This window comes from Gordonia sp. CPCC 205515 (assembly GCF_048537925.1).
Taxonomy (GTDB): Bacteria; Actinomycetota; Actinomycetes; order Mycobacteriales; family Mycobacteriaceae; genus Gordonia.
Window position 1 is genome coordinate 1 of record NZ_JBCLVJ010000008.1, and the last position, 57,671, is coordinate 57,671.

A 57,671-nucleotide genomic window follows, 5' to 3' on the forward strand; every position below is an offset into this window, starting at 1 on the left:
CAGTGTATCGCGGGCCTCCGACAAGTTCGGATGGCTCCGATCGGGCACCTGTGGGCGATCGGAATTGTCGGTGGCGAGCGTTATGGTTTGTATCGGGTCAAGGAGGAAGGCCTGACGGAGAGGCAGTTCAGCGCAGCACATTTGACGCGTACCCGATGAAAGTCGGGACTGCGCATGCTCTTTGAGAACTGAATAGTGTGACAGAAAGGTGTCGGGGTTGCCGGCCCGACCAGTGGCGGTCGGGTCGGCAGCCGGGTCCCGGAAGCAGCGCGCCGGGCGATGCGCCCAGACGGCGAGGCGGGCCGGCGGGGGCCGATAGCAACGTAACGCTGCAAGGTCGATCCAGGGTTGGAACAGGCGGAACTCAGACAGGCTGCGTGAGTTGCTGTCGCAGGTCCTTTTTCAGGATCTTACCGGTGACGTTCTTGGGTAGGGCGTCGACGAACTCCACTCGCCGGGGCACCTGGTATCCGCCGAGATGCGCGCGGCAGGTCGCGATGATGCCTGCGGCCACCGCGTCGAGGTCGCCAGTGATCTCGGGACGGAGGACGACCACGGCGCAGACGACCTCGCCCCACGTCTCGTCGGGGATGCCGACGGCTGCGGCCTCGGCGACCGACGGGTCCCGGTAGAGCGCCTGTTCGACGGCCAGGGACGCGACGTTCTCACCGCCGCTGATGATCATGTCTTTCTTGCGGTCGACGATGTAGACGAAGCCCTCCTCATCCTGTCGGGCGAGGTCGCCGGTGCGCAGCCAGCCGTCGGTGAATGTGGCGGCGGTTGCCTCCCGATTGCGCCAGTAGCCGGACATGATCTGATCGCCGCGCAGGATCATCTCGCCTATCTCACCGCGGGCCACATCGCGCAGCTCGTCGTCGACGATGCGAACATCGGCGAGCCGCATGGGTTTTCCGGCCGCGGCAAGCAGGTGTGTTTCGCCGGCAGCGGCGCGGCGATGCGTCTCCTCGTCGAAGTGCAGGACGTTGCCTCCGGTTTCGGTCATGCCCATGCCCTGATAGAAGTCGACGCCGAGGCGCTCGAGTCCCTCGCGGAGCACTGCCGCCGGAATGGCCGACGACCCGTAGCCGATTGCCTGAAGCGTGCTCAGGTCGTGGTCGTCGAGGGTGGGATCCTTGAGCAGGAAATTGATCATCGTCGGCGCGAGGCCGGTTTGGGTGACTTGCCATTCGCCGACGAGTCGGAAGAAGGTGGCGTTGTCGTAGGCCCGCAGAATGCCGACCGTGGTACCCAGCAGATGATTGATGAGGTTCACGTAGCCACCCACGTGGCACAGCGGGAAACAGAAGAGGAAGACCGTGTCCTCGGGGATGTTCCACTGCATCGCCGACGACGTCACACCTGCAACGAGATTGCGGTGAGACAGCATGACACCCTTGGGTTTTCCGGTGGTTCCGCTCGTGTAGACCAGCCACGCCAGATCGTCGGGATCGGGGCGGATGGCCGGTTCGTCCGCGGCGGCGCCGCCGACGAACGACGACCACGCGGTCGCCGGGTCGTCGCCGTCGATCACGACGATCTCGTGGACGGTGGTCAGGCGGTCGCGGATGTCGTCGAGAACAGTCGACAGCTCCTTCGACACGATGAGCACCGATGCGCCGGAATCCTCCACGAGCTCGGCGATCTGGTCGGGATGCAGCCGAAAGTTGAGGATCGTCAATGCCATTCCGGCCATCGGGATGCCGTAGTAGCAGTCGAAGTACTCGGTGCAATTGGTCGAGAGCACGGCCACCCGATCGCCTGGTGCGGCGACACCGAGCAGCGCGTTGGCCAGGCGCCGGCTGCGGTCGCGCAATTGGCCGTAGGTGACGGTCTCGTCCTCGAACCGCACCGCGATTCGGTCAGGATGTTTCCGTGCGCCGTAGTCGACGATGTCGCTGACCAACATTCAGACCACCGCCGCCCGGGTCTGGTTGTTGAGGACCAGTCCCGGTCGCGGCCACTCGAACCGCAGAAGCTTGCCGGTGCTCGACGCCGTCACGTAGGCGGTACGCATGTCCTCGCCGCCCCAGCAGATGTTGGTGATGCCGGGGTCGCCGTCGGTGTCGATCTCGACGAACTCCACCAACTCGCCCTCGGGGCTGATGACACAGATGCCCGGTGTGGCCAGCGAAGCGACGCAGACGTTGCCGTTCGCCTCCACGCCGAGGGAGTCGAAGTAGCGGAAATCGCCGGAGCCCCACAGGAAGTTGGCGTCGCCGGAACCGGCGAGGGTGCGACCGCCGACGATCTCGCCCGGCGCGACGACCTCCCACCACCACACCCGCGCGGTGTAGGTTTCGCTGACGTAGAGCCGGGTGCCATCAGGGGAGAGGCCGATGCCGTTGGGGGCGTTCATGTCTCCGGCCACCTGAGTGATCGAGGAGCCGTCGGCGGCGCAGTGGAAGATCCGGCCGCGATCGGCGACGTCGGCGTTGGACTTGCCGTGATCGGTGATGTAGCAACCCCCGTGGGCGTCGAACACGATGTCGTTGGGTCCCCGCAGCGAGCTGCCATCGCAATGGGTGTAGACCGTCTCGACCGCGCCGGTCTCGAGGTCGACGGCCTGCAGGCTGCCCGTCGTGTAGTCCTCCGGGGTGCCACCGGCGAAGGCATACGGGCCGACCTCGAAGCGGTTGAGGCCGCCGCTGTTCGCGATGTACACGCGTCCGTCCGGCCCGATGGCCGCACCGTTCGGGCCGCCGCCGAGATCGGCGACCACCGATCGGGTGCCGTCCGCGGTGACACGGGTCAAGGTCTTGCGGTGGATCTCCACCACCAGTGCGTCGCCGTTGGGCAGGGCGACCGGTCCTTCGGGGAACAGGAGGCCGGTGGTGACAACATCAAAATCAAGGGTGCTCACGCGGGTCGCTTTCTGTGACGTGACAGTCATGTCATGTTTGCGGAATGATTGTGACCTGGGGCACTGGATGATGTCAACAGGGACAATGGCAAGACGGCAGACCGCGACCCCCACGCCGGAGAAGGGATGGACCGACGATGACCGCAGAGCGGACACCCCGGGTCGCGTTCGTCGGAGGTCAGGTGTGGACCGACGGATTCAGCAGTTCACGCGCCCTCGATGTCCTCATCGGCGGAGGGCAGATCCTCGACGTGGCGCGTCGCGGCGAACTGGACACGGGTGGCGCGGAAGTTCATGACATCTCCGGCAAGCTCCTCACGCCGGGCTTCCAGGACGCGCACATCCACCCGGCGACCGGTGGCCTTGACCTGTTGTCGTGCGATCTGTCCGGACTCCAGACACCCGACGAGGTGTACGCGGCGATCCGCGACTACGCCGCCAGTCACCCGGATCAGCCGGCGATCACCGGGGGTGGGTGGAACCGAGACGTCTTCGGTGTGGCCGGACCTTCGCGATTCACGCTCGACACCCTCGTCGGCGACCGGCCTGCGTTTCTGAGTCCGGCCGATCGACACGGTGCTTGGGTCAACTCGGCGGCGATGGCGGCCGCTGGAGTCTCCGACTCCACACCGGACCCGGATGCCGGGTCCTTCACTCGTGACGGGCGGGGCGTCCTGACGGGGATGATCGAGGAGGGTGCGCTGTCGGTCGTCAAGGCGGCCATACCGAGACGTTCCGACGCGGAGCTCGTGGCCGCCGCGCTCGCTGCCCAGGACCACCTCCTCGGGTTCGGGGTGACCTCGGTGCAGGATGCGATCGTCGGCACCGGGCTGGGCATGGACGATATGCTCCCTGCCTATCGGAAGCTGTTGGTGGACGATGACTTTCGACTTCGACTCACTGCGGCGCTCTGGTGGGATCCCGGCCGGGGCGTGGAACAGATCGCTGACCTGGTCGAGCGTCGCCGGGTGCTCGAGTCGGTGGCCGGCCCCGAGCGGGTCATCGCAGACATGGTCAAGATCATGGTGGACGCGACCGGTGTCGTCTTCCTGGGCGAGGACGAACTCCGCGACGCCACGGTGGCGCTCGACGCGGCTGGGTTCAACGTGCATTACCACTCCTACGGTGACGCCACCACGCACCGGGTGCTCAATGCCGTCGAGACCGCGATCGCGGGGAACCCACCGCGCAAACGCCGCCATCAGATCGCCCATCTGATGGTCATTGCCGAAGACGACTTCGCGCGGTTCGCCCGCCTGGGTGTCACGGCGAATGTGCAGGTGTTCTGGGGTGACATCCCGGTTCATCCCGTGATGATCGCTCACGCGACCATGACGGAGGACCCGCATCGGCGGGAGTACGCCTTCGCCCGCCTGCAAGCAGCCGGGGCCCGCTTGGCCGCAGGCAGTGATTGGCCGGTGACGACGGCAGACCCCCTGGCGGCGGCTCGATCCTCGGTCCGTCGACCCAGCCGCGGAGAATCCAAGAGCGTCGACGAACTCGATCGGCTGGATCTGCAAGCCGTATTCGGTGCTTACACAGTAGGTTCTGCCTTCGTCAACGGGCGGGCCGATACGACGGGCCGGATCGCCCGGGGGTTCGTGGCGGACGTGGCAGTTTTCGACCGGGACGTGTTCCAGGGCGATGAAGCGTTGAACAACGCGGTGGTCGACGAGGTGTGGATCGGTGGTCTACGGGTTACGCACCCACCGACCGCTGGCGCAGAGCAGGGCCTTGCCGGTGGGTGAGCTGGCGACCGAGTAGGCGCCCGAGCATCCGGCGCCGGCGCGGCGGGTGACCGGATCGACACGCCCGGTGCGCACCCAACTGAGGGCGCGGCCGGTGTTGGCGCAGACGGTGGGCTGCTTGGCCGTGGTGTAGCGCAGGTTGCCGATCTCGTTGCCGCTGCAACTGCGGCCGATGGCGGGTGTGGAGGCGTGAGCGGTGGCCGGGGCCAGCGCGACGAGGGTGCCGGCGGCCGCGAGAGCGGACAGTCCGGCAGCGATTCTGGTCTTCATCCGCCGAAGTATATCGGCCATGCGGCGCAGGTCATTTCATGTAGTCCAGATGACCGACAGCCGGTGTCGCGCACGAGTAGCGTCGTGGCTGTGCCACGTCCCGAGACATCGCCCGGTGCGGTCTGGCGGCGGATCGGGGCGTTGGCCGCGATCGCCGCTGTCGTCGGCGGCTCGTTCTGGCTCAAGACCCGCGACGATGGCAACCACTGGGACGACGTCGACGTCGGCCAATGCGTCAGCGGATTCGAGAGCCCCGTCGTGCGGCAGATGATGGGCGGTGGCTATTCGTCGAACACCGCCCTGGACTGTTCGTCACCCAAGGCCAATTACGTGGTGATCTCGCAAAACTTCGACACGCACATCACCTGCCCCGACGGCGACAAGGACAAGACCGCCAACGGCCGATATGTCATGAAGCACTTCGACGGTCGGCGATCCACGTCGTCCACCTTCCACGGTGCGATGTGTCTGGCGCCGAACCTGCATGTGGGTCGCTGCTATTCGCCGGGCGAGGATCGTGGAGGCCTGGTGTCGTCGGTCGACGAGTGCCACCTGTTGACCTGGCAGGTGACCCGCCGGATCGACGGCGTCTCCGACATCAATCGGTGTGCGCCGGCCACCGGACTCGTTCTGTCACAACCGCCGGTGACCTACTGTGAGGTCGTCTATGACGATCAGGCGGTGCCGGAATCGATGCGGAAGTTTTCGAAGGCGAAGCCGCCGCCTGCGGGATGACTGCCGCCGACGGTGCTGCGGTCACATCGAGCGGGCAGACACCCAGCGACCACGATCGCACATGAGGCCCTTGCCCTGGGGACTGCGGGCGAGCCGGAAGGTCTTCCCCGAACAGGGGGTTCCGGCGTGGCGCACCTTCGGGTCGACCTTGACGGTGCGCACCCACTTGTAGCCGCCGCTGTGTCCGACATAGACGCAGAGCGTCGATTGGTGACCCGAGGTGTAGCGGAGATTCCCGGATTCGGCGGGGCTGCAATGCTTGCCGATGACCGGGGTGCTGGCGTGGGCGGCGGCGGGCGCGATGGTGAGGAATGCGCCGGCCGCGGCAACGGCGGCGATGGCAGTACCGAAGCGGGTCTTCATGATCGAGAAGTGTACGGAGACGTCATCGGAGCTCACGACGCCTGTCGGCCGCGTGAACGACGGACGGTTATTCTCAGGCGAGGACGAGACGACGCGACTCGACGCGTGAGACCGCGGCGAGCAGTTGAGCTTCGCGGTCGGCGACATCGTCGACGTGCCGGGTGATCGGCAGCAGTTCGGTGACGACGTCGGTGCCACTGACCGAGAAGCCGTGGGCCTTGACCCATTCGAGGGTGAACTGGAGGGCAGCGCGATCAGCAGTCATGACAGAGTCCTGGGGTACCGGGGGGTTGGGCTGGACAGCATTTCAGACCCGACTGCGAGCAGCGGGCCTGAAATCGGTGCGCGATACAGGGATTGAACCTGTGACCTCTTCCGTGTCAGGGAAGCGCTCTCCCGCTGAGCTAATCGCGCGGGCTTATTAAGTTGGTGCTTATGGAGGCGGCGACGGGAATCGAACCCGTGTGCACGGCTTTGCAGGCCGTTGCCTCACCACTCGGCCACACCGCCACTTGCGAGAGGACTCGCACCGAGCGGATGACGGGATTCGAACCCGCGACCCTCACCTTGGCAAGGTGATGCGCTACCAGCTGCGCTACATCCGCGTGGTCGGGAGCTGATCTTGTGGATCTTTTGTTGCTCTCGACGCGATGAGGAACATTATCCGACTCAACACCGGATGCCAAATCGCCTGGTCAGCGACCTGAGTGGGCTGAGAGCGAGCTGTCGGGGACGTGCATAGGAGGCGATTTGGGGAACCGGCTACCCAGTGTGTAATCTTCTACCTCGTGCACAGGCGCTCGGCGCCTCGCGCGGTCCCGTGGCTCAGTGGAAGAGCGTCCCGTTCACACCGGGAAGGTCGCTGGTTCGATCCCAGCCGGGACCACAGTATCGCGCACTACCTCCCGAAATCAGGACCTGGCGTTCGCCGGTCCTGATTTTGCATTCAAGCGTGCTCGGCATGTCGACGACCGATTGGTGCCATGCTTTTCGTGACGGAGGTCACGAGATGCGCGGACAATGGACCCATACTCGGCATGGTGCGTGGCTGTTCGTCGCGCTGGCGATTCTGTGCGGATGCTCGTCGACGCCCTCATCCGGCCCCTCGTCGGCCAACTCGTCCGCCGTGGCCACTCCCGTGCAGTTCACGCCGATCGTGATGAAAGTGCTGTCGAGCCCGCGGTGGTTCACCGGAACCGACGGTCGCATCCACGTCGTCTACGAGTTGCAGCTCTCCAACGGCTTCCCGGTACCTGCCACCGTGAAGAAGGTTGCCGTGCGGAACGCAGCAACGGGAACGGAGGTGACAACTCTTTCGGGCGAACGGCTTCGGGCCGCGATGTCGCTGCAGTCCACGCCGACGACCCCCACCGTTGAGCTACCCCCGTCGACCGTCGGAATGCTGTGGCTCGACGTCGAATTCGACAGCTCGGCAAAGATCCCCCGGCGACTCGATCACTCACTCACCGTCGCGGTGCCGCCGGGGCTACCGGTGTCCGAGACCACCACGTACACCGGGGCGCCGGGTGACGTTGTGAGTACGCCGCCAACCGTTATCGGACCGCCACTGGGCGGCACCGGCTGGATGGCTGTCGGCAGCTGCTGCGACGGACCGCACCGCCGGGCAGCCCAGCCCATCAACAACGCGCTGTGGCTCGCCCAGCGATTTGCCATCGACTTCAACAAGATCAACCCGACCGGACTGCTGGCCTCCGGCGATCCCGGCCGCAACGAGAATTGGTACACCTACGACCAGCCCGTGCTGGCCGTCACCGACTCGGAGGTGGTGGCGGTCGAGAACACACTCCCCGATCAGATCCCCGACAAACCTGCCCCGGTCACCATCGACGACGCCGATGGCAACTACGTCATTCTGAAACTCGGCGACGGTAGGTACGCGTTCTATGCCCACCTGAAGCCGGGGTCGGTCACCGTCAAGGCCGGTGAACAGGTCAGTACGGGCCAGGTCATCGCGCACACCGGAAATTCCGGTAGCTCGCGGGAACCCATCTGCACTTTCAGCTCATGGACCAACCGTCGGCACTCGTCGCAGACGGTCTACCCTTCGAGTTCCACTCCTTCACCCTCGCCGGTCGCGGTCCGGCGCTCGAGGAGTTGATCGCGCTCAACCCGGCGACCCAGTCCGTGCCGCTCGATACTGCCGTCACCGGTCCGCGGACCGACCAACTGCCGCTCGGCCGCGACGTCGTCGACTTCTGTTGCGGGTGATTCAACAAATAGCGTGCAGATTCCGCGCCGGAGTCGCACTCTCACATGGTGAGTATTGCGCCGAATCTCATCCCGATCGCCCCTCTCATCGGTAGCTGGACCGGCCCCGGTCGGGGGGAGTACCCGACGATCGATTCATTTGACTACACCGAGACGATCGTCATCGAGGACATCGGTAAACCCTTCCTTTTCTACCGTCAGCGCACCCGATCGCCGGACGGCCGCGCGCTCCACACCGAATCGGGATTCCTCCGGGTGCCGGCGCAGGGGATCATCGAGTTCACCCTCGCGCAGCCGACCGGGCACACCGAACTGTGCGCGGGCGTCCTGGAAGTCGTCGACGGGGTCCTCGAACTCACCATGACGGGAGCCGTCTTGGGATCAGCGTCGGCCAAAGCGGTGGAGGCCACCGAACGTCGATACCGTCTGGATGGCGACACCCTGCGCACCGACTTCGCGATGGCAGCGGTCGGCGTGCCGCTGACCCATCACCTCACCTCGGATCTGCGCCGCGATTGATCCCGATTTCCGCGCACGTGTGGCCACCGCCATCGCGTACCGTCGGTCGGTATGACTCGTGCTGATGTGGAAGCGCCCGCGGTACTCACCTCCAGTGGCCAGGTCTCCGGACGGATCACCGACGGGATTTCTTCCTACCTCGGAATCCCTTATGCGGCACCGCCAGTAGGTGAGTCGGCCTTTGCCGCGCCGGCGCCTCCCGCCGGATGGGACGGCGTTCGGCCGGCCACCGAGTACGGGCCGACGGCGCCCCAGGTCGACTATCCGGCCCCGATCGCGGCGCTGCTCGACAATGTGATCGTCCTCGGCGAGGACTACCTCAATCTCAACGTGTGGACCCCGGACCCGAGCGCCGGCGGGCGATTGCCGGTGATGGTGTGGATTCACGGCGGCGCGTTCACCCGGGGCTCCAATCGCCTCGAGATGTACGCCGGGGACACGTTCGCGCGCGACGGCGTCGTCTGCGTCGGGATCAACTATCGGCTCGGCACCGCGGGATTCGCATCGATCGAGGGCGCGCCGGACAACCGTGGGCTGCTCGATCAGATCGCCGCGCTGGGGTGGGTACGCGACAACATCGCGGCGTTCGGCGGCGACCCCGACAATGTGACCGTCTTCGGCGAGTCCGCGGGGGCGATGAGCGTCGCATCGTTGCTGGCGTCACCACTCGCCACCGGTCTGTTTCAACGCGCGATCATGCAGAGCGGCAACGGTTCCGCCGCCGCAGATCCCGCCGACGCACGCAAGGTCACCGCGCGGATGGCGCAGATTCTCGAGGTCGATCCGACCGTTGACGCGTTCGGCCGCCTCAGCGTCGACCAGGTGCTGCGCGCGCAATCGACGGTGGCGCTGGAGTTGATGCTCGATCCGGACCCCGAGGTGTGGGGGCCGACGGTGGTCGACGTCGGTATGGGCATCATGTCGCAGTTCCCGGTCGTGGACCGCGAGGTCCTCACCGCGAGCCCGCACGAAGCCATAGCCGCCGGTGCCGGTGCCGGCATCCCGCTGCTGGCCGGTTGGAATGCCGACGAGTTCCGGTTCTTCATGGCCGGGACCGGCGGGGCGCAGGCCGTCACCGAGGAGGCCGCGGCGGCCATTCTCGGGCGCGGACCCGGTGGCCTCGACTATCTCCGCAGTCGCCTCGACGCCGGGGCGAGTCCAGGGGACGCGGTCAGCGAAGCGCTCACCGCACGGGCGTTCTCGTCGCCGACGACGGCGATCGCCGAATCTCGGCCCGCCGGCTCGACGCACCTGTACGAGTTCGGCTACCGCAGCCCGCAGGCCGACATCCAGGCCGGCCATGCGGTGGAGATCCCGTTCGTCTTCGACCGCCTCGCCACCGCCCATGCGTTGATCGGGCCCGAGCCCGACCAACGCATCGCCGACGAGATGCACCGCGCGTGGGTGAGTTTCGCGACCACCGGAGATCCGGGGTGGTCGGCTCATCAGGCAACCAGTGATGTGCGGCGGTTCGTGTGAGCGCGTTCAGCTGAACGTCCACTACGGGAGGTGCGCTCCAACCGCAAGGGCGCGGACCTCAATCGCAATTACGGCCGAAAGCACTCATCGAAGTCGCTCCACCGCCTGAAACGTTCAGCGGAACGCGGTGCGCCGGCATCGACGCGCGGGCACCTCCGCGCGCCGCCCGGCCAGACGCGGTCTCGACGGGTAAGTTCGCATCGTGCTGGCCGACGCCACCATTCACGAGGGGAGTCGATCGGTCACGCCCCGAATCTCCGGGTGGGTCGTCGGGGTTGCCGCGATTGCCGCAATCGGGGTGATCGTCTGGCACATAACCGCTTTCCCGATCAGCAATCCGCTCTACGGGCTGTTCCAGAACAACACCGACCTCCGGGTGTATCGCGCCGGCGCGCAGACCGTCCTCGACGCGGACCCGCTGTACGCCAAGCCGGTGTTGTGGGATCTGGACTGGACCTACCCGCCGTTCTCGGCGATCGTGCTCGTCCCCTTTGCGCTGGTGAGCCAAGCGGTGGCAAACGTGATCTGGTGGAGCGCGACGTTTCTCGCGCTCATCGCCACTATTGTGCTCAGCTTTCGCAGCCTCGGGTATCGGCTCGACGGTCGCCTCGCCGTCTTCTCGGTGCTGCTCGCGATCTGCTCGACGGCCCTTGAACCGGTCCGGACCACGATCTGGCTGGGTCAGATCAACATCTTCCTGATGTTGCTGATCCTCGCGGATCTGGTGCTGCTGGACATGATTCGCCCGAACTCCCGACTCCGCGGCATCGGCGTGGGCCTCGCTGCGGGTATCAAACTCACGCCCGGATTCTTCGTGGTCTACCTGCTCGCGACCCGACGATGGCGAGCAGCGGCGACCGCGGTCGTGGCCTTTGCCGCCACGGTGGTCGTCGGCTTCGCGATCGTGCCGCGCGACTCGTGGCAGTACTGGACCCACGACATCGTCCGCGCTGCCCGGATCGGCCGCGTCGATTCACCCGCCAATCAGTCGGTGCACGGCTTCATCTGCCAGATGCTGGCGTACTTCGACGTCCGCCGGTTCGCGCACCCGGCGCCCGGTGGTCCGGTCTTCGCGGCGCCGGCATGGATGTGGGTGCCGGTGGCACTGATCGCCGCGGCGCTCGGCATCTGGGCTGCGGTGGTCGCGCATCGTCGCGGTCAGGAATTGCTGGCGGTGACCATCGTCGGCATGACCGCGTCGACGGTCTCGCCGTTCTCGTGGGGCCACCACTGGGTGTGGTTCGTGCCGCTGTTCGTGGTCGCCTTCGACTTCGCCTACCGCGGTCTGGCACTCGGCCGAGGGGAGTGGTGGCGGTGGCTGGCGCCGGCGACGATAGTGACCCTGTCCTTCACCTGGTGGCATCACTGGTGGGACAGTGGGCCGCGCCTCACCTCCGATCACGCCATCGCGCTCGGCCTGTTCATGCAGCCGCGCTGGCCGGATCCGCAGTGGTACGACCGGCTCGTCGTGATGGTCTCCGCCGGGTGTTATCCGCTGATCCTGCTGCTGACCATCATCGTGACGCTCGTCGCCGCGCGCCGCAGCGATGTCCGATCTGGGTAACCTCGAAGGTATGTGGAAGAAGCTGCGGCTCTGGGCCCGTCAGCGGCGCTACCTCATCCGCCGCGACCCGAAACTGCATCTCATCTATCGCATCGCCGTCGGGGTCGTCGGCACCCTCGTGCTCGCCGCCGGCATCGTCGCGATCCCGTACCCGGGTCCCGGTTGGCTCATCGTCTTTCTCGGCCTGGGCATTCTCGCCTCGGAGTTCGAGTGGGCGCACCGACTGCTGAAGTTCGCGCGCAGCAAGTACGACGCCTGGATGGACTGGATCAAGCGGCAGAACAAGGGCGTGCAGGGTGCGGTGTGGATGGGCACCGCGGCCATCGTCCTCGTCACGCTGTGGCTGATCGGCGCGCTGAACTTGGTTGCCGGATGGTTCAACATCGACGCGCAGTGGCTGGCCAGCCCCATTCTCGGCTGAGCACCCGTGCGCGGATACCATCTAGGACGACCCATACCTACACCCTGAGGAGCAACCCGTGCCCGACGACGTCTCGGTGACCAGACCCGCCACGATCCGTGTGCCGGCCGGGACCACCGCGGGCACCGCGCTGCGTGAGCACGACCTGCCGAACAAGGGACCCGAAGCCGTCGTCGTGGTTCGTGACGCGGGCGGGCAGTTGCGTGACCTGTCCTGGGCGCCCGACCTCGAGACCGAGGTCGAGGTGGTCGCCGCCAACACCGAGGCCGGCCGCAGCGTCATCCGTCACTCGTGCGCACACGTGCTGGCGCAGGCGGTGCAGGACCTGTTCCCGGACGCCAAGCTCGGCATCGGCCCGCCCATCAAGGACGGCTTCTACTACGACTTCGACGTCACCGAACCCTTCACCCCCGAGGATCTCAAGAACCTCGAGAAGAAGATGAAGCAGATCATCAAGTCGGGGCAGCGGTTCTCCCGTCGGGTCTACGCGTCCAAAGACGAGGCGAAGGTGGAACTCAGCTCGGAGCCGTTCAAGCTCGAGCTGATCGACGACAAGGGTGCCATCGACGACAAAGAGGTCATGGAGGTCGGCGGCACCGAACTGACCGTCTACGACAACCTCAATCCGCGCACCGGCGAAATGATCTGGTGCGACCTGTGCCGTGGCCCGCATGTCCCGACGACGAAGTACATCGCCGCGTTCAAGCTCACCCGCAGTTCGGCCGCCTACTGGCGCGGCGACCAGGACAATGCCGACCTGCAGCGCATCTATGGCACCGCATGGGAATCGGCCGAGGCCCAGGACGAGTACCTCGAACTGCTCGCCGAGGCCGAACGGCGCGACCATCGCAAGCTCGGCGTCGAACTCGACCTGTTCAGCTTCCCGGACGAACTCGGTTCCGGTCTGCCGGTGTTCCACCCCAAGGGCGGGATCATCCGCAAGGAACTCGAGGACTATTCGCGCAAGCGGCACAGCGAGTCGGGCTACGAGTTCGTCAACACCCCGCACATCACCAAGAGTCATCTGTACGAGGTGTCCGGGCATCTGGAGTGGTACGCCGACGGGATGTTCCCGCCGATGCAACTCGACGCCGAATACAACGAGGACGGCTCGGTGCGGAAGCCGGCACAGGACTACTACCTGAAGCCGATGAACTGCCCGATGCACAACCTGATCTTCGCGTCACGCGGACGCTCGTACCGAGAACTGCCGTTGCGGCTCTTCGAGTTCGGATCGGTCTATCGCTACGAAAAGTCCGGCGTCATCCACGGGTTGACTCGTGTCCGCGGCATGACCCAGGACGACGCGCACATCTACTGCACGCGCGAGCAGATGCGCGACGAACTGCGCTCGCTGCTGAACTTCGTGCTGGATCTGCTCAAGGACTACGGACTCGACGACTACTACCTCGAGCTGTCCACCAAGGACCCGAAGAAGTACGTCGGCGACGACGAGTCGTGGGAGATCGCCACCAACACCCTCGCCGAGGTCGCTCGCGAATCCGGCCTCGACCTGGTGCCCGATCCGGGTGGCGCAGCCTTCTACGGACCCAAGATCTCGGTCCAGGTCAAGGATGCGCTCGGGCGCAACTGGCAGATGTCGACCATCCAGCTCGACTTCAACCAGCCGGCTCGCTTCGATCTCGAATACACCGGGAATGACGGCGCCAAGCATCAGCCGGTGATGATTCACCGCGCGCTGTTCGGCTCCATCGAACGGTTCTTCGGCGTCCTCACCGAGCACTACGCGGGCGCCTTCCCGGCGTGGCTCTCGCCGGTGCAGGTGGTGGGTATTCCGGTCGCCGAGGCGTTCGCGGACCATCTGCAGGGTGTCGTCGACAAGCTCAAGAGTGCGGGCATCCGTGCCGAGGTCGACTACTCCGACGACCGGATGCAGAAGAAGATCCGCAACCACACCACCGGCAAGGTGCCGTTCATGCTCCTCGCCGGTGAACGCGACGTCGAGGCAGGCGCGGTGAGCTTCCGGTTCCGCGACGGCACGCAGGTCAACGGCGTGGCGGTCGATCGGGCCGTCGAGCTGATCGCCGATTGGGTTGCCCAGCGCCGCAACGATTCTCCGACCGCAGAGGCCATCAGCGCGGATGTGACCGGTGGCTGAGGACGACAATCGGGTGATCCGCGACTGCGGCACCGGCGACGCCGATCGGCTGCAACGGCTGTGGAGTCCGCACCGGATGACCTACATCACCGCCGACCCGCCTCCGTCGTCGAAGGCGACCGGGCATCCGTTCCTGGACATCCCGCTGATGTCGGACGAGGACGGGCTGATCGTGGCGCGCGGCGAGACTGTGTACGCGGTGCTCAACCTGTACCCGTACAACCCGGGGCACACCATGATCGTGCCGTATCGGCAGGTCGCCGATCTCGAGGCGCTCACGCCTGCCGAATCGGCCGAATTGATGTCGTTCACGCAGCGGATGATCCGCACCATCAAGTCGGTGTCGAACCCGAACGCGTTCAACGTCGGCCTCAACCTCGGCTACGCCGCGGGCGGCTCGCTGGCCGAGCACCTGCACCAGCACATCGTGCCCCGGTGGATCGGGGACGCGAACTTCATCACCGTCGTCGGCGAGACCAAGGTGATGCCGCAGCTGCTGCGGGACACCCGTGCGTTGCTGTCGCAGGCCTGGACCGAGCAGGCGTGACATGCTGAGCATCCTCGGCCGCGCATCGGTCTCGAAGGTGACGCTGCCGATCGGCCGAGCGCTGCTGAAGACCGGACTCACCCCCGACATCATGACGTTGCTCGGTACCGCGGTCACCATCGCCGCCGCGGTCACCCTGTTCCCGATGGGGCACCTGTTCATCGGCACGCTGGTGATCTGGGCATTCGTCATGTTCGACATGCTCGACGGTGCGATGGCCCGCGCCCGCGGCGGCGGCACCCGCTTCGGCGCCGTGCTCGACGCGACCTGCGACCGTGTCGCCGACGGCGCGATCTTCGCCGGCCTCGCGTGGTGGTGCGCGATCACCGAACCGCATCACCTGCTGCTGGTTGCCACCCTGATCTGCCTGGTTACCTCGCAGGTGATCTCGTATGCCAAGGCGCGCGCGGAGGCGAGCGGGCTCTACGGCGACGGCGGCTGGATCGAACGGCCCGACCGGCTGATCATCGTGCTCGTCGGTTCCGGTCTCACCGGCCTCGGGCTGTCCTGGGCGATCCACATCGCGATGTGGGCGCTGGCGATCCTGTCCGTCATCACCGTCGGACAGCGCATGTGGTCGATCTACACCTCACCCGGCGCCCGCGAGCTGATTCCATTGACGCCTGCCGCTGATACCTCCACCGACACCCCGGGAGCCACCGCTGACGATGAGTGACCTGACCGGAAAACTCACCGAGATGGGCTACGCGGCCGGCTGGGCTGCCGTGCGCCACGCGCCGGACTCGCTGGCGCGCAAGCTGTTCGACGAGGCCGGCGGCTTCTTCGGGAAACGCAACGGGGGACCGGCCCAGCTGCGTCGTAACCTCGCCCGGGTCGTCGGCACCACCCCGGAAGAGGTCCCCGACGACCTGATGGTGGCCTCGATCCAGTCCTACTCGCGCTACTGGTACGAAGCGTTCCGGCTGCCGGCGATGGACCCGATCGAGGCGGCGGCGAGTGTTGTCGTGCCCGCGGAGGATCAGGCCCGCCTCGATGCCGCGATGGCCCGGGGCAAGGGGGTCATCCTGGCGTTACCGCACAGCGGGAACTGGGACATGTGTGCGGTGTGGCTGGTGCAGAACCGTGCGTCGGCGACGGTGGTCGCCGAGCGTGTCGAACCGGAATCACTGTTCCAGCGCTTCGTCGCCTTCCGCGAGGCCATCGGCATCGAGGTGCTGCCGTTGACCGGTGGCGAGCAACCGCCGTTCGAGGTACTCAAACAGCGACTGCGCGACAACAAGATCATCGGGCTGCTCGGCGAACGAGACCTCGCACATCACGGGGTGCCGGTCACCTTCTTCGGTGAACCGACCCGGATGCCCGCCGGTCCGGCGCTGCTCGCCATGGAGACCGGCGCCGCCCTGTTGCCGATCCATCACTGGTTCCTCGATGCCCCCCGATCACAGATCTCCTGCGGCGAACCCATCGACCCGTCCGGCGGCCTCGAGGCCACCACTCAGGCGCTGGCCGACGCGTTCGCTGCGAAGATCGCCGAACACCCTCAGGATTGGCATATGTTGCAGCCACTCTGGGAGGCCGACTGGTCGGCAGAACGCCGTGCCCGGATCGAGAACGGACCGGAGCCGACGCGGTGAAGATCGGCATGGTGTGCCCGTACTCGTTCGACGTGCCGGGCGGAGTACAGGCGCACGTGGTGGAGCTCGCACGGGTGTTCATCGAGCGGGGCCACGAGGTCAGCGTGCTCGCCCCCGCCGGCCCGGACACCGAGCTGCCGGATTTCGTCGTCTCCGCGGGGCCGGCGCTGGCGATCCCGTACAACGGCAGCGTGTCGCGGTTGAACTTCAGCCCGAAAGGCTATCTTCGACTCCGGAATTGGGTCGACACGGAGAAGTTCGACGTGCTCCACGTGCACGAGCCCAACGCCCCGAGTATCTCCATGTTGTCTCTGATGGTCGCGTCCGGACCGATAGTCACCACCTTCCACACCTCGACGACGAAGTCGTTGTGGCTCACCGTCTTCCAGGGCATCCTGCGTCCGTACCACGAACGGATCGCGGGGAAGATCGCGGTCTCCGAACTGGCCCGGCGCTGGCAGATGGAGTCCCTCGGTTCCGACGCGGTGGAGATCCCCAACGGCATCGACGTCGCCGGATTTGCCGACGCGCCACCGTTGGAAGGCTTTCCGCGGGAAGGGCATTCGATCCTGTTCCTGGGGCGCTACGACGAACCGCGCAAAGGCATCGACATCCTCATGCGGGCGCTGCCGGAGATCGTCGAACAGTTCCCGGACCTGACCGTGCTCGTCGTCGGCGGCGGCAACGAGCGGGCGCTGCGTCGTCGGGCCGGTGACCTCGCCGACCATTTGGTGTTTCTCGGGCAGGTCGACGACCAGACCAAGGCGCGGGCCCTGGCGTCGGCCGACCTCTACTGCGCACCCAACCTCGGCGGGGAGAGCTTCGGCATCGTCCTCGTCGAGGCCATGGCCGCCGGAGCCGCCGTGATCGCCAGTGACCTCAACGCCTTTCGCCGCGTCCTCGACGACGGACGGGCCGGCCGGCTGGTGCCAACCGGCTCGGGCGACGACCTCGCGCAGGCGGTCATCGAACTGCTCTCCGACGACGCAACACGCGCCGAGCTGGTCGCGGCCGGTCGTCGTCGCGCGGCCCGCTACGACTGGTCGCGGGTGGCCGAGGAGATCATGCGGGTCTACGAGACGGTGACGGTGGGGACCGGCCCCGTCGTCGTCGCCGATTGACGGGGGAACGCCGATGACCTTGTCCGACACCACCATTGCGGTGCTCGCCCTCATCGTCGCGGTCGTGGTGATCGCCGCGGCCTGGGCCTTCCAGACGGCGAACCGCCTCGACCGACTCAACGTGCGCGTCGACCTCGCGCGCGGCTCCCTCGACGCCGCCCTGGAACGGCGCGCAGTGGTCACCCGGTCGATCGCAGCCGGCATGATCGCCGGCTACGACGACGAGGTGCGGGCGGCGGGACACCAGCTCGCCGCAGCCGCCGATCAGGCCGAACACGCACCGCCGGAGGCACGCGAGCAGGCCGAGAACCGGGTGTCGGCGTTGCTGGCACTCACCGATCCGGCCGGCCGGCCGCAGGGCCTGGTGGTCGAACTGGCCGACGCCGAGACCAGGGTGATGATGGCGCGCCGCTTCTACAACGACGCGGTGCGCGACACCCGCAACCTCGCCGAGCGCCGTCTGGTTCGCTGGCTGCGACTGGGTGGCACCGCCACGCTGCCGAACTACTTCGAGATCACCGAGCGGGGGGCTCCGACCGGGGACGTTGCGGACGCCTAGAATGGTCGGGACATTCCGCGAATCCGCGGGATCAGCACAACCTCAGGAGTACATCAAGTGAGTCAGATCCAGGATCCCACTGTCGGGCAGGGAACGGCCCGGGTGAAGCGCGGCATGGCCGAGATGCTCAAGGGTGGCGTGATCATGGACGTGGTCACCCCGGAGCAGGCGAAGATCGCCGAGGATGCCGGTGCGGTGGCCGTGATGGCGCTCGAGCGGGTGCCCGCCGACATCCGTGCGCAGGGCGGCGTGTCGCGGATGAGCGATCCGGACATGATCGACGGCATCATCGCCGCGGTCTCGATTCCGGTGATGGCCAAGGCGCGGATCGGGCATTTCGTGGAGGCGCAGGTCCTGCAGAGCCTCGGTGTGGACTACGTCGACGAGTCCGAGGTGCTGACCCCGGCGGATTACGCCAACCACATCGACAAGTGGGCGTTCACCGTGCCGTTCGTGTGCGGTGCGACCAATCTCGGTGAGGCGCTGCGTCGGATCACCGAGGGTGCGGCGATGATCCGCTCCAAGGGTGAGGCCGGCACCGGTGACGTGTCCAACGCCACCACCCACATGCGCAAGATCCGCGATGAGCTGCGTCGTCTGTCGTCGCTGCCGAAGGACGAGCTCTATGTGGCGGCCAAGGAACTGCAGGCGCCGTATGAGCTGGTGGCCGAGGTCGCCGAGGCCGGCAAGCTGCCGGTGACGCTGTTCACCGCGGGTGGCATCGCCACCCCGGCGGATGCGGCGATGATGATGCAGCTCGGCGCCGAGGGCGTGTTCGTCGGTTCGGGCATCTTCAAGTCCGGCAACCCGGCGCAGCGCGCGGCGGCCATCGTGCAGGCCACCACCTTCCACGACGACCCCGACGTGCTGGCCAAGGTGTCCCGCGGCCTGGGGGAGGCGATGGTCGGCATCAACGTCGACGAGATCCCGCAGCCACACCGGCTCGCCGAGCGGGGTTGGTAACTCTTTGCCGTAGGATCTGCTGACCATGGACGCGGCGACCATTGTGCGGGACGAGTCCCGAACCGGCACCGACACCGTTGCGGGTCTCACGCTCGACTGGGCGGCGATCTGCAACGTCGGCCGGGTCCGTGAGACCAACGAGGACGCGGCGCTGGTCCAGCCGGGCAAGTATCTGCTCGCCGACGGCATGGGCGGGCACGAGAGCGGTGAGGTCGCCAGCGAGGCGGCGTTGCTGACGTTGGCCGCGGTGCCTGCCGAGGGCGACCGCACCGAAACCCAGCTCGCACTGATCAACCTGCTCATCGAGGCCCAGGACAAGATCGGGTCCATCGACGCGTCGACGGAGCGTCGTGCCGGTACCACCGCCACCGGCGCGGTCCTCGTCACCCACGACGACGCCCCGCACTGGCTGATCGTCAACATCGGCGACTCGCGCACCTACCGCCTGCAGGGCGGAGTGCTCGAACAACTCACCGTCGACCACTCGCAGGTGCAGGAGTTCGTCGACGCCGGGTTCCTCACCCCCGAGCAGGCGCGGGTCGATCCGCGGCGCAACGTCATCACCCGCGCGCTCGGTGCAGGCATGGCCGAGCCGGAAGCCGATTTCTTCTCCATCCCCGCGCTCTCCGGCGACGTCCTGCTCGTCTGCTCCGACGGTCTGACCGGGGAACTGCCCGACGACGAGATCGCCGAGATCCTGCTGCGCGAGGAGACCGCCGAGTCCGCGGCCGACGCCTTGGTCGAGGGGGCGATCGCGCTCGGTGCGCACGACAACGTGACCGTTGTGGTCGTCCGCGTCCGGTGACCCCGCACCCGGTCAGTTACGTCGACTACTGCGGGGAACGGTTCGACCTCGATCCGGGACAGCGTTTCTCCATCGGCCGGGAAGCGGACCTGTCGGTGGACGACAACCCGTACCTGCATCGTCGATTCCTGGTGCTGCACAACGAGAATGGGCTGTGGTGGCTGACCAACCTGGGCACCCACCTGTCGGCGAGTGTGTCCGCGGGCGACGTCGGATTCTCGGCCACCCTCGGTCCGGGGGCACGGATGCCGCTGGTGTTCGGGGAGACCACCATCGTGTTCAGCGCGGGCCCCACCACCTATGAGGTCAGCGTGTACGCCGACGCACCCGCGGTGGCCTCGATCACCGAGCCGCACACGATCGGCGGCGACACCACGCGCGGTGTCCCCACCCTGACCGAGAGTCAGAAGGTGCTGATCGTCGTGCTCGCCGAGGAGATCCTGCGCCGCGACGGCACCGGTGCCAGTGCGATCCCGTCGTCGGCACAGGCTGCCGCCCGCCTGGGCTGGTCGATCACCAAGTTCAATCGCAAGCTCGACAACGTCTGCGACAAACTCGACCAACTCGGGGTCAGCGGCATGCGCGCCGGTGGTGGCAAGCTCGCCTCCAACCGCCGCACCAAACTCGTCGAGTTCGCCATCTCCTCACGCATCGTCACCCGCGACGACCTCGGCCTGATCGACGCAGAGGCGGCCCGAAACCGCGGCTGAGCTGTGTCCGAGTGGGTACTTCTACCCATCTGTGGGGTAGTTCTCCCCATCGACGGAACCAGATGCTCGGTCATAGCGTCTAACTCAATGACAGGCGGGGTAGCGGCACACCGACACCCCCGAGACGAGTGAGGACAATATGACGGTCATCGCCCACCACATTCCGGCACATCACACTGCGCATCGGCGTCAGGCCGAGGCCACCCGGCGGCGGCAAGAGGCCCTCGCTCGGCTCGCGCAGCGACGGATGCCGCTGCCCGGGCAACAGACGCCCGGCCGGCCTGCCGCCCATATGACGGTGGTCACCTCGTCGGCCACGCGCACCGCGGTCGAGGGTCCGCGCTGCACCTGCCACACCGCCTCCGGCAGCCTGCCGCGGCCGGCGCTGACCGAACGCGAGATCGAGGTGCTGCGCAGCTGGCTCAAGCTCGACTCGAAGCCGGAAGTGGCTGCCGAACTGTACATTTCGCTCGGCACCGTCAACACCCACCTCACCCGTATCCGGGCCAAGTACTCCGACGTGGGCCGCGCGGCTCCGACGAAGGCCGCGCTGGTGGCCCGCGCCGTGCAGGATGGCCTCATCTCGCTCGACGAACTCTGAGGTAGCGAGGGCATGTCTCTCAATTCCCTTTGCGGGTCTTGGCGGCTCGTTGCTCCTCTGGCGGCGTTGTCGTCGATCACGATAGCTGCCGCTATCGCTCACTCCTCCGCCTTGCCAGAGAAGCAACGATTCCGCCAATCCCTCGCAGTGGAATTGAGAGACATGCCCTAGAGTCTCCTCGTGGCAACCATCGAGGAGATCCTCCAGGTCGAGGCGATCGAGAAGGACATCTATCGGGGACACGCGTTTCCGACGCTGCTGCAGCGCACCTTCGGAGGGCAGGTTGCGGCGCAGGCCTTGGTGGCGGCGACCCGCACCGTCGACGAACAGTTCGGTGTCCACTCGCTGCACGGCTACTTCCTGCGGCCCGGCAACACCGAGAAGCCCGCGGTGTTCCTCGTCGACCGCATCCGCGACGGGCGGTCGTTTGTCACCCGGCGGGTGACCGGCATCCAGGACGGCGTGGCGATCTTCACCATGTCGGCGTCGTTCCACGTGCGCACCGACGAGGGACTCGAGCATCAGGACACGATGCCACCGGTGCCGAGCCCGGAGGAGATCGATCACGACCGGGAGACCCAGGAACGCACCAACCGGTTCCTCAAGGAGTGGCGCAACTTCGACTTCCGGATCGTGCCCCGCGATCAGATGGTGACCTCGGATCGGTACGCCGCCCAACAGCGCGTCTGGTTCCGTCACCATGACCGGTTGCCCGACGATCAGGTGTTCCACGTCTGCACACTGGCCTACATGAGTGACATGACCCTGCTCGGGTCGTCGCATGTGCCGCACCCCGATGTCGAGACCCAGGGCGCCTCCCTCGACCACGCCATGTGGTTCCTGCGGGACTTCCGGGCCGACGAATGGCTGCTCTACGACCAGACCTCGCCGTCGGCGTTCGGCGGCCGGGCGTTGACCCAGGGGCGCATCTTCGACCAGCGCGGTGCCATGGTGGCGGCGGTGACGCAGGAGGGGCTGACCCGGATCCGGCGGGATCCGTCGTGACCGCACGTCCCCGGATCGGTGTGCTCGCGCTGCAGGGCGATGTCCGCGAACATCTCGCTGCCCTGACTGCTGCCGGCGCCGACGCGACCAGCGTGCGGCGGCCGTCGGAACTCGACGAGATCGACGGCATCGTCCTCCCCGGCGGCGAATCGACGACGATGAGCAAGCTGCTCGAGACCTTCGAGTTGTTCGACCCGCTGCAGCAACGGCTGGCCGCGGGGCTGCCCGCCTACGGCTCGTGCGCCGGGATGATCCTCCTCGCCTCGACCATCCTGGACACCCGACCCGACGCCCGGCACCTCGATGCCCTCGATATCACGGTGCGCCGCAACGCTTTCGGTCGTCAGGTGGAATCCTTCGAGACCGACCTCGACGTCGTCGGCATCACCGACGAGCCGGGTGCGCAGCGGATGCGGGCGGTGTTCATCCGGGCGCCGTGGGTGGAATCGGTGACACCCGACGTCGAGGTACTCGCGCAGGTCCCCGACGGTCCGGCGGCCGGCCGGATCGTCGCGGTGCGGCAGGGGCGGGTGCTCGCGACCTCGTTCCATCCGGAGGTGACCGGCGACCGACGGGTGCATGAATACTTCGTCACCATGGTGCGCGGGTAGGATCGACGGGGTTTCACGGCGCGTACGCGCGGCACTGCTTCGGAGAGGAACATCATGAGCGGCCATTCCAAATGGGCCACCACCAAGCACAAGAAGGCCGTCATCGACGCCAAGCGCGGCAAGATGTTCGCCAAGCTGATCAAGAACATCGAGGTCGCGGCGCGTACCGGTGGCGGTGACCCGTCCGGCAACCCGACGCTTTACGACGCGATCCAGAAGGCCAAGAAGAGCTCGGTCCCCAACGACAACATCGAGCGGGCCCGCAAGCGCGGCGGCGGCGAAGAGGCCGGCGGCGCCGACTGGCAGACCATCACCTACGAGGGCTACGGCCCCAACGGTGTCGCGATCCTCATCGAATGCCTCACCGACAACCGCAACCGCGCGGCCGGCGAGGTGCGCACCGCGATGACCCGCAACGGCGGCAACATGGCCGACCCGGGTTCGGTCGCCTACCTGTTCACCCGCAAGGGCGTGGTGACGCTGGAGAAGAACGGGCAGTCCGAGGACGACGTCCTGATGGCCGTGCTCGACGCCGGCGCCGAAGAGGTCAACGACCTCGGCGAGAGCTTCGAGGTGGTCAGCGAACCGACCGACCTGGTCGCCGTGCGCACCGCACTGCAGGAGGCGGGCATCGACTACGACTCCGCCGAAGCCGACTTCCGTGCCTCGGTCGAGGTGCCGGTCGACGCCGACGGTGCCCGCAAGGTGTTCAAACTGATCGACGCGCTCGAGGACTCCGACGACGTGCAGAACGTCTACAGCAACGTCGACGTCAGCGACGAGGTACTCGCCGAGCTCGACGCCTGAGCATCACCGTCGAAATGAGGTCGCATGCGACGTCGTCTCCGTTGCGCGACCTCAGCTGAGTACGCGATACCGGGCTGAAGTCGCATGCGACTTCATCTCGAGTTCATCCACCGCAGGTGTCCGCGCGGCAACGGCAGATGTCATCGTGGTGCGATGCCGCAGTTCACCCCGATCGGTCCCGACGCGCTTGTCGAACTGTGTGCGCGCCGGATCGACGGCATCGCCGGTGTTGTGGTGGTGGCCATCGACGCTGCTTACGCCGCCCATCCCGCTGCGCTGGCCCGCCAGATCACCGACCGACTGCAGGCCCTCGGCCGTGCAGCGGCCACCGTCGAGATGACACATTTCGTCCGGCCGGCGTCGTTGCGCTTCGAGTACGGACACACCGACGAGCAGAGCTACCGCGACTCGTGGTTCGATCACGCTGCGCTGGACCGCGAGGTCATCGCGCCGGTCCGCGCTGGCTCGCCGTGGCTACCGCGTCTGTGGAATCCGGTGACGGACAGGTCTTTCCGTGACGACCGGCAGCCGAGCGCGCACGATCAGGTGATCGTCGTGGCGGGTCCGATGCTGCTCGGACGGCACACGTTTGACCTGACGGCGCGGTTGTCCCAGAACGAGGCGACGCTACGACGACACACCCCCGCCGCCGACCACTGGACGATCCCAGTGCTGCTCTCCGACGCGCACGAGACGCGCGCCGACATCGAGGTTCGCTACGACCACCCGGACCGCCCCGCCATCCGGGTCAGCAGCCCTGACGCCTAGCAAGTTGAGGTCGCATGCAACCTCAGCTCGGTGTTGCGACCTCAGCTGACGTCGCGCAACCGAAATGAGTCCGCATGCGACGTCATCTCGGCCGGGCCGCCGGGGTCGTCGTCGAGCTGGTGCGCTCCCCGCGCGTGTTGATCGCCGCCGCTGTCGGGGTGTGCCGATACAATCTCGAACAGTTGTTCGGAACTCGGGAGGTGTGGGCGTGCGCGTGATGGGAGTCGATCCCGGTTTGACCCGGTGCGGTATCGCGCTGGTCGAATCCGGCCGGGGGCGGGCGGTCACCGCACTCGACGTCGATGTGGTCCGGACCCCGACCGACATGGACCTCGCCGAGCGACTGCTCGCGGTCTACACCGCCGCCTGCCACTGGCTCGACGTGCACCAACCCGACGTGGTGGCCATCGAACGCGTCTTCGCGCAGAACCAGGTGTCCACCGCGATGGGCACCGCACAGGCGGGTGGAGTGATCGCGCTGGCCGCGGGCCAGCGCGACGTGCCGGTGCGGTTCCACACACCGTCGGAGGTGAAAGCGGCGGTGACCGGCAGTGGACGCGCCGACAAGGCGCAGGTCACCGCGATGGTGACGCGCATCCTCGGCATGCAGACCAAACCGCGGCCCGCCGACGCCGCCGACGCGCTCGCGCTGGCGATCTGTCATTGCTGGCGCGGACCGATGATCGAGAAGATGGCCGAGGCGCAACGCAAGGCGCAAGCCCAGGTGGCCCGCGCGCAGGCGGCGCGGGCCCAGACCGGAGTGGGAGGACGTTCATGATCGCGTCGGTTCGGGGTCCGGTGGTCGACATCGCGCTCGACCATGTGGTGATCGACTGCGCGGGCGTCGGCTACCGCGTGCTGGTCACGCCGGCGACGGTGGCGTCCGTCCGACGCGGCGAGGAGGCGACGCTGTTGACATCGATGATCGTCCGCGAGGACTCGATGACCCTCTACGGCTTCACCGAGGCCGACGCCCGGGCGTTGTTCACGCTGCTGCAGACCGTCACCGGCGTCGGACCGCGGCTGGCGATGGCCACCCTCGCGGTCCTCGAACCCGACGCGCTGCGCCGCGCGCTGGCCGGCTCCGACGTCAAGGCGCTCACCGCGGTGCCCGGCATCGGCAAACGGGTCGCCGAACGACTCGTCGTCGAACTGCGCGACAAGGTGGAGATGCCGGGCACCGCGGCGGGGGCCGGGGGACCGGTCGCTGTCGCCGGCTCGGTGGCCGATCAGGTGTCCGAAGCGCTTGTCGGCCTCGGTTTCACCGCCGCGCCCGCCGACAAGGCGGTCACCGCGATCCTCGCCGAGACACCCGACGCCGATGCGTCGACCGTGCTACGAAAGTCGTTGGCACTCTTGGGGAAGACCGCATGACCGACGAACTGCCGGACGGACCGGACGCCGACGAACGCGACGTCAGCGCCACCGAACTGCACACCGACGGCGACTTCGACGCCGGCCTGCGGCCCCGGTCGCTGGCCGACTTCATCGGCCAGCCCCGCGTCCGCGAGCAGCTCGAGCTGGTGCTGCGCGGCGCCAAGGGTCGCGGCGGCACCCCCGACCACATCCTGCTGTCCGGGCCGCCCGGCCTGGGCAAGACGTCGCTGGCGATGATCATCGCCGCCGAGATGGGCGCCGCGATCCGCGTCACCTCCGGGCCGGCGCTGGAACGCGCGGGCGACCTCGCGGCGATGCTGTCCAACCTCGTCGAGGGTGACGTGTTGTTCATCGACGAGATCCACCGCATCGCCCGTCCTGCCGAGGAGATGCTCTACCTGGCGATGGAGGACTTCCGCGTCGACGTCGTCGTCGGCAAGGGGCCCGGGGCCACCTCCATCCCGCTCGACGTCGCGCCCTTCACCCTGGTCGGCGCCACCACCCGGTCGGGCTCCCTGACCGGTCCGCTGCGCGACCGCTTCGGCTTCACCGCGCACATGGAGTTCTACGAGACCGACGAACTCGTGCGCGTGCTGCGGCGCTCGGCGGGCATCCTCGGCATCACGCTGCAGGCCGACGCGGCCCGTGAGGTCGCAGGCCGGTCGCGCGGCACCCCGCGCATCGCCAATCGGCTGCTGCGGCGGGTCCGCGACTACGCCGAGGTCCGCGCCGACGGCACCATCACCGTCGACATCGCCAGAGCCGCGCTCGCGGTCTACGACGTCGACGAACTCGGCTTCGACCGACTCGACCGCGCGGTGCTCGGCGCGCTGGTCAAGGGCTTCGGCGGGGGACCGGTCGGTGTCTCGACGCTGGCCGTCGCGGTCGGTGAGGAACCGGCCACCGTCGAGGAGGTGTGCGAGCCGTTCCTGGTCCGGGCGGGGATGGTGGCCCGGACCCCTCGCGGCCGCGTCGCCACGGCCGCGGCGTGGCATCACCTCGGCCTCACGCCGCCGGTCGGGGCGCTCAACGCGAGTTTCGGCGTGCGATCGCGCGAGGACCTGACCGACAGCTTGTTCGACGACCTGTGAGCCAGGAGAATCGGACATTCGTGCCCGACATGGCACACTGGTTGCTGCACACACGCGACTCGACACCGATTCGACTCGACCCCCACGACAAAGGATTGACGTAGTAACCATGGAGTCTTTGCTTTTCCCACTCCTGCTGGCGATGCTGGCGCTGTTCATGTACTTCAACATCCGCAAGCAGAAGAAGCGCATGGCCGACATGCAGGAGATGCAGAACTCCGTGGCCACCGGCGCCCGTGTGCAGCTGACCTCCGGCATGTACGCGACCGTGGTCGATTCCTCCGGTGACTTCGTCGACCTGGAGATCGCGCAGGGCGTCATCACCCGCTTCAACCGACTGGCCGTCACCCGCGTCGTGCCGACCGAAGAGGCTGCCGGCACCTATCCTGGCGCTCTCGGCGTCGCCGAGGAGTTCGAGCAGATCGACGACAAGCCGGCCGACGATCACATCAATCCGGCGAATCCGACCGACGACAAGTGATCTCCGCACCGGGAAACCGGTGCCTACCGAGCAGTCAGTAGAGTGGGCGTCTGCTGCCCAGATGACCGCCATCCTCAGGAGATCAAACCGTAGTGACCACACCTCGCCGGCCGTCGGCGACACGGTCGGGACCTCAGCGTGAGATCCCACCGTGGCGACCGCTGACCGCCTTCTTTGTTCTGCTTGCCGTTGTCTACGGACTGGTCTTCTTCACGGGCGGCGGGTCAGCGACGCCGAAGCTCGGCATCGACCTACAGGGCGGTACCCGCGTCACACTGACCGCCCGGACGCCGGACGGCAAGGATCCGTCGCGGGATCAGCTCAACCAGGCCAAACAAATCATCGAGCAACGCGTCAACGGACTCGGTGTCTCGGGGTCCGAGGTGGTCATCAACGGCAACACCCTGGTGATCACGGTGCCCGGCGACGATTCCTCGCAGGCCCGGGCGCTGGGTCAGACTGCGCGTCTGTTCGTGCGGCCGGTGGAGAACGTGCAGCCGGCCACTCCGCAGAACAAGACCGAAGAGCAGAAGGCCGAGGAGAAGAAGGCCGCCGAGGACAAGGATCAGTCCTCGTCGGCGGCGGCCATCGAAGAGCAGCGCAAGCTACGGCAGGCGCCAGCCGGGGCCAACCTCGACGCGTTGACCGCGCAGATGGCCAAGATGGACTGCTCGGAGAACTCCTACGACCCGCTCGTCGGAAACGACCTGCCCGACCAGTACCTCGTCGCCTGCTCGCAGGACGGTACCCAGGTCTATCTGCTCGGCCCGGAGATCATCGACGGCCGCGACATCAAGAACGCGACCGCGACCACCACCCAGCAGGCCGGCTCGTGGGTCGTCTCGCTGGAGTTCAAGGGTGACGCCCAGAAACTGTGGCCCACCTACACCGCGCAGAACGTCGGCAAGGCGACGGCGTTCACCCTCGACACCAAGGTGGTGTCCGCACCGCAGATCCAGGGTGCGATCACCACCCCGTCGACCGAGGTCAGCGGCAACTTCACCCAGCAGGAGGCCAAGGACCTCGCGAACGTACTCAAGTACGGTTCGCTGCCCCTGTCCTTCGAGGCGTCGAACGCCGAAACCGTCTCCGCCACACTGGGATTCGCGTCACTGAAGGCCGGCCTGATCGCGGGTGCGGTCGGCCTGCTGGCGGTCCTCATCTACGCGCTGCTCTACTACCGGATGCTCGGCATCCTGACGATCCTGTCGCTGGCCCTGTCGGGCCTGATGGTCTACGGCATCATCGTGCTGCTGGGCCGCTGGATCGGTTTCACCCTCGATCTTGCCGGAATCGCCGGTCTGATCATCGGTATCGGCATGACCGCCGACTCGTTCGTCGTCTACTTCGAACGAATAAAGGACGAGATGCGCGACGGCCGAACATTCCGGTCCGCCGTGCCACGCGGTTGGGCGAGTGCCCGCCGCACCATCTGGACCGGCAACGCGGTCAGCTTCATCGCCGCGGTCATCATCTACGTGCTGGCTGTCGGCGAGGTCCGTGGCTTCGCGTTCACCTTGGGTCTGACCACCATCCTCGACATCGTCGTGGTGTTCCTGGTGACCCATCCGCTGGTGGTGCTGGCGAGCAGGTCGTCGTTCCTGTCGCGGCCGTCGGTCAACGGTCTCGGCGCGGTCAGCGAGGTGGCGCGGCAGCGTCGTGAGGCCCGCGCCGCGAAGTTCGCGACGACCGGGTCCAGCACGGGTTCGAGCACGGAAGGATCGGCCGAATGAGCATGCAGACACCGCAACCGCCGCGGCCCAACTCCGGACGTGAGGGCGGTGGACGCAGCGAGGTACCCACGCCGGTGACTCTCGACGACGACCCGGACTACGCCCCGGTCGCCGATGCGGACTTCGTGCCGGAAACCAACCGGTCGTTCCTCTCCAAGCTCTACACCGGCACCGGTGCCTTCGACATCGTCGGCAAGCGCCGGATGTGGTACATCATCACCGCCGTCATCCTGCTGGTGGCGGTCCTGTCGATGGTGTTCCGCGGGTTCTCCCTCGGCATCGAGTTCGAGGGCGGCACCCAGGTGTCGATCCCGGTCTCGTCGGGCATCACGACCGATTCCGTGGAAACCGTCTTCTCCTCGACGCTCGGAGCCGAACCGGAGTCGGTCCAGACCGCCGGTTCGGGTGCCAGTGAGACGGTGCAGGTCCGCACCGAGTCGCTGACCCTGGCGCAGACCGAGCAGGTCACGCGGGCGCTCGCCGACGAGTTCGGTCCGGAACTGACCGCCGCCGAGGTGAGCGTCTCCGACGTCAGCTCGAGCTGGGGCAACGAGATCACCAAGAAGATGCTCATCGCGCTGGCGGTGTTCCTGGTGATCGTGTTCGTCTACATCGCGGTCCGCTTCGACCGGGAGATGTCGATCGCGGCGCTCGCCTCACTGTTCTTCGACATCGTGGTCACCGCCGGGATCTACTCGCTGGTCGGGTGGGAGGTCACGCCGGCCACCGTGATCGGCCTGCTGACCATCCTCGGCTTCTCGATCTACGACACCGTCGTGGTGTTCGACAAGGTCTCGGAGAACACCCGCTCGGTGTTGCAGACCACCCGTCGTACCTACGGTGAACAGGCCAACCTGGCGATCAACCAGACCCTGATGCGCTCGATCAACACCACCGTCATCTCGGTGTTGCCGATCCTCGCGTTGATGATCATCGCGGTGTGGATGCTGGGCGTCGGCACCCTCAAGGACCTCGCGCTGATCCAGCTCGTCGGCGTCATCGTGGGTGCCTACTCGTCGATCTTCCTGGCCGCACCGCTGTTGGTCACCCTCAAGGAACGCCGCCCGGACATCGCGCGGCACACCAAGCGGGTGCTCGATCGTCGGGCCCGCATCGACGCCGGTGAGACCCCGTTGCCCGAGGGCCGGGCGGGGGCGCGCCCAGTCGGTCGGTCCACCGGAAAACGCCGGCGCGCGCGATAGCCTACGAAACCGTGACACTGCGGACGCTGCTCACTCTGGTGACGTCGTTGGCCGTGGTCGGGGCGCTGGTGAGCGGCTGCGGGGACGACGGTCCGCCCAGCATCACCTACGTCGTCGACGCGCGCATCGACACCTACAACGCCAACACCGTCGACGGCAACGCCGGGGGTGCGCTGATGGCCACCACCCGGCTCCTGCCCGGCTTCAGCTATCTCGGTGCGCAGGGGCAGGTGACCCCGGATCGCGACATCGGCACGGTGACGCCGGTTGCCGGTCCCGCACTCACTCTGCGCTACGACTTCGCACCCGAGGCCACGTTCTCCGACGGACACGCGATGGCCTGCGACGACCTGCTGCTGGCGTGGGCAGCGATGAGCGGCCGGATGCCGGGCGGATTCGCGCCGGCCACCACCGCCGGCTACCGCGACATCGAGCGCGTCGACTGCACACCGGGCACCAGGACCGCCACGGTGACCTTCGCCCGAGGTCGCGCCTACAGCGACTGGCTCGCCCTCTTCCGCGCCGGGACGATGCTGCCCGCGCACATCGTCGCCCAGCAGGCCGGGGTGCCGAACGTCGTCGACCCGATCCGCACCGGTGATCGTGCCGCGCTGACGAAGATCGCACGGGCCTGGAATGCAGGATTCGCGCTGGCTCCCGGATCGATCGACACGGCCAGGTTCCCGTCGTCGGGTCCGTACCGCATCGACAGCTACTCGGCGACGGACGGACTGGTGCTGGTCGCCAACGACAAGTGGTGGGGCGACGCACCGCCCGTCGGCCGGATCGTGATCCGGCCGACCAGCGCCCAGCAGCGCGTGCCGGACGGCGCCTACGACATCGCCGACGTGACCGCCGGCATCTCCACCACCGAGATCGCCCCGGCGGAGGGTCCGAAACAACCCTTCCCGCAACCGAATCGGGCGCTGGCTGTGGAGTCGATCGTACTTTCGCAGCGGGGTGCGCTCGGTGATGTCCGGGCGCGGCAGGCGCTCGCCTCGTGCGTGCCCCGCGACCAACTCGCACGGCAGTTCGGGCGCGGCGCGCAGACCTGGAACCTGCGGGTACTGGCCCCGGCGGACAATCTGGCCGGTCAGCTCAACGCGTCTTTCGGCCGCGAGTACCTACGTGCCGACGTCCCCCGCGCCAAGGCGCAGGTCGCCGAACTGCGGGCCGGGGGCGCCGGGCCGCTGCGGGTCCGTATCGGTTATCTGGCACCGACGCCGCGGTGGCAGCAGATGGTCGGGGCGATCACCGAGTCGTGCCGCGCGGCCGGTATCGAGGTCGTCGACGCCGGGTCGTCGGACATCACGCCCGGCGCGCTGGGGCGCGACGTCGACGCGCTGATCGTCGCCGACGGTGCGTCGTTCGCGGCGGCCGGTGCGGCGAATCCGTCGCGCGACGCCTACCAGCTCTACGGCGGTGATCCGCTCAACCTCGGTGGCTACCGCAATCCCGAGGTGAGTGCGGCGATCGACGAACTCGTCGTCTCCGACCTGGCCTCGGACCGCCTGCGGCTGGTGCGCACGATCGAGAACGCGGCCTGGGCGGGTCTGCCGTCGATCCCACTGTTCGCCGCGCCGCGCGACCGACAGTGGGGGAGCAGGGTCGCTAATGTGATGCCCGGGCTGGGCCGCAACGGTACCGGCTGGAATATGGATCGGTGGGTGGCCCATGAGCAATGAGTCCGAGGTGATCACCGAGCGTGCGGTGGCACAGGCGCGGCAGGCGATCAATGAGCACGCGCGCACCGTGCCCGACTTCCCGGCACCCGGCATCACCTTCAAGGACCTGACCCCGGTGCTGGCCGACCCGGCCGGCCTGTCCGCGGTGGTCACCGCGATGACCCACGGTTGCCGCGACATCGACCTGGTGGCCGGCATCGACGCCCGCGGCTTCCTCGTCGGTGGGGCGGTGGCGCGGGAACTCGGCGTCGGGGTGCTCGCGGTCCGCAAAGGCGGCAAGCTGCCGCCGCCGGTGCTCAGCGTCGAATACGCGCTGGAATACGGGGCGGCCACGCTGGAGCTCCCGGCCAACGGCATCGACCTCTCCGGGCGACGGGTGCTGCTCGTCGACGACGTGCTCGCCACCGGCGGCACCATCGTCGCCGCCGCGGACCTGATCGCGCGGGCCGGTGCCGACGTGGTGTCGGTCGCGGTCATCATGGAGCTCGACGGTCTCGGGGGCCGCGCGACGATCGCCGAGGGGCTCGGTGCAGGCCTGCCGGTGCATGTCGTGACCACCGCCTAGACTGGACAAGTTCCGCAGGCCAGTCTGGCGCAGAGGAGGTCGCGATGCCCGACGAGATCGATGTCGAGACAACCGAGGCCACGGTGGGTGCGCCGTCCTCGTCCGCGTCGCGACGCGTGCGTGCACGGCTCGCCCGTCGGATGACCGCCACCCGTAGTCCCGTCCGCCCGGTGCTCGAACCGCTGGTCACCCTGCATCGCGAGATCTACCCGAAGGCCGATGTTGCGTTGCTGCAGCACGCCTACGACGTCGCCGACGAGCGGCATCAAGGGCAGATGCGCAAGTCCGGCGACCCCTACATCACTCATCCGCTCGCGGTCGCGACCATCCTTGCCGACCTCGGGATGGACACCACCACGCTGGTCGCCGCCCTGCTGCACGACACCGTCGAGGACACCGGCTACACCCTCGAGCAACTCGAGTCCGACTTCGGGGCCGAGGTCGCGCACCTCGTCGACGGTGTCACCAAGCTGGACAAGGTGGCGCTGGGCAGCGCCGCCGAGGCCGAGACCATCCGCAAGATGATCATCGCGATGGCCCGCGATCCGCGGGTGTTGGTGATCAAGGTCGCCGACCGGCTGCACAATATGCGCACGATGCGCTTCCTGCCGCCGGAAAAGCAGGCGCGCAAGGCGCGCGAAACGCTGGAAGTCATTGCGCCACTGGCACACCGGCTCGGTATGGCGACAGTGAAATGGGAACTCGAGGATCTCTCGTTCGCCATCCTGCACCCCAAGCGCTACGAGGAGATCGTGCGGCTCGTCGCCGATCGCGCCCCGTCGCGCGACACCTATCTGGCGCGGGTGCGCGCTGACATCAACAACGCGCTCGGTGCCGCGCGCATCACCGCCACCGTCGAGGGCCGGCCCAAACACTATTGGTCGATCTACCAGAAGATGATCGTCAAGGGCCGCGACTTCGACGACATCCACGACCTGGTCGGCATCCGCATCCTGTGCGACGAGGTACGCGACTGTTATGCCGCGGTGGGCGTGGTGCATTCGCTGTGGCAGCCGATGGCAGGCCGGTTCAAGGACTACATCGCCCAACCCCGGTTCGGGGTCTATCAGTCCTTGCACACCACGGTGATCGGGCCGGAGGGCAAACCGCTCGAGGTGCAGATCCGCACCAACGAGATGCACCGGACCGCCGAGTTCGGCATCGCCGCGCATTGGCGCTATAAGGAGAGCCGCGGAAAAGGCAAGGGGCCGCGCAAATCCGAGTCCGCGGAGATCGACGAGATGGCGTGGATGCGGCAACTCCTCGACTGGCAGCGGGAGGCCGCCGACCCGGGGGAGTTCCTCGAGTCGCTGCGGTATGACCTTGCGGTACAAGAGATCTTCGTCTTCACCCCGAAGGGCGACGTCGTCACGCTGCCGGCCGGCTCGACACCCGTCGACTTCGCCTACGCGGTGCACACCGAGGTCGGGCACCGGTGCATCGGCGCGCGGGTGAACGGTCGACTCGTCGCGCTCGAACGCAAGCTGGAAAACGGTGAGGTCATCGAGGTGTTCACCTCCAAGGCCCCCACCGCCGGTCCGAGCAAGGACTGGCAGAACTTCGTGGTGTCACCGCGGGCGAAGGCCAAGATCCGGCAGTGGTTTGCCAAGGAACGTCGCGAGGAAGCCCTCGAGACCGGTAAGGACGCGATCGCCAAAGAGGTACGACGTGGCGGACTTCCGTTGCAGCGCTTGGTGACCGCCGACTCGATGGGGACCGTCGCGAACGAGCTGCGCTACGCCGACGTCACCGCGCTCTACACGGCGGTCGGGGAGAACCATGTGTCGGCGCGGCACGTCGTCAACCGGCTGGTGGCCCTGCTCGGCGGCATCGACGACGCCGTCGACGAGATCGCCGAACGATCCACGCCGTCGACGCTGCCCACCCGCACCCGGCAGGGCGGGGATGCGGGTGTCGTCGTCGAAGGCGCCGACAACGTCCTGGCGAAACTGGCGAAGTGCTGTACCCCGGTGCCCGGCGACGAGATCATGGGCTTCGTCACCCGCGGCGGCGGCATCAGCGTGCACCGGACCGACTGCACCAACGCCGCCTCGTTGCGGCAGCAGGCCGAGCGGATCATCCCGGTCTCGTGGGCGCCGAATCCGTCGTCGGTGTTCCTCGTGGCCATCCAGGTGGAGGCGCTCGACCGGCACCGGTTGCTCTCGGATGTGACGAAGGTGCTCGCCGACGAGAAGGTCAACATCCTCTCGGCGTCGGTCACCACCAGCCGCGACCGGGTGGCCATCAGCAAGTTCACCTTCGAGATGGGTGACCCCAAACACCTCGGTCACGTGCTCAACGTGGTTCGCAACGTCGAGGGCGTCTACGACGTCTACCGCGTGACGTCGGCGGCCTGACCGGACGAGTCCGGCCAGGCCTCACGTCGTCCGTCAGTCCTGGTTACCGCCGCCGACGGTGGCGGTGGTGATCTCCACCGGCTGCTTCGGCGTGCCGTCGTTGGGGTCGCCGGTCGGGCCGGGGTTCAGGCCGTTCTTGCCGATCTTGTCGAGCACGGTCAGGCCCTCGGGGTCGACCTTGCCGACCACCGAGTAGTTCGGCGCGAGCTGGCTGTCTTGCATGACCAGGAAGAACTGCGCGGAACCGGTGTTGCTCTGTCCCGACTGCGGGTTGTTGCTGTTGGCGATCGCCACGGTGCCCTTGGGGTAGATCACCGGTGCGGACCCGCCGGACATCGGATCGGCCTGGCCCGCGGGCTTGAAGCCCACCGGCGGCTCGTCCGGGCTCGACCAGCCGGGTCCACCGACGCCGGTACCGGTCGGGTCACCGCACTGCAGCACCTTGAGGGTCTCGGCGTTCGTCATCCGGTGGCAGGGGGTGTTGTTGTAGTAACCGTTCTGCGCCAGCGAGATGACCGCGCCGGCGTTACACGGCGCGCTCGCGCGGTCCAGGGTGATCGGGATGGTGCCCTGATTGGTCTGGAACACCAGCGCCTCGGTGCCCTCCTTGAGCTGCTTGTCGCCCGGCTTCGGGGAGGTGCGCTGCTTGTCGGCGTTTGCGCGGATGGAGTCGTAATAGGCCTGCATCTGGGCCTTCTGATCGGCGGGGACGCCGTCGGGCACCGTCTTGGGCACCTGGTCGAACTTGCTGGGGGCGTCCTCGTAAGCGCAGGCCGTCCAGCGGGCGGCCTCGCGGTCGTCGAGGATCTTCTTGGTGATCAGAGTGGCAGCGGTGGCGACGATCGCGACCACGACAACGGTGGACACCGAGGCGATGATGATCTTTCGCCGCCGGGCTTCCTGCCGTTCACGCTCGAGGCGTTCCTCCAGCTTGCGCTTGGCCGCTTCGCGACGTTCCTCGTTGGTCGACACGCGTTTGTGACCCTCCTGAACTCGTGTGCACCGGTACCGGACTCACCCGGTGGGGACATGACTCGGGGCACAGTGTGCCAGGAGAACCTGAGAGTCCCGAGCGCGGGGCGGTTTGCCACAATGGAACGATGCTCATCACCGGATTCGCGGCAGGGATGTTCCAGACGAACTGCTATCTGCTGGCGACCGAGGCCGGGTCCGAGGCCATCATCATCGATCCCGGCCAGGACGCCGCCCCTCGGGTACGCGAGTTGCTCGCCGAACACGACCTCACCCCGGTCGCCGTCCTGCTGACCCACGGTCACCTCGACCACACCTGGAACGCGCAGGAGATCTGCGACGAGTTCTCCATTCCGGCCTACATCCACGCCGCCGACCGGCCGATGCTCGCCGACCCGGGCAAGGGGATCGGCCGTACTCTCGGCTCGATGATCGGCACCCTGACGTTCCGGGAGCCGGAGAAGGTCATCGAGTTCGTCGACTCCGAAGCGGTCGACCTGGCCGGCATCCGCCTCTCGGTGGATCTCGCGCCCGGCCACACCCAGGGGTCGGTGCTGCTCGGTATCGAGGTGCCCACCGACCAGGGGCCGGTACCCGTCTGCTTCAGCGGTGACGTGCTCTTCGCCGGGTCGATCGGCCGCACCGACCTGCCCGGCGGCGATCATCAGCAGTTGCTGGACTCGATCGCGACCAAACTGCTGCCGCTGTCCGACGACACCCAGGTGCTGCCCGGTCACGGCCCGCAGACCTCCATCGGGCAAGAGCGAGTGAGCAATCCGTTCCTCGCCGACCTACCCACCGACACCCCGAAGAAAGGACGTCACGGACTGTGAGCGCCGACTTCGCCGCGCCCCGGGGCATTCCCGACTACTTCCCGCCCGCCTCGGCCGACTTCCGACTGGTCCGCGACACACTGACCGACGCCGCCCGCCGCGCCGGCTACGGCCACATCGAGCTGCCGATCTTCGAGGACACCGGGCTCTTCGCCCGCGGCGTCGGCGAATCCACCGACGTGGTCAGCAAGGAGATGTACACCTTCGCCGATCGTGGTGACCGTTCGGTGACCCTGCGCCCCGAGGGCACCGCTGGGGTGGTGCGTGCGGTTATCCAGCACGGCCTCGACCGCGGACAGCTGCCGGTGAAGCTCTGCTACGCCGGACCGTTCTTCCGCTACGAGAAGCCGCAGGCCGGGCGCTACCGCCAGCTGCAGCAGGTCGGTGTGGAGGCCATCGGCGTCGACGATCCCGCGCTCGACGCCGAGGTGATCGCCGTCGCCGACGAGGGCTACCGACGACTCGGACTCTCCGGCTTCCGCCTCGAGATCACCTCCCTGGGCGACGACGCCAGCCGCGGACCTTACCGGGAAGCGTTGCAGCAGTTCCTATTCGGCCTCGACCTCGACGAGCCGACGCGGGCGCGGGCGCAACTCAACCCGTTGCGCGTGCTCGACGACAAGCGGCCCGAGATCAAGGCCGCGACCGCCGACGCGCCGCTGCTCATCGACTACCTGACCGACGATGCGCGCGCCCACTTCGAGACCGTGCTCACGCACCTGAAGCGTCTCGGCGTGCCCTACGAACTCAACCCGCGTCTCGTTCGGGGACTCGACTACTACACCAAGACCACCTTCGAGTTCGTGCACGACGGACTCGGCGCGCAGTCCGGCATCGGCGGCGGCGGCCGTTACGACGGACTGATGAAAACCCTTGGTGCCAAACAGGATCTGTCCGGTATCGGATTCGGGCTCGGCGTCGACCGCACCATGCTCGCGATGGAGGCCGAAGGCGTCGCCCACGCCAACACCGCCCGCTGCGAGGTCTTCGGCGTGCCGATGGGCACCGACGCCAAGGCCGAATTGGTCGGTGTGGCAGGGCAATTGCGTGCCGCCGGAATCCGCGTCGACCTCGCCTACGGCGACCGTGGACTCAAGGGTGCGATGAAGGCCGCTGACCGTTCCGGCGCGAAACTCGCTCTGGTGCTGGGCGACCGGGAGCTCGAGGAACGCCAGATCGAGGTCAAGGACCTCACCAACGGTGAACAGCATCGGGTGGCGCTCGACGGCATCGTGCGTGAGGTAGCGCGGCTGCTGGGCTGAGACGGGCAATCCGGGCAAAATAGGCCTGGAAAACTCTTGGGGGACTTGACTATCCGAGTGGTTAGGTTTCGCTCGCGAGTCTTGTTTGCGTGCGTGTGACCTCGCTAACGTTTCCCCATGGACATCCGTAGGTGGCGTTCGGCATTGTCGCCGAGGGAGTGGGTCGGCATCGGCGGCATGGTCGCCGCGGTGGCTGCGCTACACATCGTCGGCTGGGTGACGCTGATCGTGTTCGTGGTGCCGGATCACTTCACTGTCGGACAGAAGACGCTCGGCATCGGTGTCGGGTTAACCGCATACACCCTTGGTATGCGGCACGCCTTCGACGCCGACCATATCTCGGCCATCGATAACACCACCCGAAAGTTGATGGCCGACGGCAAACGACCGCTCACTGTCGGATTCTGGTTCTCGCTCGGCCATTCGTCGGTGGTGTTCGGCCTGGCGGTCCTGCTCGCACTGGGGATCAAGGCGCTCGCCGGGCCGGTGGAGGACGATTCGTCGGCGCTGCATCACGTGACCGGAATGATCGGGACCTCGGTATCCGGCGGCTTCCTCTATCTGATCGCCGCAATCAACCTGGTGATCCTCGTCGGCATCGTTCGGGTGTTCCGCGACATGCGGCGCGGCCTGTACGACGAGGAGCGACTAGAAGCACACCTCAACAACCGCGGATTCATGAACCGACTGCTCGGCCGCTTCATGAGGGTGGTGACCAAGCCGTGGCAGATGTACCCGATCGGGGTGCTCTTCGGACTCGGCTTCGACACCGCCACCGAGGTCGCGCTGCTGGTGCTGGCCGGCAGCAGCGCGGCCGCGGGTCTTCCGTGGTATGCGATCCTTTGTTTACCAGTGCTTTTCGCCGCAGGCATGAGCTTGTTCGACAGCATCGACGGCTCGTTCATGAACTTCGCCTACGGATGGGCCCTGGCCAACCCCGTGCGCAAGGTCTACTACAACCTCATCATCACCGGACTGTCGGTGGCGGTGGCCATGGTGATCGGCACCATCGAGCTACTCGGCCTGCTCGCGGACGAGTTCGGATGGACCGGTCGATTCTGGGACGACGTGTCCGGTGTCGACCTCAACATCGTCGGATTCATCATCGTCGGCCTTTTCGTGCTCACCTGGATCGGGTCGCTGGCCGTGTGGAGGTTCGGCAACATCGAGGAACGATGGAGTGCCGCACTGGTGTCGGCCGACGAGGGATAGGTGAGGTCACCGCACCGAGGTAGGGGTGTGTTGTATCCGATTCTCGAACTCATGGAGGACGCGACGACCGTGCTGACGCTGGCCTCGGCTGCGGTGGGTGTCACTGGCGCTGCGGTATGTCATCGATCTGGTGCGCGGCCTATATCTGGCGGACTGATTCTGCGCGTCGATCCTGTCGGTGGGGTGTTCTAGAGTGGTGTTACCGGATCGAACAAGAATGAATGACGTGAGCTGAGGCCTTGTGGGCCTTGGTCTTTCAGACAACATGATGTGGGCAGATCGATCCTCCCTGTCCTGTTCGTGTGTTTGGAAGGTCGTTGGTCGTGGAGCCGTTGTCGGCGTGGTGGAGGGTGGCTTCGCCCTGGCCGGACCTGCCCGGCTTCTACACCGGAGGCGTCCGCGCCGATCGTGTCGGTGATCCCGCCGACGCCGGGATCAACGATCTGGTCGGCGGACTCATCTCCAGCGTGCGTGGCCAGTCGTATCTGGCGTGGCATGACTATCAGATCGCCGCGGAACTGCACGCCCGTTTGGTCGGCGACTCTGAACGCCCCGACGACCTCTTGTTGAAGGACGGGTTCGCTGACTGCGCCGCCCGGATTTCGTTGTCGTTGTGCGTGGGTCAGGGGGAGGCCGAGAAACTGCTGCACCGCGCCCTGGCGCTGCGCGATCGCCTCCCTCAGGTGGCCGAGCGGTTGAAGATCGGGCGGATCACCGACGAGGCGGTGCGGAAGATCGTCGCGCGTACCGATCTGGTCGACGGCCAACCCTGTGCCGCCGATGTCGATCGCGACATGGTGGCTGAGTTGGATCTGCATGATGGGACGTGGTCGATGCACCGGCTGCAGACGATGTGCGATCGCATCGTGTTCCGGCATGATCCGGATGCGGTGCGTGAGGCCCGGCGTCGGGCGAAGGATGCGCGTCGGTTCTGGACGCGGCCCACCGGCGATGGGATGGCCCAAGTATCGGCGACGATGACCGCCGAGAACGCGCTCATTGCCAAAGCCGCAGTGAACGCGCTGGCCACCGCGACGTGTGAGGAGGATCCGCGGACGCTGGATCAACGCCGCTCGGATGCCACCTTCACCCTGTTGACCGGCAACGTCTTCGAGTGCCTGTGCGGGCGGGAGGACTGCGACGCCGTCATCCCCGAACCGGGTACCGCCCCGGCCAGCACGGTGGTCATTCATGTGGTGGCCGATGAAGGCACCGTGAAGGGCACCGCACAGAATGCGGGGTTCATCGCCGGGCAGGGTGTGATCTCTGACGAGCAGGTGCGGGATCTGGTCGCCCGGCCGGATGCGGTGATCCGCCCGATCGTTCCCACGGGGACGCCGATGAACCCGGACGGCAGCTACACGCTGCCGGCGACCCAGCCGTCGAACCCCTACCGCCCGTCGACGGCGCTGGACACGTTCGTGCGGGTGCGCGACGGATACAGCGTCATACCGGGTGATACCACCTCGGCGTTCGACGCCGACCTCGACCATGTCGAAGAGTTTGACCACGAGCATCCAGGGTCGGGTGGCAGACCACCGACCTGAACCTCAATGCCAAGGGCCGCTTCGGGCATCTGTTGAAGACGTTCGGTGACTGGGTTGATGATCAGTTCCGTGACCCGATGACGGGGCGGCTCCGGCAGGAGTTCATCACCCCGGAAGGCCTGGTAATTCCGGGCGATCCGGAGAACTTGGAGCAGTTGCTGCCCGGACTACGGCGGATTCGGTTCAAGGTGCCCGAGGCCCTTCGAGACGCTCGCTCGGCTGGCGCCTCGCGGGCTCCTCAGGGATCGGAGACACCACCGACTCGTTCGCAGAGTCGGGTGGCGGCCAAACACGCCCGCAGACAACAAGAGCGGGAACGCAATCGGCGACGCCGGGAAAACGGAGGTGACAGGATGGAGCCATGACCACCATCTCGAGGCTCGCATCGGATCTGTCGCGGCTCGGCCGCGAGTCGGACATGCTCGACACCATCGTCACGATGATGGGTGACGATCTGCTCGACGCGCCGTCGACGGACGGGCGGTCGCGTCGCGAGGTGGTCGCCACGCTGGCGGACAGTGGATTTGCGTTGGCCGCCGCCGTCGACGCCGCAGCCGGGAACACACCGACCGACACCGCGGTCCCAGACGACGCGCGGGTACGGTACCGCGAATCCAATACGGTGTTCGCGGCCGCCGCCGACCGGCTAGATCAGCTGCCCGACGATGCGGCCGTCGAACACGCCGGGGTCGCGTTGCAGCGTGATGATGTTGTGGGCCAACGCATTGCCGAGGTGGTGCTGGCCAACAACGTCATCAGCCGGGTGTGGACGCTCGACGAGGCGGACCCGGATTCCGTGCTGAACGCGCTCGACGCGATGGTGCGTCGGCTCGAGAGCCGCGACGACGCACCGTCGCTGACCCTGGCCACTCTCGAGGGCGACCGGTGGGAACTGCACGGCGGTGGTCAGGAGGTGTCCGGGACGCGCGAGCACCTCGCGCAGTGGCTGGCCCACGGGGAGGCCGACGACCTTCCGGCCGTCCCGGCGTGGAGCTGACGGATACGTCGGTCAGCGCGACATCTCCTGCGCCAGCACGTCCAGGGTGACCCCACCCAAAGCCAGTGCGCGCGTATGGAAGTCCTTGAGTGACCACTCCGGGTGGGTGGCCAGCGCGGCGGCGCGGGTGTCCTCCCAGACTCGCTGTCCCAGCGCGTAGGAGGGTGCCTGCCCGGGCCAGCCCAGGTAGCGGTGCAACTCGAAGCGCAACACGGTGCGATCCATCGCGACCGATTCGGTGAGGAACTGCCACGCCTTGTCCGCATCCCACATACCGCCGCCGAGCGAGGCCGGCGCCGGGAGTTGGCAGTGCACCCCGATGTCGAGGACCACCCGCGCCGCCCGCAGCCGCTGCGAGTCGAGCATGCCCATCCGATCACCCGGATCGTCGAGCCAGCCGAGCTCACCCATCAGGCGTTCGGCGTAGAGCGCCCACCCCTCGCCGTGCCCGGAGGTGAACGACGCCAGCTTGCGCCAGTCGTTGAGGTCATCGGAGACGATCGCCGAGCCGAGCTGCAGGTGATGGCCGGGCACACCCTCGTGGAAGACGGTCGTCGTCTCCTGCCAGGTGTGGAACACCGACTGCTCCGGCGGCACCGACCACCACATGCGACCCGGGCGGGACAGGTCGGCCGACGGCTGCGTGTAGTAGATGATGCCGGTCGACGACGGAGCGAGCCGGCACTCGAGGCGGGTCAGCCGCGGCGGCAGGTCGAAGTGGGTGCCCGCCAACGCATCCACCGCCCGATCCGACAGCTCCTGCATCCACGCGACGAACGCGTGTCGGTCGTCGATCGCATACTGCGGCAACGAGTCCAGATGGGCCATCGCCTCCGGTATCGACGCCCCCGGCAGCAGGGACTCGGCGATCGCGGCCTGCTCCGCAACGATCTCGGCCAGATGATCCAGGCCCCATTCGTAGGCCTCGACGGGGTCGACGTCGGCGCCGAGATAGGCGGGCAGATAGAACCGGTAGCGGTCGGGACCCACCGCGTCGACCGGGGTCGCGGCCGGCGCCACCACGTCGCGCAACAGTTCCGCAAGGCGACCGAATGCCGCACGCGCACCATCGATTCCAGCGACCGCAGCGGGGTCGTCGGCGAACGCGGCGGTGGTGGCGGCGATCGCGTCGGCGGCGTCATCGGCCTGCTCGGCGACGAGTTCCACCTGCCGCAGCGCGAACGGCGGACCCTGCGCGAGCCGATGCCGGAGTCCCTCGACGACGGTGTCCACACACCCCGGAAGCCCGCGTAGCCGGGTCACGAACGTCTCGCGGTCGTCGGCGGTGTCGATGGGCATCAGGTCGAAGATGTCGCGGATGCCCTGCAGCGGCGAGGCGATCACGTTGCAGTCGCCGACCCGTTCCCCGGCGTCGGCGAGCGCGATCTCCCGCCGCAACGACGCCGACATCGTCGAGACCGTCACCCGGTCGACGTCATCGGCGATCGGCAGCGCGGCGAGGTCGGACAGCGCCGTCCGGGCCGCCGACACGCGTTCGGCGCAGGCGTCGGGGGAGAAGTCGGTCAGCAGATGGTCGTGGCCTCCGACGCCGACCTCGGTGGCGAACAACGGATCGAGCCGCGCGCACTCGGCGAGATAGGCGTCGGCGCGGGCATCGACCGCGCTCGGTTCACGAGGTGTCACCGGTGCGGCGTCACAGATCGTTCGTCGCGAACGTGTCGCACTGGCGCGGATCGCCCGACTTGTAGCCGATGCCGAACCACCGCACCCGCTGCTGCGCCGAGCCGTGGGTCCAGCCCTCGGGATTGGAGTTGGCGCCCTGGATGGTGTCGTCGCCGATCGCCTTGGCGGTCTGCACGACGTCGGCGATCTGGTCCTGCGTCAACGGCTCCAGCATGGCGTCGGGGCCCTTGTCCGAGTGATACGCCCACACCCCGGCCAGGCAGTCGGCCTGCAACTCGATGCGCACCGACCCCGACTTCGGGCCCTGCGCACCCATCCGGTTGCCCTTGCTCAGCACCCCGGTCAGGTTCTCCACATGGTGGCCGTACTCGTGGGCGATGACGTACTCCTGCGCCAGCGCGCCATTGCTGCCGCCCATGCGTCGAAGCATGGTGAAGAACGACGGGTCGATGTAGATCGTCTGGTCGGCGGGGCAGTAGAACGGGCCGGTGTCCGAGGTCGCCGGACCGCAGCCGGTGTTCACCGATCCGGAGAAGATCTTGGTCTGGGGTTTGGTGTAGCCCGGCAGCTGCTCCTCCCACACCTTGTTGACGCTGTTGACCGTGGCCACGATCCGGCAGACGTCGTCGGTGTTCGCCTTCTCGATCGTGCAGGACTGGATGTGCTGATCGATCTCACTCGATCCCTGCGACGACATGCTGTCGGAGGTGGTCGTCCCACCGGTGATCGATCCGGGATTGATACCGAAGAACAAGGCGATGAGGGTGAAGATCAGGCCGGCGCCGCCACCGACTGCGATGCGGCCCATTCCGCCGCCGCCTCCGCCACCGGAAATGGTGGACGTATCCAGCGGTCCGCCGCCTTGAAATGTCATGGTGCTCCTCACCTGATCTCGCCGATCAGCATATTCGGCGAGACCTCTCCAGTAGCCGGATCGTGGAGAACTTGGCTGCGAACGTAGGATTGGGCCCGATCAACCTGCATCACGCTCATTGCCCTTTGGGAAGGACATCGTCAGTGCTCCGCACGCATCTCGCCGGTTCGCTTCGCCGTGCCGACGCCTCGCAGACCATCACCGTCGCCGGTTGGGTCGCCCGTCGTCGAGACCATGGCGGGGTGGTGTTCATCGACCTGCGCGACAGCTCGGGCCTGGTTCAGGTGGTGTTCCGGGACGAGGCCGTCGCCGAGGCCGCCCACCGCCTGCGCGCCGAGTTCTGCGTCGCCGTCACCGGCGTCGTCGAAGAACGTCCGGCCGGCAGCGAGAACCCGAACCTGCCGTCCGGCGAGATCGAGATCAACGCGGTATCCCTCGACGTGCTCAACACGTCGGCGCCGCTGCCGTTCCAGCTCGACGAAGCGCCCGGTGAAGAGGCCCGCCTCAAGTACCGCTACCTCGACCTGCGGCGCGAAGGCCCCAACCACGCGCTGAAGCTGCGGTCGAAGGTGAACGCGGCGGCCCGCGGTGTGCTCGCCGACCACGACTTCACCGAGATCGAGACCCCCACCCTGACCCGGTCGACCCCCGAGGGGGCCCGCGACTTCCTGGTGCCCGCACGCTTGCAGCCCGGCACTTTCTACGCCCTCCCGCAGAGCCCGCAGCTGTTCAAGCAGCTGCTCATGGTCGCGGGCATGGAGCGGTACTACCAGATCGCCCGCTGCTACCGCGACGAGGATTTCCGCGCCGACCGGCAGCCCGAGTTCACCCAGCTCGACATCGAGATGAGCTTCGTCGACCAGGACGACGTCATCGCCCTCGCCGAGGACGTCCTCGCGGCGCTGTGGAAGCTGATCGGCGTCGAGATCACCACCCCGATCCCGCGCATGACCTACGCCGACGCGATGCGGCGCTACGGCTCGGACAAGCCGGACCTGCGGTTCGACATCGAACTCGTCGAATGCGCGGAGTACTTCAAGGACACTCCGTTCCGGGTGTTCCAGTCGCCGTATGTCGGTGCGGTCGTCATGCCCGGCGGGGCGTCGCAGCCGCGTCGTCAGCTCGACGCCTGGCAGGAATGGGCCAAACAGCGCGGCGCCAAGGGCCTCGCGTATGTCCTCGTGCAGGAGGACGGCACGCTCGGCGGACCGGTGGCCAAGAACCTCTCCGACGCCGAACGCGACGGCCTGGCCGCGCACGTCGGTGCCAAGCCCGGTGACTGTGTGTTCTTCGCCGCCGGTGCGGTCAAGGCGTCGCGGGCGCTGCTCGGCGCCGCGCGCGGGGAGATCGCCGACCGCCTCGGCCTGCGCAAGGACGGGGACTGGGCGTTCACCTGGGTCGTCGACGCGCCGCTGTTCGAGCCGGCCGACGAGGCCACCGCATCCGGCGACGTCGCCGTCGGCTCGGGCGCCTGGACGGCGGTGCACCATGCGTTCACCTCGCCCAAGCCGGAGTCCATCGACATCCTCGACACCGATCCGGGTGCCGCGCTGGCCTATGCCTACGACATCGTCTGCAACGGCAACGAGATCGGCGGCGGATCGATCCGTATCCACCGCCGCGACGTGCAGGAGCGGGTGTTCGAGATCATGGGCATCAGCCACGACGAGGCGCAGGAGAAGTTCGGCTTCCTGCTCGACGCCTTCGCCTACGGCGCACCCCCGCACGGCGGCATCGCGTTCGGCTGGGACCGCATCACCGCGCTGCTGGCCGGCGAGAACTCGATTCGTGAGGTCATCGCGTTCCCGAAGTCCGGCGGCGGCGTCGACCCGCTCACCGATGCGCCCGCCGCGATCACCGCGCAGCAGCGCAAGGAATCGGGCATCGACGCAAAGCCGGTGCCGCGGAAGGTGGCCGACGCCGAGTGATCTGTGCCGCGCGACGCGTGACGCGCCGCGCAAACTCGGCATCGCACGGTCATCTGTGATCTGATTTCACACCATGACCATCAAGGTGGCCCTCGAGCATCGCACGAGTTACGCATTCGATCGCCCGGTCAAGATCTACCCGCATGTGGTCCGCCTGCGACCGGCTCCGCACTCGCGGACGCCGATCGAGGCGTACTCGCTGAAAGTCGAACCGCCAGAACACTTTCTGAACTGGCAGCAGGACGCGTTCAGCAACTACATGGCACGGCTGGTCTTCCCGGAACCGGCCACCACGCTGTCCATCACGGTCAGCCTGGTGGCCGACCTGACGGCGGTCAACCCGTTCGACTTCTTCATCGAGGATTGGGCCGAGAACTACGGGTTCGTCTACCCCGAAGACCTGCGCAACGACCTGGAGATCTACCTGCGCCCGGTCGGACCCGACCCGTCGATCGTCGAGTTCGCCGAACGCTACCGGCCGACCGGCACCATCCGCATCATCGACTTCCTCGTCGCCCTCAACCAGGCGGTGAACCAGGCGGTCAACTACACCGTCCGCCTCGAGGCCGGGGTGCAGGCACCCGAGTACACGCTGTCCAGCGCCATCGGCTCCTGTCGTGACTCGGCATGGCTGCTCGTCGCGCTGCTGCGGCAACTCGGCCTCGCGGCCCGGTTCGTCTCCGGGTACCTCGTGCAGCTGACCTCCGACGTCAAATCCCTCGACGGCCCGTCCGGCCCCGACGCCGACTTCACCGACCTGCACGCCTGGACCGAGGTCTACCTGCCCGGCGCCGGCTGGGTCGGCATGGACCCGACGTCGGGACTGTTCGCCGGGGAAGGTCACATCCCGCTGGCCGCCACCCCGAACCCCGGCGGTGCCGCACCGATCACCGGCGCGACCGGCCCGTGCCACGCCACGCTAGACTTCTCCAACACGGTCACCCGCTTCCACGAGGACCCGCGCGTCACCCTGCCGTACACGCCGCAGCAATGGGACCGGGTCACCGTGCTCGGCGCCGAACTCGACACCAAAATGGCCGAGCGGGACGTGCGCCTGACCATGGGCGGCGAACCGACCTTCGTGTCCATCGACAACCAGACCGATCCCGAATGGCTGACCGACGCCGACGGCCCGCATAAGCGGCTGCTGGCCTCCCGGTTGGCCGAACGGCTGCGCGGCGCCTACGCGCCCACCGGACTCGTGCAACGGAGCCAAGGCAAGTGGTATCCGGGAGAACCGTTGCCGCGCTGGCAGATCGGACTCTTGTGGCGCACCGACGGCCAACCCATCTGGCACCAACCGGAACTACTGGCCGATCCGTGGTCGAGCATCGAACAGACCGAGGCGAGCATCGAGGTGGAGACCACCGGTACCGCCGACGACACCGCGGTGCAGGCCCCGGCCACCCTCGACGCCGCGCACGGCCTGCTGACCACCCTCGCGACCACCTTCGGCCTGCCACCCGAGCAGGTACAGCCGGTGTACGAGGACCCGCTGGTGCGGCTGGCGGCGCTGATGAAGCTGCCGCCCGGCAAACCCGCCGACGATCCGGCGGCCAACGCCGCGGTGACACAGGCGCGACTGACCGCGGCGGCCGAGGCCGACGAGGATGAGGAACCCGCCGAGGTCGTCGACAGTTCGGCCGCGCGGCAGGCGTTGCTGGACAAACTCGATGCCGCCGTCGACCTACCCGCCGCCTATGTGCTGCCGCTGTCCCGGTCGGAGGACGAGACGCGCTGGCAGAGTGCCCGGTGGGTCACCCGCCGCGGACGGCTGGTGCTGACCGAGGGCACCTCGCCCGCGGGTCTGCGGTTGCCGCTGGGCTCGCTGTCGTGGGGGCCGGAACCCACGCTGTTCGAGGCGGACCCGACCGTGGCGACGGGGGAGTTGACACCGCCGACCAGCGAGGCGGGCGGCGAGGCGATCGTGGGAGAGGACGCACCCGTCCCGCGGACCGCGGTGGTCGCCGAGGTGCGTGGCGGGGTGCTGTATGTCTTCCTGCCGCCGACGGCGACCCTCGAGGAGTTCCTGGCCATCGTCGGCGGCGTCGAGGCCGGTGCCGCGGCAGTGGCCACGCCCGTCGTCGTCGAAGGCTATGGACCGCCGTCGGACGGCCGGTTGCAGTCGCTCACTGTCACCCCGGATCCCGGCGTCATCGAGGTCAACATCCAGCCGACATCGTCGTTCGGCGAACAGTCCGACCTGCTCGAGGCGCTCTACGAGCACGCCCGCCACACCCGGCTGGGTACCGAGACCTTCGACCTCGACGGCAGTCACGGCGGCACCGGCGGCGGCAACCACATCACCCTCGGCGGCACCACGCCCGCCGAGTCGCCGATGCTGCGACGCCCCGACCTGCTGGTGTCGATGCTGACCTACTGGCAGCGGCACCCGTCGCTGTCGTACCTGTTCTCCGGCCGGTTCGTCGGCACCACCTCGCAGGCGCCGCGCGTCGACGAGGGACGGGAATCGTCGCTCTACGAACTCGAGATCGCGTTCGCCGAGATCGACCGGCTGTCGGAGAAGGGGGAGGACGGTGGCCCGCCGAATCCGTGGGTCACCGACCGGGCGCTGCGGCACCTGCTGACCGACATCACCGGCAACACGCACCGAGCCGAGTTCTGCATCGACAAGCTCTACAGCCCGGACTCCGCGCGTGGGCGTCTCGGGCTGCTGGAACTGCGGGCCTTCGAGATGCCGCCGCATCACCGGATGGCGATGGTGCAGTCGCTGCTGGTGCGTTCGTTGGTGTCCTGGTTCTGGGATCAGCCCTACCGCGGACGCCTCATCCGGCATGGCGCAGACCTGCACGGCAAGCACCTGCTGCCGCACTACGTGATCGCCGACATCGCGGCCGTCGCCGAGGATCTGCGGGAGGCAGGCTACCCGTTCGACACCGCCTGGCTCGACCCGTTCACCGAGTTCCGCTTCCCGCGGCTGGGTACCGTGCAGATCCGTGAGCACGAGGTGGAACTGCGCGGCGCGATCGAACCCTGGAACACCCTCGGCGAGGAATCCACCGGCACCGGCACCGCCCGCTACGTCGACTCGTCGATCGAACGTGTCCAGGTGCGCGTGCAGGGCGGCGACGACGATCGATACCTGTTGACCTGCAATGGGTTTCCCGTTCCACTCACCCATACCGGGCGTACCGGGGAGCGGGTCGCGGGCATCCGGTTCCGGGCATGGCAACCGCCGAGCGCGCTACATCCGAGCATCACCATCGACACGCCCCTGACCTTCGACCTCATCGACACCGTCTCGTCGCGCTCGGTCGGCGGTGCCACCTACCACGTCGTGCACCCCGGTGGCCGCGCCTACGAGAAGCCGCCGGTCAACGCCGTCGAGGCGGAATCGCGACGTAACGGACGGTTCGAGGCGGCCGGCCACACCACCGGCGCGATCGACGTCGGACTGCTGCGGGAACGGCAGGCCCGACTGGCCACCGACACCGGGGTCCCCGGGATCCTGGACCTGCGGCGGGCACGTACAGTGCTCCGGTGACCGTTTCGTCGGGTAGTGGACTGCCCGGGGTCTTCGACCGCTACCTCCCCGACAGCGCAGGCACCGCGCCGCACGACGAGATGCTCGATGCCTCCGGCCGCGCGCGGGCCGCGTGGGCGGATCTGATCGCCGGTTACGGCGCCCGCGGTTCCGCGCGGCTGTCCGCGGCGGCGGCGCGACTGACCGAATCGGTGACCGACGAAGGTGTCTTCTACAACGACTTCGACGGCCACGACACCGTCGCCCGCGACTGGCAGGTCGATCCCGTCCCGCTCATCCTCGACGGCGTCGAATGGGTCGAGCTGGAGAAGGCGATCACGCAGCGATCCATGCTGCTCGACCTGCTGCTGAGCGACGTGTACGGGGACCAGAAGACCATCACCTCCGGTCTGGTGCCGCCGGAGATGGTGTTCGGGCATCCCGGTTATATCCGCAAGGCCGCGCGGCTGGAGGTTCCCGGGCCGCACGCCCTGTTCCTGCACGCCCTCGACCTCGGCCGCGGTCCCGACGGCCGGTTCGAGGTCTTCGGCGACCGCACCCAGGCGCCGTCGGGCATCGGCTTCGCCATCGTCGACCGCCGGCTGGTGTCGCGGACCTTTCCGCAGCTGTTCCAGACCTGTGCGCCGCGGGCGATGACCACCTTCGCGGGCACCCTGCGCCTGGCCCTCGTGGACTACGCGCCGCCCGGCGTCGACGACCCGACGGTGGTCGTGCTGAGCCCGGGTGCCATGTCGCAGACCGCGTTCGACCAGTTCTATCTCGCCTCCACGCTGGGTGTCCCGCTGGTGGAGGGCGCCGACCTCACGGTGCGCGACGGCGTCGTCTACATGCGCTCACTCGGCCGGTTCAAGCGTGTCGACGTCCTGCTGCGCCGTGTCGACGCCGCCTACGTCGACCCGCTGGATCTGCGCACCGACTCGCGTCTGGGCGTCGCCGGTCTCGTCGAGGCCATCTCGCGCGGCAACGTCACGGTCGTCAACACCCTCGGCAGCGGTGTGCTGGAGAACCCGGCACTGCACACCGTGCTCGAGGCGCTCGCCCCAGTGCTGCTCGACGAAGATCTCGCCCTCGGGTCGGTGCCCACGCTGTGGGCCGGAGACGACCTGCAGCGCAGCAAGATTCGCGCTGAACTCGATGCCTTGGTGCTGACCAACTTCCACACCGGCGAAGAGGTGATCGCGCCGCTGGTCGACGCCGCCGCACGCACCGACCTGGCCGCCCGCATCGAGGCACAGTCCTGGCAGTGGGTGGCGCGGCTGGCCGAGTCGTACTCGGTGGCGCCGAGCATGACGCCCGGGATGGCCGGGCCGAACGACGGCTGGGTCGGCAGCGGCGTACTGCGGGCCGCACCGGTCGGCCTGCGGACGTTCAGCGTCGCGCAGGGCCCCACTTACGCGGTGATGCCCGGCGGGCTCGGTGCCGTGCTCGCCGATGGCGTGGCCGGGGCCGCGCAGCAAACCGTCGCCGCGAAGGACGTGTGGGTGACCAACGCCGACGTCGGCGGTCACGTGTCCCGGAAGTCGGCCACCCGCAGCGCGCCCGCCGAGGAGGTCGTCGAGGTACGGCCGGGCCGGTCCACCCGCGACTACTCCGAGGTCGCCGCGGCCGCCAGCCCGCGAGTGCTCTCCGACCTGTTCTGGTTCGGGCGCCACGGCGAGCGCACCGAACTGGTCACCCGGATGGCGAAGGTGTCGCGCGAGCGGTATCAGGACTTCCAGTACCGGCCGTGGATGACCGGATCGGCCGGCATCTCGCTGATGCTGCATGCGGTGGCCACCGTCACCGGCACCGCCGGCTACCTGTCGACCGCGGACCTGGCGGTCGACACGGAGGGTCCGATCGACACGAGGCGGATCTCCCAGGGGCTTGCCACCCTCACCGATCTGACCGTCGCGCGCAGCGTCCCCGGGACCATCGCGCATTCGGTCGATCGGCTGGTCGCCTCCGCGCGCGCCGTCCGCGACCATATGTCCACCAGCACCTGGATGGTGCTCGCACCGGTCGAACGGGCCGTCGAGGAGTTCACCACGCAGGTCAGCACCGGTCATCCGGCGATCGACTGGGCGACCCCCACCGACGGGTCGCTGGATCTCGGGCCCGAACTGGCCCACACCCACGACGAGGTGCTGCACGGGGTGCTGGCGTTGGCCGGTCTGCAGGCCGAGTCGATGGTGCACGACGCCGGCTGGTCGTTCATGGATCTGGGCCGGCGCATCGAGCGGTCCATCACCCTGGCCGACCTGACCTCTGCGCTGTTCGTCACCGCCCACGACCGCGAGGTGGAACAGTCGCTGCTCGAGTCCTACCTGCTCGCCACCGAGTCGTCGGTCATCTACCGGCGCCGCAATCGCGGTCTGTATCAACTCGATGCGGTCGCCGAACTCGTCCTCTTCGACGAGACCAACCCGCGGGCGATGATCTACCAACTCACCCACATGCGCGCCGATCTGACCGCGGTGCCCGAGGAGGTGCGCTCGGCCAACGCCGAACGCATCGTCGAGGAGATGATCGCCGAGTTGCGCCGCTCGGATCCGGCCGACCTGTGCGAGATCAACACCGATGGACGTCGTGCCGACCTCGCCGAGTTGATGAACGCCCTGCGCGAGGGCGCTCGCGAACTCTCCGATGTGCTCACCCGCACCCGCTTCGCACCTCCGCTCGAGGCGAAGCCGATCTGGGGTGGCGGCCTGGACATCGGGAGCCCAGACAGCAGCGGGGGCGTCGCGTGAAACGTCGCTACCGCGTGTACCATCGCACCTGCTACAGCTACGACGACGTGGTGTCGTCGTCGTACGGCCGGTGCTATCTGACGCCGCGGGAACTGCCGCACCAGCACGTCGTCGAGGCGCAGGTGCAGATCGAGCCCGAACCGGACGACTGGTCCACCGGCGTGGACGTCTACGGCAACAGCGACTCCTACTTCCATGTCCGCAGCAACCACGAGGACCTGGTGGTGACCGCCACCTCGCTCGTCGATGTGGACCCGCCCGACGCCGGGCTGCTCATGTCGGCGGCGGCGCTCGGGCCGTGGGAGCAGGCGCGGCCCCGGGTGCAGGGGAGCGCAGCCGCCGAGGCGGTCGAGTTCACCATCGACCTGAACCCGCCGGAGATCACCCCGGCCGTCGTCGACTACGCCGCGCAGGTCTTCACCCCGGGCCGACCGCTGATCGAGGCGGTGACCGATCTCACCACGCGGATCTTCCACGACTTCACCTACAAGTCCGGGTCGACGGCCATCAGCACCCGGGTGGACACCGTGCTGGAACGACGGATGGGTGTGTGCCAGGATTTCGCGCGGGTGGCGATCGCCTGCCTGCGTTCGGTGGGTCTGGCCGCCCGCTACGAATCCGGCTATCTGGCCACCGACCCGCCGCCGGGCACCGAACGGATCTTCGGCGCCGACGCCAGCCATGCGTGGGCCGCGGTGTGGCTGCCCGGCGACCACTGGATCGCGTTCGATCCCACGAATGACAAGCTCGTCGACGAGCGGCACGTCACCGTCGCGTGGGGTCGTGACTACGACGACGTCCCGCCGCTGCGCGGTGTCATCTATACGGATTCCAAGAAGAGTCGGATCGATGTCTCGGTGGACGTCAGTCCTGTTTAATCTTCCGTTAGCGTTGCTTAATGCGCTGTGCGAGAGTGGATTTGATTGCAGATGGGTTAACCCTCGTGACGTTGCGCACCGCCATTGGGTAGGTTGGTTGGTGATATGACGGTAATTACTGAAAATCGCATCACGAGCGTGGTGCGCGCGGCCGAGGCAGTTCTTTCGCATCGGGCCGGGTCTCCGGTAGCCCTCGCCGATCCGGAGGATCTCGGCGGCAGTGGACGCACCATCGTGGTGCGCGCCCGGGTGTTGGTGAACCCGCTCTCGATGGATCGCACCCTGGTCATCAAGGCGCTGCCCGACGACGAGGACCCGAGGGCGTTCCACCGTGAACTCGCGTCCTACAAGTACGCGACCGCGCTGCCCACCGAGTCCCGGCCGGGTCCCCAGCTCATCGCCTCCGACCCGGAGGTGCGGTTGCTGGTGCTCTCCGATCTCGGTCACGGGCGCTCGATGTCGTCGTTGCTCACCGGGACCGACGCGGTCGAGACGTCGCACGCGGTCAGCGCCTGGGGACAGGCACTGGGCCGGATGCACGCGGACACGTTCGGTGGCGAGGGTGACTACCGTGCGTTGCTGCGGCGTGGCGCCGGCGGCCTCGAAGACGCCGATGCCCTCGGGGAGGCCGCGGTGCGGGCTGTGGCCGACGCCCCGGCGCTGACCGACCGGCTCGGCGTCGACCTGCCCACCGAGATCCACGACCGGCTCCGCTCGGCCTGCCTGCTGTTCACCGAGGGGGAGCATCGCGCGTTCAGTCCGTCCGACGTGGGTCCGGAGAACATCATGCTCAACGACCTGGGCGTGCAGTTCATGGATTACGAGTGGGGTGGTTTCCGCGATGCCACCCTCGACATCGCGTACGCGCTGGTCACCTGCGGCACCAAACTCCGGCATGCCGACGCCGAGCGTCGTACCGAGCTGGAGATCTCCATGGTCGACGCGTGGCGCTCGGAGGTGTCGGGCATCTGGCCGGTCTTCTCCCACGACCGGGAGGCGACACGACGCATCCTTGCCGCGCGGCTGCTGTGGAAGTGGCTCTCGACGGTGTGGATGCTGCCCGCCGACGGCGCGGAACACGTGTCGGCGATCCACGTGACGGCCGCCGGCTACACCCACGACTGGGCACTGCACACCAACGACCCCCGGGTCATCGTCACCCGCTGGACCAGTCTGTCCACCGCCGCCACCCGCGCCGGTGAACCGGTGATCGCCGAATTCGCGACCCAGGTGGCGGCCGCGTTGCAGCGGCTCTGGCTCGACTGAGGTCGGCTTGCCCGAGAACTCCGCGATGGACGGCCTGTTCGACACGCCGTCACCCGGCCCCGCTCCGGTGACCACCGGGGGTGGCCTGACCGCGCCACCTCCGGCGACCGCGCCACTGGCCGTGCGGATGCGTCCGCAATCGCTCGACGAGATCGTCGGGCAACAGCATCTGCTCGGTTCCGGGTCGCCGCTGCGTCGACTCATCAACGGGTCGGGTGCGGCATCGGTGCTGCTCTACGGGCCGCCCGGCACCGGAAAGACGACGATGGCCGCGCTGATCTCGCGGGCCACCGGTGGCCGGTTCGAGGCGCTGTCGGCGCTCTCAGCGGGCGTCAAAGAGGTGCGGGCGGTCATCGACGTCGCCCGCCGTCGACTCATCGAAGGACAGCAGACGGTGCTGTTCATCGACGAGGTCCACCGCTTCTCCAAGACCCAGCAGGACGCGCTGCTCGACGCCGTGGAGAACCGGATCGTGCTGCTCGTCGCCGCGACCACGGAGAATCCGTCGTTCTCGGTCGTGTCGCCGCTGCTGTCGCGGTCGCTGGTGCTGCAACTCCGCTCGCTCGCCGACGACGACATCCGCGAGGTCCTGGCGCGCGCGGTCGCCGACCCGCGGGGTATGGACGGTCGCGTCGAGGTCACCGACGCCGCCTACGATCATCTCGTCGCAGTCGCCGGTGGCGACGCCCGCCGCGCCCTGACCGCGCTCGAGGCCAGCGCCGATGCCGCCGAATCCGGCATCCTCGACGTCGCCGACGTGGCCGCCGCGATCGACCGCGCCGCAGTCCGCTACGACCGGGACGGCGACCAGCACTACGACGTCACCAGCGCGTTCATCAAGTCGATCCGCGGCTCCGACGTGGACGCCGCCCTGCATTACCTGGCCCGGATGATCGCGGCCGGGGAGGACCCCCGGTTCATCGCCCGCAGGCTGATGATCCACGCCAGCGAGGACATCGGCATGGCCGATCCGATGGCCCTGCAGACCGCGGTCGCCGCGGCGCAGGTCGTCGCGCTCGTCGGGATGCCAGAGGCCAAACTCGCGTTGGCCCAGGCGACCATCCATCTGGCCACCGCACCCAAATCGGCGGGTGTGGTGTCGGCGATCGGGGCGGCGCTCGCCGACGTCGAGGCAGGCAAATCCGGTGCGGTGCCCGCCCATCTGCGCGACGGGCATTACGCGGGCGCCGAGAAACTCGGCAACGCGGTCGGTTACCGCTATCCGCACGACGACCCGGACGGGGTCCTTGCCCAGCAGTACGCACCCGACGACCTGGTCGGCGTCGACTACTACCAGCCGACCGATCACGGTCACGAACGCGAGATCGGCGCACGCCTGGGCCGGCTGCGGACGATCGTGCGGGGTGCGGTCAGCCGGTCACGTCGTCGCTGATACCCCGGCGACCCGAACCTTCGGTTCGTGGCGCACCGGGAAGTTGACCGAACTCGCGATGAAGCACCGGGAGTGGGCATCGTCGTGCGCGGCGACGGCGTCGTCGACCTTGGCCGCGTCGGTGATGTGCACGCGGGGATGCAGGATCACCTCCCGGAAGTGGCCGCCCTTGCCCTCCTGGTCCATCACCCCGACGGCGTCGTCGACATACGACGTCACCACGACGCCTCGCTCCACACACGCGTGCAGATACGACAGCATGTGGCATTGGGCGAGGGCGGCGACGAGCATGTCTTCGGGATTCCAGCGGCCCGGATCGCCCCGGAAGATCGCGTCCGCGGACGCCAGTATGTCCGGTTTGCCCGCGACCACCAGCTTGACCGACCGGTCGTAGTCGCGGTAACCGGAGGTTCCGGTGCCGCGGTTGCCGGTCCAGGAGGCCGTGAGTGAATAGCTATGCTCACCCATGTCCACAGTGTGCGCTTCGGTACCCTGGTATGTCGTGCAGACCCACGAAATCCGCCAGCGCTTTCTCGATCACTTCATCAAGGCGGGCCACACCGAGGTGCCCAGCGCCTCGCTGATCCTCGACGACCCCAACCTGTTGTTCGTCAACGCCGGCATGGTGCCGTTCAAGCCCTACTTCCTCGGGGAGCAGACCCCCGAGTTCTCGCGCGCCACCAGCGTGCAGAAGTGTGTGCGCACCCTGGACATCGACGAGGTCGGCATCACCACCCGGCACAACACCTTCTTCCAGATGGCCGGCAACTTCTCCTTCGGCGACTACTTCAAGCGCGAGGCCATCGGGTTCGCCTGGACGCTGCTGACCAACAGCGTCGCCGACGGCGGCTACGGCATCCCCGCCGACAAACTCTGGCCGACGGTCTACCTCGACGACGACGAGGCCGAGGCCATCTGGCGTGACGAGATCGGTGTTCCGGCCGAACGCATCCAGCGTCGCGGCATGAAGGACAACTACTGGTCCATGGGCGTGCCCGGACCGTGCGGGCCATGCTCGGAGATCTTCTACGACCGCGGCCCCGCCTACGGCGTCGAAGGCGGTCCGGAGGCCGACGAGGACCGCTACATCGAGATCTGGAACCTCGTGTTCATGCAGAACGTCCGCGGCCCCGGCGGCGGCAAGGACGGCTACGAGATCCTCGGACCGCTGCCGAAGAAGAACATCGACACCGGTATGGGCATCGAACGTGTCGCGTGCCTGCTGCAAGGCGTCGACAACGTCTACGAAACCGACCTGTGTCGGCCGATCATCGACCTCGCCGCGCAACTCACCGGCCGCGCCTACGCGGCCGGCAACCACGACGATGACGTGAAGTTCCGGGTCATCGCCGACCACGCCCGCACCGCGGCGATGCTCATCGGCGACGGCGTGCTGCCCGGCAACGACGGACGCGGCTACGTGCTGCGTCGCCTGTTGCGCCGCGTCGTGCGCTCGGTGCGCCTCCTCGGTGCGGATCAACCGACGATGGGGGCGTTCATCGAACTCGTCATCGACACCATGTCGCCGTCGTATCCGAACCTGGCCGAACAGCGCAAGCACATCGTCGATGTCGCCGTCGGCGAAGAGATCTCCTTCTCCAAGACCCTCGCCGCCGGCTCCAAACTGTTCGCCGACGCCGCCGCGGCCACCAAGGCCGCCAACGCCTCGACGATCACCGGCGACGACGCATTCACGCTGCACGACACCTACGGATTCCCGATCGACCTGACCCTCGAGATG

52 protein-coding genes and 4 tRNA genes (1 of these 56 running past the window's edge) are annotated in these 57,671 nt (G+C 67.6%); 44 read left to right on the forward strand and 12 right to left on the reverse strand.

From position 1 onward, the window contains the following. Window positions 1-364 precede the first annotated feature (364 nt). Together AAFP30_RS12050 and AAFP30_RS12055 are read right to left on the reverse strand one after the other, a co-directional pair. The gene (locus tag AAFP30_RS12050; protein ID WP_419230168.1) at window positions 365-1,906 is read right to left on the reverse strand and encodes a long-chain-fatty-acid--CoA ligase; all 1,542 of its coding nucleotides are present in this window, start codon (window positions 1,904-1,906) and stop codon (window positions 365-367) included. Then, window positions 1,907-2,860, reverse strand: a complete 954-nt coding sequence (locus AAFP30_RS12055) for an SMP-30/gluconolactonase/LRE family protein (RefSeq protein WP_419230169.1) — start codon at window positions 2,858-2,860, stop codon at window positions 1,907-1,909. Between the two features lie 137 nt (window positions 2,861-2,997). Here AAFP30_RS12055 and AAFP30_RS12060 point away from each other — a divergent pair, with 137 nt between their 5' ends. Next, on the forward strand, window positions 2,998-4,608 hold the full coding sequence (locus AAFP30_RS12060) for an amidohydrolase (protein ID WP_419230170.1): 1,611 nt from the start codon (window positions 2,998-3,000) through the stop codon (window positions 4,606-4,608). Here AAFP30_RS12060 and AAFP30_RS12065 read toward each other — a convergent pair. Then, on the reverse strand, window positions 4,552-4,878 hold the full coding sequence (locus AAFP30_RS12065) for a hypothetical protein (protein WP_419230171.1): 327 nt from the start codon (window positions 4,876-4,878) through the stop codon (window positions 4,552-4,554). The two genes, AAFP30_RS12060 and AAFP30_RS12065, sit on opposite strands and share 57 nt — an antisense overlap. Window positions 4,879-4,968: 90 nt before the next feature. Between AAFP30_RS12065 and AAFP30_RS12070 the strand changes: the two genes are divergently transcribed. After that, window positions 4,969-5,613: a hypothetical protein gene (locus AAFP30_RS12070; protein ID WP_419230172.1), complete on the forward strand. Its 645-nt coding sequence runs from the start codon at window positions 4,969-4,971 to the stop codon at window positions 5,611-5,613. A gap of 21 nt (window positions 5,614-5,634) precedes the next feature. Here AAFP30_RS12070 and AAFP30_RS12075 read toward each other — a convergent pair whose 3' ends face one another. From AAFP30_RS12075 to AAFP30_RS12095, 5 genes are all read right to left on the reverse strand, one after another. Next, window positions 5,635-5,976, reverse strand: coding sequence for a hypothetical protein (locus AAFP30_RS12075; protein ID WP_419230173.1), 342 nt, complete (start codon window positions 5,974-5,976; stop codon window positions 5,635-5,637). Between the two features lie 73 nt (window positions 5,977-6,049). Beyond that, on the reverse strand, window positions 6,050-6,241 hold the full coding sequence (locus AAFP30_RS12080) for a hypothetical protein (RefSeq protein WP_419230174.1): 192 nt from the start codon (window positions 6,239-6,241) through the stop codon (window positions 6,050-6,052). A 77-nt stretch (window positions 6,242-6,318) separates the two neighbouring features. Further along, window positions 6,319-6,390: transfer RNA gene (locus AAFP30_RS12085), tRNA-Val, on the reverse strand. A gap of 22 nt (window positions 6,391-6,412) precedes the next feature. Next, a tRNA-Cys gene (locus tag AAFP30_RS12090) sits at window positions 6,413-6,486 on the reverse strand. 22 nt (window positions 6,487-6,508) lie between these two features. Next, window positions 6,509-6,581: transfer RNA gene (locus AAFP30_RS12095), tRNA-Gly, on the reverse strand. Window positions 6,582-6,790: 209 nt separating this feature from the next. Here AAFP30_RS12095 and AAFP30_RS12100 point away from each other — a divergent pair. The 30 genes from AAFP30_RS12100 (at window position 6,791) to AAFP30_RS12245 (ending at window position 34,890) form a co-directional block, all read left to right on the forward strand. Continuing rightward, window positions 6,791-6,862: transfer RNA gene (locus AAFP30_RS12100), tRNA-Val, on the forward strand. A 123-nt stretch (window positions 6,863-6,985) separates the two neighbouring features. Continuing rightward, on the forward strand, window positions 6,986-8,095 hold the full coding sequence (locus tag AAFP30_RS12105; RefSeq protein WP_419230175.1) for a M23 family metallopeptidase: 1,110 nt from the start codon (window positions 6,986-6,988) through the stop codon (window positions 8,093-8,095). Between the two features lie 155 nt (window positions 8,096-8,250). Next, entirely contained in the window at window positions 8,251-8,724 is a 474-nt protein-coding gene (locus AAFP30_RS12110) for an FABP family protein (RefSeq protein WP_419230176.1), read from the forward strand. 51 nt (window positions 8,725-8,775) lie between these two features. Continuing rightward, window positions 8,776-10,203: a carboxylesterase/lipase family protein gene (locus tag AAFP30_RS12115; protein WP_419230177.1), complete on the forward strand. Its 1,428-nt coding sequence runs from the start codon at window positions 8,776-8,778 to the stop codon at window positions 10,201-10,203. 199 nt (window positions 10,204-10,402) lie between these two features. Further along, window positions 10,403-11,767, forward strand: a complete 1,365-nt coding sequence (locus AAFP30_RS12120; protein WP_419230708.1) for a glycosyltransferase 87 family protein — start codon at window positions 10,403-10,405, stop codon at window positions 11,765-11,767. A gap of 10 nt (window positions 11,768-11,777) precedes the next feature. Continuing rightward, window positions 11,778-12,188, forward strand: coding sequence for a TIGR02611 family protein (locus AAFP30_RS12125; protein ID WP_419230178.1), 411 nt, complete (start codon window positions 11,778-11,780; stop codon window positions 12,186-12,188). A gap of 58 nt (window positions 12,189-12,246) precedes the next feature. Next, the gene (thrS, locus tag AAFP30_RS12130; protein WP_419230179.1) at window positions 12,247-14,307 is read left to right on the forward strand and encodes a threonine--tRNA ligase; all 2,061 of its coding nucleotides are present in this window, start codon (window positions 12,247-12,249) and stop codon (window positions 14,305-14,307) included. Continuing rightward, window positions 14,300-14,854, forward strand: a complete 555-nt coding sequence (locus tag AAFP30_RS12135; RefSeq protein ID WP_419230180.1) for an HIT family protein — start codon at window positions 14,300-14,302, stop codon at window positions 14,852-14,854. Before thrS ends, AAFP30_RS12135 begins: the two co-directional genes overlap by 8 nt. Window position 14,855: 1 nt before the next feature. After that, window positions 14,856-15,530 carry a phosphatidylinositol phosphate synthase gene (gene pgsA / locus AAFP30_RS12140; protein ID WP_419230181.1) on the forward strand — a complete coding sequence of 225 codons (675 nt, stop codon included), beginning with the start codon at window positions 14,856-14,858 and terminating at the stop codon, window positions 15,528-15,530. Then, complete coding sequence (locus AAFP30_RS12145; protein ID WP_419230182.1) at window positions 15,523-16,449, forward strand: phosphatidylinositol mannoside acyltransferase; 927 nt, start codon at window positions 15,523-15,525, stop codon at window positions 16,447-16,449. The genes pgsA and AAFP30_RS12145 overlap by 8 nt, the downstream gene beginning before the upstream one ends. Beyond that, window positions 16,446-17,570 (forward strand): glycosyltransferase family 4 protein, encoded by a 1,125-nt coding sequence (locus AAFP30_RS12150; protein WP_419230183.1) that lies wholly within the window; start codon window positions 16,446-16,448, stop codon window positions 17,568-17,570. Before AAFP30_RS12145 ends, AAFP30_RS12150 begins: the two co-directional genes overlap by 4 nt. Before the next feature lie 13 nt (window positions 17,571-17,583). After that, on the forward strand, window positions 17,584-18,129 hold the full coding sequence (locus tag AAFP30_RS12155) for an NUDIX hydrolase (protein ID WP_419230184.1): 546 nt from the start codon (window positions 17,584-17,586) through the stop codon (window positions 18,127-18,129). Between the two features lie 57 nt (window positions 18,130-18,186). Continuing rightward, the gene (gene pdxS / locus AAFP30_RS12160) at window positions 18,187-19,092 is read left to right on the forward strand and encodes a pyridoxal 5'-phosphate synthase lyase subunit PdxS (protein ID WP_419230185.1); all 906 of its coding nucleotides are present in this window, start codon (window positions 18,187-18,189) and stop codon (window positions 19,090-19,092) included. A gap of 25 nt (window positions 19,093-19,117) precedes the next feature. Then, complete coding sequence (locus AAFP30_RS12165) at window positions 19,118-19,897, forward strand: PP2C family protein-serine/threonine phosphatase (protein WP_419230186.1); 780 nt, start codon at window positions 19,118-19,120, stop codon at window positions 19,895-19,897. Next, entirely contained in the window at window positions 19,894-20,607 is a 714-nt protein-coding gene (locus AAFP30_RS12170) for a hypothetical protein (protein ID WP_419230187.1), read from the forward strand. The genes AAFP30_RS12165 and AAFP30_RS12170 overlap by 4 nt, the downstream gene beginning before the upstream one ends. A 139-nt stretch (window positions 20,608-20,746) precedes the next feature. Beyond that, on the forward strand, window positions 20,747-21,208 hold the full coding sequence (locus AAFP30_RS12175; RefSeq protein WP_419230188.1) for a response regulator transcription factor: 462 nt from the start codon (window positions 20,747-20,749) through the stop codon (window positions 21,206-21,208). Between the two features lie 180 nt (window positions 21,209-21,388). Then, on the forward strand, window positions 21,389-22,213 hold the full coding sequence (locus tag AAFP30_RS12180; RefSeq protein ID WP_419230189.1) for an acyl-CoA thioesterase: 825 nt from the start codon (window positions 21,389-21,391) through the stop codon (window positions 22,211-22,213). Then, entirely contained in the window at window positions 22,210-22,824 is a 615-nt protein-coding gene (gene pdxT / locus AAFP30_RS12185) for a pyridoxal 5'-phosphate synthase glutaminase subunit PdxT (RefSeq protein ID WP_419230190.1), read from the forward strand. Before AAFP30_RS12180 ends, pdxT begins: the two co-directional genes overlap by 4 nt. A gap of 54 nt (window positions 22,825-22,878) precedes the next feature. Beyond that, a complete protein-coding gene (locus AAFP30_RS12190) occupies window positions 22,879-23,631 on the forward strand; it encodes a YebC/PmpR family DNA-binding transcriptional regulator (protein ID WP_419230191.1) in 753 nt (250 codons plus the stop codon). 153 nt (window positions 23,632-23,784) lie between these two features. After that, window positions 23,785-24,399, forward strand: coding sequence for a hypothetical protein (locus tag AAFP30_RS12195; RefSeq protein ID WP_419230192.1), 615 nt, complete (start codon window positions 23,785-23,787; stop codon window positions 24,397-24,399). 74 nt (window positions 24,400-24,473) lie between these two features. After that, window positions 24,474-24,617: a hypothetical protein gene (locus AAFP30_RS12200; RefSeq protein WP_419230193.1), complete on the forward strand. Its 144-nt coding sequence runs from the start codon at window positions 24,474-24,476 to the stop codon at window positions 24,615-24,617. Further along, window positions 24,608-25,177: a crossover junction endodeoxyribonuclease RuvC gene (gene ruvC, locus AAFP30_RS12205; protein ID WP_419230194.1), complete on the forward strand. Its 570-nt coding sequence runs from the start codon at window positions 24,608-24,610 to the stop codon at window positions 25,175-25,177. The genes AAFP30_RS12200 and ruvC overlap by 10 nt, the downstream gene beginning before the upstream one ends. After that, window positions 25,174-25,773, forward strand: coding sequence for a Holliday junction branch migration protein RuvA (ruvA, locus tag AAFP30_RS12210; protein WP_419230195.1), 600 nt, complete (start codon window positions 25,174-25,176; stop codon window positions 25,771-25,773). Before ruvC ends, ruvA begins: the two co-directional genes overlap by 4 nt. After that, window positions 25,770-26,867, forward strand: coding sequence for a Holliday junction branch migration DNA helicase RuvB (gene ruvB / locus AAFP30_RS12215; RefSeq protein ID WP_419230196.1), 1,098 nt, complete (start codon window positions 25,770-25,772; stop codon window positions 26,865-26,867). The genes ruvA and ruvB overlap by 4 nt, the downstream gene beginning before the upstream one ends. A 109-nt stretch (window positions 26,868-26,976) precedes the next feature. Then, window positions 26,977-27,348 carry a preprotein translocase subunit YajC gene (yajC, locus tag AAFP30_RS12220; protein ID WP_419230197.1) on the forward strand — a complete coding sequence of 124 codons (372 nt, stop codon included), beginning with the start codon at window positions 26,977-26,979 and terminating at the stop codon, window positions 27,346-27,348. 92 nt (window positions 27,349-27,440) lie between these two features. Further along, window positions 27,441-29,081: a protein translocase subunit SecD gene (gene secD / locus AAFP30_RS12225; protein ID WP_419230198.1), complete on the forward strand. Its 1,641-nt coding sequence runs from the start codon at window positions 27,441-27,443 to the stop codon at window positions 29,079-29,081. Beyond that, entirely contained in the window at window positions 29,078-30,283 is a 1,206-nt protein-coding gene (secF, locus tag AAFP30_RS12230; RefSeq protein ID WP_419230199.1) for a protein translocase subunit SecF, read from the forward strand. Before secD ends, secF begins: the two co-directional genes overlap by 4 nt. An 11-nt stretch (window positions 30,284-30,294) precedes the next feature. Beyond that, window positions 30,295-31,968, forward strand: a complete 1,674-nt coding sequence (locus tag AAFP30_RS12235; RefSeq protein WP_419230200.1) for an ABC transporter substrate-binding protein — start codon at window positions 30,295-30,297, stop codon at window positions 31,966-31,968. Continuing rightward, window positions 31,958-32,533 carry an adenine phosphoribosyltransferase gene (locus tag AAFP30_RS12240; protein ID WP_419230201.1) on the forward strand — a complete coding sequence of 192 codons (576 nt, stop codon included), beginning with the start codon at window positions 31,958-31,960 and terminating at the stop codon, window positions 32,531-32,533. Before AAFP30_RS12235 ends, AAFP30_RS12240 begins: the two co-directional genes overlap by 11 nt. A gap of 44 nt (window positions 32,534-32,577) precedes the next feature. After that, a complete protein-coding gene (locus AAFP30_RS12245; RefSeq protein ID WP_419230202.1) occupies window positions 32,578-34,890 on the forward strand; it encodes a RelA/SpoT family protein in 2,313 nt (770 codons plus the stop codon). A gap of 33 nt (window positions 34,891-34,923) precedes the next feature. Here AAFP30_RS12245 and AAFP30_RS12250 read toward each other — a convergent pair whose 3' ends face one another. Next, window positions 34,924-35,862: a peptidylprolyl isomerase gene (locus tag AAFP30_RS12250; protein ID WP_419230203.1), complete on the reverse strand. Its 939-nt coding sequence runs from the start codon at window positions 35,860-35,862 to the stop codon at window positions 34,924-34,926. A 128-nt stretch (window positions 35,863-35,990) separates the two neighbouring features. Here AAFP30_RS12250 and AAFP30_RS12255 point away from each other — a divergent pair, with 128 nt between their 5' ends. The 5 genes from AAFP30_RS12255 (at window position 35,991) to AAFP30_RS12275 (ending at window position 41,713) form a co-directional block, all read left to right on the forward strand. Continuing rightward, window positions 35,991-36,695 (forward strand): MBL fold metallo-hydrolase, encoded by a 705-nt coding sequence (locus AAFP30_RS12255; protein ID WP_419230204.1) that lies wholly within the window; start codon window positions 35,991-35,993, stop codon window positions 36,693-36,695. Continuing rightward, a complete protein-coding gene (hisS, locus tag AAFP30_RS12260) occupies window positions 36,692-37,957 on the forward strand; it encodes a histidine--tRNA ligase (protein ID WP_419230205.1) in 1,266 nt (421 codons plus the stop codon). The genes AAFP30_RS12255 and hisS overlap by 4 nt, the downstream gene beginning before the upstream one ends. Before the next feature lie 117 nt (window positions 37,958-38,074). Continuing rightward, entirely contained in the window at window positions 38,075-39,169 is a 1,095-nt protein-coding gene (locus AAFP30_RS12265; protein WP_419230206.1) for a HoxN/HupN/NixA family nickel/cobalt transporter, read from the forward strand. 350 nt (window positions 39,170-39,519) lie between these two features. Next, on the forward strand, window positions 39,520-40,716 hold the full coding sequence (locus tag AAFP30_RS12270; RefSeq protein WP_419230207.1) for a DUF222 domain-containing protein: 1,197 nt from the start codon (window positions 39,520-39,522) through the stop codon (window positions 40,714-40,716). 361 nt (window positions 40,717-41,077) lie between these two features. Further along, on the forward strand, window positions 41,078-41,713 hold the full coding sequence (locus AAFP30_RS12275) for a hypothetical protein (RefSeq protein ID WP_419230208.1): 636 nt from the start codon (window positions 41,078-41,080) through the stop codon (window positions 41,711-41,713). Window positions 41,714-41,725: 12 nt separating this feature from the next. On the opposite strand, the gene AAFP30_RS12280 is transcribed toward AAFP30_RS12275, so the two are convergent. Next, a complete protein-coding gene (locus AAFP30_RS12280) occupies window positions 41,726-43,357 on the reverse strand; it encodes a DUF885 domain-containing protein (protein ID WP_419230209.1) in 1,632 nt (543 codons plus the stop codon). 10 nt (window positions 43,358-43,367) lie between these two features. After that, a complete protein-coding gene (locus tag AAFP30_RS12285) occupies window positions 43,368-44,231 on the reverse strand; it encodes a neutral zinc metallopeptidase (RefSeq protein ID WP_419230210.1) in 864 nt (287 codons plus the stop codon). Between the two features lie 143 nt (window positions 44,232-44,374). On the opposite strand from AAFP30_RS12285, the gene aspS reads away from it, so the two are divergent. The 6 genes from aspS (at window position 44,375) to AAFP30_RS12315 (ending at window position 55,930) form a co-directional block, all read left to right on the forward strand. After that, window positions 44,375-46,159 carry an aspartate--tRNA ligase gene (gene aspS, locus AAFP30_RS12290; RefSeq protein WP_419230211.1) on the forward strand — a complete coding sequence of 595 codons (1,785 nt, stop codon included), beginning with the start codon at window positions 44,375-44,377 and terminating at the stop codon, window positions 46,157-46,159. A gap of 73 nt (window positions 46,160-46,232) precedes the next feature. Next, a complete protein-coding gene (locus AAFP30_RS12295; protein ID WP_419230212.1) occupies window positions 46,233-49,664 on the forward strand; it encodes a DUF2126 domain-containing protein in 3,432 nt (1,143 codons plus the stop codon). Next, window positions 49,661-52,393 carry a circularly permuted type 2 ATP-grasp protein gene (locus AAFP30_RS12300; RefSeq protein ID WP_419230213.1) on the forward strand — a complete coding sequence of 911 codons (2,733 nt, stop codon included), beginning with the start codon at window positions 49,661-49,663 and terminating at the stop codon, window positions 52,391-52,393. Before AAFP30_RS12295 ends, AAFP30_RS12300 begins: the two co-directional genes overlap by 4 nt. Window positions 52,394-52,407: 14 nt before the next feature. After that, a complete protein-coding gene (locus AAFP30_RS12305) occupies window positions 52,408-53,271 on the forward strand; it encodes a transglutaminase family protein (RefSeq protein ID WP_419230214.1) in 864 nt (287 codons plus the stop codon). A gap of 105 nt (window positions 53,272-53,376) precedes the next feature. Further along, complete coding sequence (locus tag AAFP30_RS12310; protein WP_419230215.1) at window positions 53,377-54,537, forward strand: hypothetical protein; 1,161 nt, start codon at window positions 53,377-53,379, stop codon at window positions 54,535-54,537. Window positions 54,538-54,562: 25 nt separating this feature from the next. After that, a complete protein-coding gene (locus tag AAFP30_RS12315) occupies window positions 54,563-55,930 on the forward strand; it encodes a replication-associated recombination protein A (RefSeq protein WP_419230709.1) in 1,368 nt (455 codons plus the stop codon). Here the strand turns inward: AAFP30_RS12315 and AAFP30_RS12320 are convergent. After that, a complete protein-coding gene (locus AAFP30_RS12320; protein ID WP_419230216.1) occupies window positions 55,916-56,398 on the reverse strand; it encodes an OsmC family protein in 483 nt (160 codons plus the stop codon). The two genes, AAFP30_RS12315 and AAFP30_RS12320, sit on opposite strands and share 15 nt — an antisense overlap. Before the next feature lie 34 nt (window positions 56,399-56,432). Here AAFP30_RS12320 and alaS point away from each other — a divergent pair, with 34 nt between their 5' ends. Continuing rightward, window positions 56,433-57,671 carry the start of an alanine--tRNA ligase gene (gene alaS / locus AAFP30_RS12325; protein WP_419230217.1) on the forward strand. 1,458 nt of this gene lie beyond the right edge of the window, so 1,239 of the gene's 2,697 nt are visible here — the first part of the coding sequence; the start codon lies at window positions 56,433-56,435; its stop codon lies off the right edge, out of view.

Bases quoted from the DNA above. Each gene is read 5' to 3' on its own strand.
- AAFP30_RS12145 (WP_419230182.1), top strand. From the start codon at position 15,523: ATGAGTGACCTGACCGGAAAACTCACCGAGATGGGCTACGCGGCCGGC.
- AAFP30_RS12075 (WP_419230173.1), bottom strand. From the start codon at position 5,976: ATGAAGACCCGCTTCGGTACTGCCATCGCCGCCGTTGCCGCGGCCGGC.
- AAFP30_RS12105 (WP_419230175.1), top strand. From the start codon at position 6,986: ATGCGCGGACAATGGACCCATACTCGGCATGGTGCGTGGCTGTTCGTC.
- AAFP30_RS12190 (WP_419230191.1), top strand. From the start codon at position 22,879: ATGAGCGGCCATTCCAAATGGGCCACCACCAAGCACAAGAAGGCCGTC.
- AAFP30_RS12245 (WP_419230202.1), top strand. From the start codon at position 32,578: ATGCCCGACGAGATCGATGTCGAGACAACCGAGGCCACGGTGGGTGCG.
- AAFP30_RS12295 (WP_419230212.1), top strand. From the start codon at position 46,233: ATGACCATCAAGGTGGCCCTCGAGCATCGCACGAGTTACGCATTCGAT.
- ruvA (WP_419230195.1), top strand. From the start codon at position 25,174: ATGATCGCGTCGGTTCGGGGTCCGGTGGTCGACATCGCGCTCGACCAT.
- AAFP30_RS12275 (WP_419230208.1), top strand. From the start codon at position 41,078: ATGACCACCATCTCGAGGCTCGCATCGGATCTGTCGCGGCTCGGCCGC.
- AAFP30_RS12110 (WP_419230176.1), top strand. From the start codon at position 8,251: ATGGTGAGTATTGCGCCGAATCTCATCCCGATCGCCCCTCTCATCGGT.
- yajC (WP_419230197.1), top strand. From the start codon at position 26,977: ATGGAGTCTTTGCTTTTCCCACTCCTGCTGGCGATGCTGGCGCTGTTC.
- AAFP30_RS12320 (WP_419230216.1), bottom strand. From the start codon at position 56,398: ATGGGTGAGCATAGCTATTCACTCACGGCCTCCTGGACCGGCAACCGC.
- AAFP30_RS12195 (WP_419230192.1), top strand. From the start codon at position 23,785: ATGCCGCAGTTCACCCCGATCGGTCCCGACGCGCTTGTCGAACTGTGT.
- AAFP30_RS12175 (WP_419230188.1), top strand. From the start codon at position 20,747: ATGACGGTCATCGCCCACCACATTCCGGCACATCACACTGCGCATCGG.
- AAFP30_RS12065 (WP_419230171.1), bottom strand. From the start codon at position 4,878: ATGAAGACCAGAATCGCTGCCGGACTGTCCGCTCTCGCGGCCGCCGGC.
- AAFP30_RS12115 (WP_419230177.1), top strand. From the start codon at position 8,776: ATGACTCGTGCTGATGTGGAAGCGCCCGCGGTACTCACCTCCAGTGGC.
- AAFP30_RS12285 (WP_419230210.1), bottom strand. From the start codon at position 44,231: ATGACATTTCAAGGCGGCGGACCGCTGGATACGTCCACCATTTCCGGT.
- AAFP30_RS12125 (WP_419230178.1), top strand. From the start codon at position 11,778: ATGTGGAAGAAGCTGCGGCTCTGGGCCCGTCAGCGGCGCTACCTCATC.
- ruvB (WP_419230196.1), top strand. From the start codon at position 25,770: ATGACCGACGAACTGCCGGACGGACCGGACGCCGACGAACGCGACGTC.
- AAFP30_RS12310 (WP_419230215.1), top strand. From the start codon at position 53,377: ATGACGGTAATTACTGAAAATCGCATCACGAGCGTGGTGCGCGCGGCC.
- secF (WP_419230199.1), top strand. From the start codon at position 29,078: ATGAGCATGCAGACACCGCAACCGCCGCGGCCCAACTCCGGACGTGAG.
- AAFP30_RS12050 (WP_419230168.1), bottom strand. From the start codon at position 1,906: ATGTTGGTCAGCGACATCGTCGACTACGGCGCACGGAAACATCCTGAC.
- AAFP30_RS12240 (WP_419230201.1), top strand. From the start codon at position 31,958: ATGAGCAATGAGTCCGAGGTGATCACCGAGCGTGCGGTGGCACAGGCG.
- AAFP30_RS12265 (WP_419230206.1), top strand. From the start codon at position 38,075: ATGGACATCCGTAGGTGGCGTTCGGCATTGTCGCCGAGGGAGTGGGTC.
- AAFP30_RS12255 (WP_419230204.1), top strand. From the start codon at position 35,991: ATGCTCATCACCGGATTCGCGGCAGGGATGTTCCAGACGAACTGCTAT.
- AAFP30_RS12080 (WP_419230174.1), bottom strand. From the start codon at position 6,241: ATGACTGCTGATCGCGCTGCCCTCCAGTTCACCCTCGAATGGGTCAAG.
- AAFP30_RS12200 (WP_419230193.1), top strand. From the start codon at position 24,474: ATGCGACGTCATCTCGGCCGGGCCGCCGGGGTCGTCGTCGAGCTGGTG.
- AAFP30_RS12060 (WP_419230170.1), top strand. From the start codon at position 2,998: ATGACCGCAGAGCGGACACCCCGGGTCGCGTTCGTCGGAGGTCAGGTG.
- AAFP30_RS12315 (WP_419230709.1), top strand. From the start codon at position 54,563: ATGGACGGCCTGTTCGACACGCCGTCACCCGGCCCCGCTCCGGTGACC.
- pgsA (WP_419230181.1), top strand. From the start codon at position 14,856: ATGCTGAGCATCCTCGGCCGCGCATCGGTCTCGAAGGTGACGCTGCCG.
- AAFP30_RS12155 (WP_419230184.1), top strand. From the start codon at position 17,584: ATGACCTTGTCCGACACCACCATTGCGGTGCTCGCCCTCATCGTCGCG.
- AAFP30_RS12165 (WP_419230186.1), top strand. From the start codon at position 19,118: ATGGACGCGGCGACCATTGTGCGGGACGAGTCCCGAACCGGCACCGAC.